The 56,252-nt window shown below is 36.0% G+C and carries 50 protein-coding genes, 1 other RNA gene, 1 riboswitch and 1 other annotated feature; of the genes, 4 read left to right on the forward strand and 47 right to left on the reverse strand.

Features of this window, described 5'->3' with window-relative positions; translation table 11 throughout:
• Positions 1–87 precede the first annotated feature (87 nt).
• Positions 88–252, reverse strand: coding sequence for a hypothetical protein (locus BLT22_RS12370; RefSeq protein WP_176935438.1), 165 nt, complete (start codon positions 250–252; stop codon positions 88–90).
• 420 nt (positions 253–672) lie between these two features.
• On the opposite strand from BLT22_RS12370, the gene BLT22_RS09370 reads away from it, so the two are divergent.
• Positions 673–1,950 carry a BaiN/RdsA family NAD(P)/FAD-dependent oxidoreductase gene (locus tag BLT22_RS09370; RefSeq protein ID WP_091762773.1) on the forward strand — a complete coding sequence of 426 codons (1,278 nt, stop codon included), beginning with the start codon at positions 673–675 and terminating at the stop codon, positions 1,948–1,950.
• 59 nt (positions 1,951–2,009) lie between these two features.
• Here BLT22_RS09370 and recQ read toward each other — a convergent pair whose 3' ends face one another.
• The 34 genes from recQ to BLT22_RS09540 form a co-directional block, all read right to left on the reverse strand.
• Positions 2,010–4,184 (reverse strand): DNA helicase RecQ, encoded by a 2,175-nt coding sequence (recQ, locus tag BLT22_RS09375; RefSeq protein WP_091762775.1) that lies wholly within the window; start codon positions 4,182–4,184, stop codon positions 2,010–2,012.
• Between the two features lie 143 nt (positions 4,185–4,327).
• Positions 4,328–5,959, reverse strand: coding sequence for a ribosomal protection-like ABC-F family protein (gene abc-f, locus BLT22_RS09380; protein ID WP_176935440.1), 1,632 nt, complete (start codon positions 5,957–5,959; stop codon positions 4,328–4,330).
• A 419-nt stretch (positions 5,960–6,378) separates the two neighbouring features.
• Positions 6,379–8,184 carry an oligoendopeptidase F gene (gene pepF, locus BLT22_RS09385; protein ID WP_091762778.1) on the reverse strand — a complete coding sequence of 602 codons (1,806 nt, stop codon included), beginning with the start codon at positions 8,182–8,184 and terminating at the stop codon, positions 6,379–6,381.
• 369 nt (positions 8,185–8,553) lie between these two features.
• Positions 8,554–9,960, reverse strand: a complete 1,407-nt coding sequence (argH, locus tag BLT22_RS09390; protein WP_091762780.1) for an argininosuccinate lyase — start codon at positions 9,958–9,960, stop codon at positions 8,554–8,556.
• The gene (argF, locus tag BLT22_RS09395; RefSeq protein WP_091762782.1) at positions 9,941–10,873 is read right to left on the reverse strand and encodes an ornithine carbamoyltransferase; all 933 of its coding nucleotides are present in this window, start codon (positions 10,871–10,873) and stop codon (positions 9,941–9,943) included. The genes argH and argF overlap by 20 nt, the downstream gene beginning before the upstream one ends.
• Positions 10,870–12,051 (reverse strand): aspartate aminotransferase family protein, encoded by a 1,182-nt coding sequence (locus tag BLT22_RS09400; RefSeq protein ID WP_091762784.1) that lies wholly within the window; start codon positions 12,049–12,051, stop codon positions 10,870–10,872. The genes argF and BLT22_RS09400 overlap by 4 nt, the downstream gene beginning before the upstream one ends.
• Before the next feature lie 17 nt (positions 12,052–12,068).
• Entirely contained in the window at positions 12,069–12,926 is an 858-nt protein-coding gene (argB, locus tag BLT22_RS09405) for an acetylglutamate kinase (protein WP_087057230.1), read from the reverse strand.
• A gap of 27 nt (positions 12,927–12,953) precedes the next feature.
• A complete protein-coding gene (argJ, locus tag BLT22_RS09410) occupies positions 12,954–14,204 on the reverse strand; it encodes a bifunctional glutamate N-acetyltransferase/amino-acid acetyltransferase ArgJ (RefSeq protein ID WP_091762786.1) in 1,251 nt (416 codons plus the stop codon).
• Between the two features lie 9 nt (positions 14,205–14,213).
• Entirely contained in the window at positions 14,214–15,254 is a 1,041-nt protein-coding gene (argC, locus tag BLT22_RS09415) for an N-acetyl-gamma-glutamyl-phosphate reductase (RefSeq protein ID WP_091762788.1), read from the reverse strand.
• Positions 15,251–16,522, reverse strand: coding sequence for an argininosuccinate synthase (locus tag BLT22_RS09420; RefSeq protein ID WP_091762790.1), 1,272 nt, complete (start codon positions 16,520–16,522; stop codon positions 15,251–15,253). Before BLT22_RS09420 ends, argC begins: the two co-directional genes overlap by 4 nt.
• A gap of 65 nt (positions 16,523–16,587) precedes the next feature.
• Positions 16,588–16,859, reverse strand: a binding site (T-box leader).
• A 217-nt stretch (positions 16,860–17,076) separates the two neighbouring features.
• Positions 17,077–18,024 carry a phosphoglycerate dehydrogenase gene (locus BLT22_RS09425; protein ID WP_087057234.1) on the reverse strand — a complete coding sequence of 316 codons (948 nt, stop codon included), beginning with the start codon at positions 18,022–18,024 and terminating at the stop codon, positions 17,077–17,079.
• 123 nt (positions 18,025–18,147) lie between these two features.
• Entirely contained in the window at positions 18,148–18,936 is a 789-nt protein-coding gene (locus BLT22_RS09430) for a hypothetical protein (RefSeq protein WP_091762792.1), read from the reverse strand.
• 63 nt (positions 18,937–18,999) lie between these two features.
• Positions 19,000–19,875, reverse strand: a complete 876-nt coding sequence (gene rsmI / locus BLT22_RS09435) for a 16S rRNA (cytidine(1402)-2'-O)-methyltransferase (RefSeq protein ID WP_091762794.1) — start codon at positions 19,873–19,875, stop codon at positions 19,000–19,002.
• Positions 19,853–20,206: a GIY-YIG nuclease family protein gene (locus BLT22_RS09440; protein WP_087057237.1), complete on the reverse strand. Its 354-nt coding sequence runs from the start codon at positions 20,204–20,206 to the stop codon at positions 19,853–19,855. Before BLT22_RS09440 ends, rsmI begins: the two co-directional genes overlap by 23 nt.
• Entirely contained in the window at positions 20,181–20,903 is a 723-nt protein-coding gene (locus BLT22_RS09445; RefSeq protein ID WP_087057240.1) for a tRNA1(Val) (adenine(37)-N6)-methyltransferase, read from the reverse strand. The genes BLT22_RS09440 and BLT22_RS09445 overlap by 26 nt, the downstream gene beginning before the upstream one ends.
• Positions 20,904–21,108: 205 nt before the next feature.
• Positions 21,109–21,867, reverse strand: a complete 759-nt coding sequence (locus tag BLT22_RS09450) for a 3-oxoacyl-ACP reductase (RefSeq protein WP_091762796.1) — start codon at positions 21,865–21,867, stop codon at positions 21,109–21,111.
• Positions 21,868–22,003: 136 nt separating this feature from the next.
• Positions 22,004–22,117, reverse strand: a riboswitch (TPP riboswitch).
• Positions 22,118–22,601: 484 nt separating this feature from the next.
• Positions 22,602–23,492: a YtnP family quorum-quenching lactonase gene (locus BLT22_RS09455; RefSeq protein ID WP_218127267.1), complete on the reverse strand. Its 891-nt coding sequence runs from the start codon at positions 23,490–23,492 to the stop codon at positions 22,602–22,604.
• A 144-nt stretch (positions 23,493–23,636) separates the two neighbouring features.
• Positions 23,637–24,992 carry an APC family permease gene (locus BLT22_RS09460; protein WP_091762798.1) on the reverse strand — a complete coding sequence of 452 codons (1,356 nt, stop codon included), beginning with the start codon at positions 24,990–24,992 and terminating at the stop codon, positions 23,637–23,639.
• Positions 24,993–25,233: 241 nt separating this feature from the next.
• Positions 25,234–25,794, reverse strand: a complete 561-nt coding sequence (gene nrdG / locus BLT22_RS09465; protein ID WP_087060298.1) for an anaerobic ribonucleoside-triphosphate reductase activating protein — start codon at positions 25,792–25,794, stop codon at positions 25,234–25,236.
• Positions 25,784–27,988, reverse strand: a complete 2,205-nt coding sequence (nrdD, locus tag BLT22_RS09470) for an anaerobic ribonucleoside-triphosphate reductase (RefSeq protein WP_091762800.1) — start codon at positions 27,986–27,988, stop codon at positions 25,784–25,786. Before nrdD ends, nrdG begins: the two co-directional genes overlap by 11 nt.
• 114 nt (positions 27,989–28,102) lie before the next feature.
• A complete protein-coding gene (gene nrdF / locus BLT22_RS09475) occupies positions 28,103–29,062 on the reverse strand; it encodes a class 1b ribonucleoside-diphosphate reductase subunit beta (protein WP_087060303.1) in 960 nt (319 codons plus the stop codon).
• 108 nt (positions 29,063–29,170) lie between these two features.
• Positions 29,171–31,357 (reverse strand): class 1b ribonucleoside-diphosphate reductase subunit alpha, encoded by a 2,187-nt coding sequence (gene nrdE / locus BLT22_RS09480; protein ID WP_236048908.1) that lies wholly within the window; start codon positions 31,355–31,357, stop codon positions 29,171–29,173.
• A complete protein-coding gene (gene nrdI, locus BLT22_RS09485; RefSeq protein ID WP_091762804.1) occupies positions 31,344–31,715 on the reverse strand; it encodes a class Ib ribonucleoside-diphosphate reductase assembly flavoprotein NrdI in 372 nt (123 codons plus the stop codon). The genes nrdE and nrdI overlap by 14 nt, the downstream gene beginning before the upstream one ends.
• 4 nt (positions 31,716–31,719) lie before the next feature.
• Positions 31,720–31,953, reverse strand: a complete 234-nt coding sequence (nrdH, locus tag BLT22_RS09490; RefSeq protein WP_091762806.1) for a glutaredoxin-like protein NrdH — start codon at positions 31,951–31,953, stop codon at positions 31,720–31,722.
• Positions 31,954–32,350: 397 nt separating this feature from the next.
• Complete coding sequence (locus BLT22_RS09495; RefSeq protein ID WP_087060312.1) at positions 32,351–32,695, reverse strand: initiation-control protein YabA; 345 nt, start codon at positions 32,693–32,695, stop codon at positions 32,351–32,353.
• Positions 32,696–32,908: 213 nt separating this feature from the next.
• A complete protein-coding gene (holB, locus tag BLT22_RS09500; protein WP_091762808.1) occupies positions 32,909–33,892 on the reverse strand; it encodes a DNA polymerase III subunit delta' in 984 nt (327 codons plus the stop codon).
• A gap of 18 nt (positions 33,893–33,910) precedes the next feature.
• Positions 33,911–34,240: a cyclic di-AMP receptor DarA gene (gene darA / locus BLT22_RS09505; protein ID WP_087060316.1), complete on the reverse strand. Its 330-nt coding sequence runs from the start codon at positions 34,238–34,240 to the stop codon at positions 33,911–33,913.
• Between the two features lie 15 nt (positions 34,241–34,255).
• Positions 34,256–34,912, reverse strand: coding sequence for a dTMP kinase (gene tmk, locus BLT22_RS09510; protein WP_087060318.1), 657 nt, complete (start codon positions 34,910–34,912; stop codon positions 34,256–34,258).
• A 169-nt stretch (positions 34,913–35,081) separates the two neighbouring features.
• Positions 35,082–35,300, reverse strand: coding sequence for a YaaL family protein (locus tag BLT22_RS09515; RefSeq protein ID WP_236048909.1), 219 nt, complete (start codon positions 35,298–35,300; stop codon positions 35,082–35,084).
• Positions 35,301–35,311: 11 nt separating this feature from the next.
• A complete protein-coding gene (gene recR / locus BLT22_RS09520; protein WP_072693166.1) occupies positions 35,312–35,908 on the reverse strand; it encodes a recombination mediator RecR in 597 nt (198 codons plus the stop codon).
• Positions 35,909–35,979: 71 nt separating this feature from the next.
• Entirely contained in the window at positions 35,980–36,294 is a 315-nt protein-coding gene (locus BLT22_RS09525; RefSeq protein ID WP_087060322.1) for a YbaB/EbfC family nucleoid-associated protein, read from the reverse strand.
• A gap of 32 nt (positions 36,295–36,326) precedes the next feature.
• Positions 36,327–38,060: a DNA polymerase III subunit gamma/tau gene (gene dnaX / locus BLT22_RS09530; protein ID WP_091762810.1), complete on the reverse strand. Its 1,734-nt coding sequence runs from the start codon at positions 38,058–38,060 to the stop codon at positions 36,327–36,329.
• A 238-nt stretch (positions 38,061–38,298) separates the two neighbouring features.
• An RNA gene (gene ffs, locus BLT22_RS09535) (signal recognition particle sRNA small type) lies at positions 38,299–38,385 on the reverse strand.
• 62 nt (positions 38,386–38,447) lie between these two features.
• Complete coding sequence (locus BLT22_RS09540; protein WP_091762812.1) at positions 38,448–39,722, reverse strand: cytochrome P450; 1,275 nt, start codon at positions 39,720–39,722, stop codon at positions 38,448–38,450.
• A gap of 493 nt (positions 39,723–40,215) precedes the next feature.
• Between BLT22_RS09540 and BLT22_RS09545 the strand changes: the two genes are divergently transcribed.
• Positions 40,216–42,009 (forward strand): S9 family peptidase, encoded by a 1,794-nt coding sequence (locus BLT22_RS09545; protein WP_091762814.1) that lies wholly within the window; start codon positions 40,216–40,218, stop codon positions 42,007–42,009.
• Between the two features lie 162 nt (positions 42,010–42,171).
• Here BLT22_RS09545 and uxuA read toward each other — a convergent pair whose 3' ends face one another.
• From uxuA to BLT22_RS09590, 9 genes are all read right to left on the reverse strand, one after another.
• The gene (uxuA, locus tag BLT22_RS09550) at positions 42,172–43,206 is read right to left on the reverse strand and encodes a mannonate dehydratase (protein WP_091762816.1); all 1,035 of its coding nucleotides are present in this window, start codon (positions 43,204–43,206) and stop codon (positions 42,172–42,174) included.
• A gap of 123 nt (positions 43,207–43,329) precedes the next feature.
• Entirely contained in the window at positions 43,330–44,637 is a 1,308-nt protein-coding gene (locus BLT22_RS09555) for a PTS sugar transporter subunit IIC (protein WP_091762819.1), read from the reverse strand.
• 10 nt (positions 44,638–44,647) lie between these two features.
• Positions 44,648–46,033, reverse strand: coding sequence for a glycoside hydrolase family 1 protein (locus BLT22_RS09560; protein WP_091762821.1), 1,386 nt, complete (start codon positions 46,031–46,033; stop codon positions 44,648–44,650).
• Positions 46,034–46,179: 146 nt separating this feature from the next.
• Positions 46,180–46,869 (reverse strand): FadR/GntR family transcriptional regulator, encoded by a 690-nt coding sequence (locus BLT22_RS09565; RefSeq protein ID WP_091762823.1) that lies wholly within the window; start codon positions 46,867–46,869, stop codon positions 46,180–46,182.
• Between the two features lie 264 nt (positions 46,870–47,133).
• Complete coding sequence (locus BLT22_RS09570; RefSeq protein ID WP_091762825.1) at positions 47,134–48,417, reverse strand: ABC transporter permease; 1,284 nt, start codon at positions 48,415–48,417, stop codon at positions 47,134–47,136.
• Complete coding sequence (locus BLT22_RS09575; RefSeq protein ID WP_087060335.1) at positions 48,410–49,309, reverse strand: ABC transporter ATP-binding protein; 900 nt, start codon at positions 49,307–49,309, stop codon at positions 48,410–48,412. Before BLT22_RS09575 ends, BLT22_RS09570 begins: the two co-directional genes overlap by 8 nt.
• A gap of 180 nt (positions 49,310–49,489) precedes the next feature.
• Positions 49,490–49,894, reverse strand: a complete 405-nt coding sequence (locus tag BLT22_RS09580) for a secondary thiamine-phosphate synthase enzyme YjbQ (RefSeq protein WP_091762827.1) — start codon at positions 49,892–49,894, stop codon at positions 49,490–49,492.
• A 76-nt stretch (positions 49,895–49,970) separates the two neighbouring features.
• Positions 49,971–51,002: a branched-chain amino acid aminotransferase gene (locus BLT22_RS09585; RefSeq protein ID WP_091762829.1), complete on the reverse strand. Its 1,032-nt coding sequence runs from the start codon at positions 51,000–51,002 to the stop codon at positions 49,971–49,973.
• A 58-nt stretch (positions 51,003–51,060) separates the two neighbouring features.
• A complete protein-coding gene (locus tag BLT22_RS09590; RefSeq protein WP_091762831.1) occupies positions 51,061–52,074 on the reverse strand; it encodes a PTS sugar transporter subunit IIC in 1,014 nt (337 codons plus the stop codon).
• Positions 52,075–52,500: 426 nt separating this feature from the next.
• Between BLT22_RS09590 and proC the strand changes: the two genes are divergently transcribed.
• Positions 52,501–53,292 carry a pyrroline-5-carboxylate reductase gene (gene proC / locus BLT22_RS09595; protein ID WP_087060343.1) on the forward strand — a complete coding sequence of 264 codons (792 nt, stop codon included), beginning with the start codon at positions 52,501–52,503 and terminating at the stop codon, positions 53,290–53,292.
• Positions 53,293–53,306: 14 nt separating this feature from the next.
• Here proC and tadA read toward each other — a convergent pair whose 3' ends face one another.
• Entirely contained in the window at positions 53,307–53,807 is a 501-nt protein-coding gene (gene tadA / locus BLT22_RS09600) for a tRNA adenosine(34) deaminase TadA (protein ID WP_087060345.1), read from the reverse strand.
• Positions 53,808–53,907: 100 nt separating this feature from the next.
• Between tadA and BLT22_RS09605 the strand changes: the two genes are divergently transcribed.
• Positions 53,908–54,771 carry a helix-turn-helix domain-containing protein gene (locus BLT22_RS09605; RefSeq protein WP_176935442.1) on the forward strand — a complete coding sequence of 288 codons (864 nt, stop codon included), beginning with the start codon at positions 53,908–53,910 and terminating at the stop codon, positions 54,769–54,771.
• A 56-nt stretch (positions 54,772–54,827) separates the two neighbouring features.
• Here BLT22_RS09605 and BLT22_RS09610 read toward each other — a convergent pair whose 3' ends face one another.
• Positions 54,828–55,166: a hypothetical protein gene (locus BLT22_RS09610; protein WP_087060350.1), complete on the reverse strand. Its 339-nt coding sequence runs from the start codon at positions 55,164–55,166 to the stop codon at positions 54,828–54,830.
• A gap of 87 nt (positions 55,167–55,253) precedes the next feature.
• Positions 55,254–56,063 (reverse strand): manganese catalase, encoded by an 810-nt coding sequence (locus BLT22_RS09615; protein WP_091762835.1) that lies wholly within the window; start codon positions 56,061–56,063, stop codon positions 55,254–55,256.
• Positions 56,064–56,252 lie beyond the last annotated feature (189 nt).

A 56,252-nucleotide genomic window follows, 5' to 3' on the forward strand; every position in this document is an offset into this window, starting at 1 on the left:
AACTTTGTCTTTAATGTAACGGATTTCTTTACCAGTAAAGGTTTTACGTCTGGCACCACAGTTGCTTTTATTCTTTTTATAGCGTGCCTAGTAATCTTGAATCGTATATCCTTGTTTAAGATAATTGACTACATTACAGACAGGTTGTTTTGATCGTTCAAGTTTATTTGCAATTTTTGAAGCAGATAGTCCAATCGTGTGATAAGTTTCTATCCATCCAAGGTCTTCCATGGTAAGATGGGTGTAGGCCATTTGTGGTCACTCTCCTAATTTTCGTGGTTGTAAATCTGGAATGAGTGTACCACATATGGTCTTTTTAATCGTCTAGCTTAATTTTACAATTCAAGATTGTTAAAACGATCCAGACAGCTAGTTGCTTTATTGACATTTATTATTTCCTTATACACTTTACTCACACAATCTTTCGGTTTACTGTATATAGTTTTTACAGGACTTGGTATTACGTCATTATTAATTGCTACCGAGGAGTTTGTGGAAAATCATAAAAATACGAGTGTGGCGTTTGTTGGTGCTTCTGTATTTGTATTATACGTCGCTCTAATAACAATCTAAATACGTTACAATTTATCGACTCTTTTGAAACGATATAGATTACTGTCTTCATGTATGGTACAGTTACGGGTAGTTCAAATGTAAGTAGGAGGAAACAACATGACCCACTACGATGTTCTTGTCGTTGGAGGTGGAACGAGCGGCATGATGGCCGCGATCTCTGCCGCAGAATCCGGCGCAAAAGTTGCTGTCGTTGAAAAGAATAAAATGCTTGGAAGAAAACTCCTTGTAACGGGTAATGGTCGCTGTAATGTAACCAACAACCGTGATAAAGAAGAAATTATTACCCACATTCCTGGTAATGGGCGCTTTTTATATAGTGCATTCTACCAATATGACAATTATGATATTATGAAGTTTTTCCGTTCAAACGGAATTGCTTTAAAAGAAGAAGATCATGGAAGAATGTTTCCAACGACTGATAAATCCAGAACAATCGTCGAAGCTTTGAAGAGAATCATGGAAGAAAACAAAATTGAACTCTTCCTCAATGCTCCTGTAGATACGGTTTTATATGGGGAAGGAAAAAGTAAAGGTGTCCTCTTAAAAGATGGTCGAACTCTACTGGCTAAAAGTATCATTCTCTCAACCGGCGGACGCGCAATGCCCAAGACCGGATCGACTGGCGATGGGTACCAATGGGCTAAAAAAGCTGGTCACACCTTAAAACCACTTTATCCTACTGAAGTTCCAATTACTTCTGATGAAACTTTTATTGAAGAGAGAGTATTACAAGGTTTAGCTTTAAGAGATGCTAACTTGAGTGTGCTGAATAAAAAAGGGAAAGCAGCCATTTCTCACCGTATGGATATGATCTTTACTCATTTTGGTATTTCGGGTCCTGCTGTTCTTCGTTGTTCGATGTTTGTCCATCAAGTTATGAAACGAGACAAGACAGATCGAGTTACAATGATGATCGATGCTTTGCCGGATAAGACCATCAATGAACTAAGACAGGAAATTGCTCAGTTGGCTAAAGAAACTGGGGAAAAAAGTGTGAAAAATTCCCTTAAAGGAATGGTTCCTGAACGTTATTTATTGTTTGGACTTGAAAGATTAAACATCGAAGATGGCCTACCTTTAAAACAATTGACTCCTATACAAATTGATTCAATTATCGAATTCTTTAAAGACTTCCGTTTTACAGTTAATGGTTCGCTTCCGATCGAAAAAGCTTTCGTTACTGGTGGCGGGGTCAACACAAAAGAAGTCAATCCTAAGACACTAGAAAGTAAAAAGATGCAGCATCTTTACTTTACTGGAGAAATTCTAGACTATAACGGGTATACGGGTGGATACAACATTACAGGTGCTTTTATTACAGGGCGCGTTGCCGGTATGCACGCTGCTCAATCTGCCTTAGGTATTGCACAATAACTATTTAAACAAAAGACAGCTATGCCTTACAAAAAACCGTAAGAGCATAACTGCCTTTTTTATTTAAGTGACTTACTTTCTTCGCTTTTCATTCTTGCCAACACAAACTTGATAACCTCATATGAAATCGACTCGTCTACAGCTTCTTTTATCGGTTTTAAGAATTCATCACCAACCATCTCCACTGCTTTTCTAATTTCTGTTTCATTTTCAGCAGAGACTAGTTGATCGTACCCAATTTCTTTATTTTGCTCAATTCCTTTACAGATATGGTTAATAATCGTATTTGTGGTATATCCTCTTAATTCAGCTATTTCTTCGATAGATTGTCCCTCTTTTAAAAGATCGATCGTTTCTTCCATTGAGTTTTTTCCGTTACTTTTTGAAGAACTGACTGGTTTAGTCATTTCTTTTTCTGTTATATTCTGTTTTCTCAATGCTTCAATCTGCAAGTTTTGTTCTACTACGTATTTTTTAATAATCGGCAGAAACTTTTCTCCATACTCAGCTAGTTTAGTCTCTCCTACACCGTTGATAGAAAGGAATTCTTCTTCAGTATGAGGAAACTTAGCAGCCATATCAATCAAACTTCTATCTGTAAATACAACAAACGGCGGTTTCCCAATTTCTTGAGCAATTGTTGTACGCATATTTCTTAACTGTTCAAATAAGCCTTCGTCATAATTCTCGATATTTTCGATTACTTTCTTTTTATGGACAGGTTCTTGTTTTAATTGTTTACGGATAGCTAGCTTTGTTTTTCCTTTTAATAACTCCGGTGTTTTCTGTGTAAATTGGAGAACAGGGTACTGTTCTCCGCCTAGTTGTAAATAGTCTTCACTAACCATAATCGAGATCATATCTTTAATATCTCCATCTGTATAATCTGACATAATTCCATACGTACTTAATGCATCGAAATTTACTTGTTGGATTCTACTTGTCTTTTTGCCACGAAGAACATCTGTAACAAGTCCTGTTCCGTACATTTGCTTCATTCGATAGATACAGGATAGGATCTTCTGACATTCAACGGTGATGTCCGTTGTAATTGTTTCTTCATCACAATTCGAACAATACTCGCAGTCCTGCCATTCGACTTCTTGATTGAAATATTTTAAGATGCTTTTTCGAAGACAGTTTCCTGTTTTACAATACGTAATCATAGAGTTCAAGTTTTTCTTAGCATGGGGGGAATTGCCTTGCTCAATGAGCATTGTATTCGTAATAATATCTTGAGCTGAATAAAAAAGAACAGCTTCTGCAGGTGCTCCATCTCTGCCGGCACGTCCTGCTTCCTGGTAATAACTTTCCATATCAAGCGGCATATTGTAATGAATAACTTTTCGTACATTAGATTTATCAATGCCCATTCCAAAAGCATTTGTTGCTATCATGATTGGTTTTTCATCATATAGAAATTTATCTTGATTTGCCATACGTTCTTCCGGTTCAATTCCTGCATGATACCGCGTTACTGGAAAGCCTTTCTTGTTAAGTGACTTATAGACTGTATCTACATTTTTACGGGTATTACAATAAATGATACTAGATTCTTTTTTATCTAAAATCCGATTTAATTCATTAATCTTTTTATCCGGTTTAACTACAGAAAAATACAGATTTGGTCTATCAAAACTCGCAATATGCTGATAAGGATGGTTTAAACGTAATTGATTAATCATATCCTGTTGAACAATCGTTGTGGCAGTCGCTGTGAATGCGGCAAAAGGCGGTCTGGAAGGTAAAGCATCCATAATTTGTGGAATAGCTTGATAACTAGGTCTGAAATCGTGACCCCACTGCGAAACACAGTGTGCTTCATCAACTGCGACTAAGGAAATGTTCATCTGACGAACAGAGTTCAAAAACTGTTCGTTTCCCAAACGTTCTGGAGATATATATAATAAATCCAGTTCACTCCTGATTGCTTCATCAATAATCATTTGTTGTTCATAGTAAGATAATTGACTATTGATATATGCTGCTTTAACGCCCATCGTTTGCAGTGCATCTACTTGATCTTTCATTAAAGAAATTAGTGGCGAGATAACCAACGTTACCCCATCTAGTATGATAGCCGGGATTTGGTAACAGAGTGACTTTCCGCCACCAGTGGGCATCACGCCTAAAACGTCTCTCCCATTCAAAATAGCATCAATCAATGCTTCTTGTCCGGGACGAAACGTATCATATCCATAGTAGTGTTTCAACGTTTTATCTATTGTATCCATATTGCCTCCAACATTCTCACTTCATTTTTCTATTTTGCAAACTATTCGTATTTGTCTCTTTGCGCCTTATAATTGTAACACAGCGATCAGGTTATTTTTCTACGCTATTTTATTTATAGAGAAGGTATTACTATTTATACTGTCTAATTATTTAGTTCCTCTTTTTTTCTTTTTGCCCATGAATAGCTTCCGGGGAAAAACTCTACTTTTTGTTCATCTATCCAGTACACTTTATTAAATGTTTTATCTAAAAAATAACGGTCATGAGAAACTGCCAGAATGGTCCCTTGAAAATTTTCTAATGTTTCTTCTACTAATTCTCTAGATTCAATGTCTAAATGGTTCGTAGGTTCATCTAATACTAAAAAATTAATATCTTCTTCCATAAGTTGTGCTAACCTCAATCGCATCCGCTCTCCGCCACTTAGTCCTGAAATTTGGTTAAAAACATCTTTTCCATAAAACAAAAATCGAGCTAATTTCGTCCTTGCCTCCTGTTCGGTCATCTGAAAGTTCTCTTTAAAAACATCCATCACCCTCTCCCTTTTTTCATTAGTGAATAAGTGTTGTGAAAGGTAGCCGACTTTTATATTACTTCCTCTATCTATTTGACCAGAATCTGCTTTTTCTTCTCCTAAAATCATTTTCAACAAAGTCGATTTTCCAGTACCATTCTCCCCTACTAAAGCCACTTTTTCTCCGAAACGAATATGAATATTCACATCTTCTAATAGTACTCTTTCGTCAAAAGACTTGGTTACTCCTTCAGTAACGATAACATCTTTCCCGCTTCGATCTGATGCTTTTATATCTAATTTCATTTGTTTACTGATATGTGGTTTTTTAACTTTCTCCATTCTTTCGATCATTCTTTCCATATGCCGAGCTTTTTTATGCAATCCAGGATTAGGTGGGACTGCTCGATTAGCCCATTCTCTCAGTGTTTTTGCTCTTTCTTTCATCTTCTTTATTTTACGTTGTTGTTCTTCATAAGCTTGAAATTCTCTTAAAACTTTTTCTTCTTTCTCTTTCAAATACCCAGTAAAATTAGAATGGTAAATGGTACATTCACCATCTTCTAGATCAATTATTTTGCTTACGCCTTCATCCAGAAAGTATCTATCGTGGGAAATAATGACTACTGCTCCATTATAATTTCTAACAAACTGTTCCAGCCATTCTGTAGCTAAAAAATCTAAATGATTCGTTGGTTCATCTAATAACAACAAGTCTGGATTTCTAAGAAGGTTCATTGCTAAACCAATTTTAGTTTGTTCTCCTCCACTTAGTATCTCGAACTTCTTATCCAATAGCCGATTTATATTTAGTCCTTGAGTGATCTGCTGGATTTTAGCATCCATCTCATATCCTCCTTCTTGAAGATAGGTTTCTTGGATGTATCCATATTTTTCCACTAGCTGCTCCAGACGATCGGCATTTTTTTCGTTGCTCATTTCCATCTCTAGACTTTGCATTTGCTTTTCTTTTTCTAATAGATCGTAAAATACGGAACGTAAAATATCTTTCACAATGATTCCTCTAGAATAATGAGGTATTTGTTCTAAATATCCAATTGAGCATCCCTTTTTCCAATGAATCATTCCGCTACTTGGTTGTTCCGCTTGTGCCAGCAATTTCATCAGTGTGGTTTTACCACTTCCATTTCTTCCGACTAATCCTATTTTTTCTCCTTCTTTTATTTCTAATTGTATATTTTCAAAAATTTGAGTTCCTCCATATGCTTGAGAAACATCGTTCATTGTACAAATCATCATCATTTTCTCCTTTTGTCATTCACGCCCGAACCTTTATTAGACAAAAGCTGATCTATACAAATAGCCATAGAAAAGAGTCCTCTCCTATGGCTACCTGCAACAAAAAAGAGAGCATGAGTCTGCTCTCCCATTTTGTATATTAATGGTGGGGGTGAGATACTTCCGCTGCGATTCTACTATTAAATTGCTAAAATTGGACAGACTGGTCCCTTTAGGCAATAATAATAGAAAATTCTGCACGGCAGATATACAAATATAGTTCTTCTTTTCCGTGCTTCTTCGCAGTTAGAAACATCTAACCTCCACCTCCGTTCAAATAAGTTAGTCTCATTTTATCTAAATAGAGTCGCTTTTACAATAGTTATATTAAAAAACCTTTACAGAATTTATCTGTAAAGGTTTTTGTTTTAATAGATGATCTAATTATTTAGTTCTCCTGTTAATTCAATGATACGATCAACAGATTGGTCTAAATATTTGATTGTATCTGAAAGGGGACGATCTGTTGTAATGTCAACTCCAGCTACTAACGTTGCTTCAGATGGTACCTTTTGTCCACCTAATGCTAGAAATTCTAACCAGCCATCGACTTTTTCTTCTCCACTTTTAATTTTAAGGAATGCTTGAGTGGCAATAGTCAAGCCAGCAGAGTAGGTGTATGGATAGAGTCCCATGTAGTAATGAATTTGACGCATCCAGGTTAATTCTGCACCTGGTTCTAACTCTACTGCATCACCCCAGAACTGCTCCAGTATGCTGCGTTTAATTTCACTAAGTTTCTTAGCGTCAAAGCTTTTACCTGCATCAATTAATTTATACACTTCTCTTTGATAGGCAGCTTCAAGTAAATGCGTTACAAAATTATGGAAGTAGGTCTTAGAAATCATTTTAGATAAAACTGACCGTTCCATACGAGGATCTTCAGATTTATTTTGTAAATAATCTGTTAGTAATAATTCATTGAAGGTTGAAGGGCCTTCAATCAGATAAAGTGATGGTTCTGCACTAGTTAGTGGATTATTTTCATTTGACAATACACCTTGACCGGCATGCCCTAATTCATGGAATAGCGTATATGCATCTGTTAATTCCCCAGTCCACGTAATCATTACATAAGGGTGTTTGCCATAAGTTGTCGAACAGAATGCTCCTGAACGCTTCCCAATATTTTGTGCAAAGTCTGTCCAACGTTCCGGATAAGAACGTAAAATCATATTAACGTACTTTTCTCCAAGGGGTGCCATAGCATTTTTTACAAGATCTTTAGATTCTTCTATCGTTATTGGCGTAGTATAATCAGGATCCAAATCTACTTTTAAATCAGCATAGGTCATTTTATCTAATCCGTGAACTTCTTTTAAATGGGTAACAAATTTGCGCATTACCGGTGCAAAGTCATTCATGATCATATCGATTTGACGATGGTATAAATCCTGACTCACTTCCTGACTTTCAAGTAAGTAATCAAAAATCGAATCATATCCACGCATTGTAGCTAATGTTTTTTCACTTTGCAAGTGTGTATAATATGCAGTCGCTACTACGTTTTGATATTGACCTAACACCTTATTAAACTGATCATAAGCAGCTCGGCGAATTTTCGGATTTTTATGGTACATATAAACTTCTTCATACAAAACAAAGCTTAACTCATATTCTTTTCCATCTACCTCAAAAGTACCATAGTCTGCATCAGCGGACCGTGCTTGTTCAAATAGTTCAGAAGGTGCTTCAAACGTTGGACTAAGTTGTGCTAAAGCTTTTTCTACATTTGGATCTAGTTTAGCTTTTTTAGCAGCTTTAATTTTTCGAACAAACGGTATATATTTCGGTTCTTTTTCTATCAACTGGTTCAATGTAGTTTTATCTATTTCTTGGATTTGAGAATTAAAGAAACTTAAATCAGCGCTCACATTTGCTAAAACATTTGAGACGTGGCGAGCTTGCTGCTGTGCTTCACTATCTAAAATATCGACTGATACTGGTAATATTCCATATTGTTCTAAATGAGAAGCTTTAGCCATTAATGCTTCATAGGCTTGGATCGCTTCAATTAATAATTCAACATTATCCAATTTACCAGAATATTTATCTGCAAATATTTTCACATCTTTTGGAAGTTGTTCAGCTACTTTTTCAAATTCTTCTTGTGTTTCAAAAATTGCTGTTAAATCCCATTTCAACTCTTCTGGAATATCTATACGTGGTTTTAATTTTTCAGCCAATTTATTCTCCCCTTAATTCATAATATGTAGTGAACTGCAGTCAGTTATATAATTATAACTCAGTTGATATATTGCCCTAATAATTTTTCAATATTCAAACACCAAGTTATTCTTCAACTAGTAAGTTACTCTCTCTTTTAGAGGTAGTTCTCCTTTACACATTCACTATTTCAAATAATTATACCATTTATTCTAACATTTGTGTGAGAAAATTTTGCATTTTCAAATTAAATACTAAGACTTAAATGAGCCTCTTACAACTCTGAGAACAATATTACTACTAGTTATAATAAATGATTTATATTATATCGTTCTGACTGCATCTTATTCCTTGATATCATTTGTTCTTGTAAAAAAAAAAAAATTGATTTATAATAAAGATTTTGTTTCAGTATTTAATTGTCTTTTCAACTGTTTCATTTGTTGTATAACCGCTTTCGGTGAGGGGCCACCTTCAATATCTCGTTTAATTACACAGTTATCTAAATTGATGGCTTCATAGATATCTTCTTCGAACAGGGAGTGTAGTGACTGATAGGTTTCCAGTGGGACTTCTTCTAACGTTATGGCTTTTTTTATACAGGTTTGAACTAATGATCCAATTACTCCATACGCTTCTCGAAATGGGACACCTTTTTTAGTTAAATAATCCGCGCAATCTGTCGCATTGATAAATCCTTTTGAAGCTGCTTCTCGCATGCGATCAGCTTTCACTTCCATAGTGTCAATCATTGGGATCATAGCAGATAAAGCAATTTTCACTGTCTGAATACTATCAAATAATGCTTCCTTGTCTTCCTGCATGTCTTTGTTGTAGGCAAGCGGAAGACCTTTCATCATAGTCAGCAGTGTCTGTAGGTTTCCGTAAGCTCGACCTGCTTTTCCTCGTACCAGTTCTGCTACATCCGGATTTTTCTTTTGCGGCATGATGGAAGATCCCGTTGCAAAAGCATCATCTAGCTCAATAAAACAGAACTCCTGAGAACTCCATACAATTATTTCTTCAGATAAACGAGATAAATGCATCATGATCATGCTTAAGGCATATACAGTATCCATCACAAAATCACGATCGGAAACGCCATCTAAACTGTTGGCCGTCACTTTCTCAAACCCTAGTTGATCTGCTACAAACTGACGATCGAATGGATAGGTTGTTCCAGCCAGTGCTCCATTTCCCAGGGGCATCACATCTGTATGTTCTGCTGCTTCATCTAGTCGGTTGATATCTCTTGAAATCATTTGTCCATACGCTAAAATATGGTGGGCAAACGTAACCGGTTGGGCAATTTGTAAATGAGTATAGCCGGGCATGATTGTATGGATATGATCCTGCGCTTTATCAAGAATAACTTTTTCAAACTGCAGCAATTGTGTTTTGGTTTCAGCAATTTGCTTTTTTGTGTACATCCTTAAATCCAGCGCAACTTGATCATTGCGGCTTCTACCTGTATGCAGCTTTTTACCTGCATTTCCAATCCGATCGGTCAGCTCAGCTTCAATAAACATATGAATATCTTCAGCAGTCGGATCGAACATCAAGTCATTATTTTTTATATCCATCAGAATCCCTTGGAGACCTTCAACAATACTGTGCTCATCCTCTTTAGAGATAATCTGCTGTTTCCCCAGCATTCTAGCATGCGCAATGCTGCCTGTAATATCTTCCTCATAGAGTACATAGTCAAAGCTGATTGAAGAATTAAATACATCGACTTCCTCTGCGCTGCTCCCGCCTAATCTACCTTGCCATATCTTATTTGAATTCGCTGGCATACATTGGAACCCCCATTAAATGAACCAGAACGGCTTTTTGAACATGAAGACGATTTTCAGCTTCTTCAAAAATATAATCCGCGTGTTGTTCAAATACTTCCGTTGTGATCTCTTCTTCTTTATGAGCCGGCAGACAATGTTGAACCATCACCTCTGGCTGGGCAACCGATAAGAGTTCTGTATTTACCTGATACAGATCCTGAAAAATCAATTTTCTTTTTTCTGCTTCGGACTCATCTCCCATACTAGCCCAGACATCGGTAAAGACGACATCTGCATCTTTCACAGCTTCATATGGGTTTTCCGTTAAAATAAATTTAGGATTTTTACCGTACGTTTCAAGGATCAATTCATCTGGCTGATATCCTTTAGGTGAGGCCACCGAAATTGATGCTCCGGCCAACAAGGATCCAACGATCAAGGAGTTAGCCATATTGTTTCCATCCCCTACGAAGGCAAACTTCAAGTTTTCAAGCGATCCTTTGACTTCTTGAATCGTCATCAGATCGGCTAAAATCTGACAGGGATGATACAAGTCAGTCAGTCCATTGATGATCGGAATAGAACCATACTCCGCAAGGCTCTCTACCTCTTCTTGCTTGAATGTACGGATCATGATTGCATCCAAATAACGAGATAAGACTCGAGCTGTATCTTCAATCGGCTCACCACGCCCCATCTGCAAATCACTGGCACTTAAATATAACGGCTTTCCACCTAATTGACTCATCCCTACTTCAAATGATACTCGGGTACGAGTAGAAGCTTTCTGGAAAATCATACCCAACGTTTTTCCTTTTAAATAAGGCGTTTCAATTCCATCTTTCAGCTTCTTCTTCAAGTCATGTCCAGTCTCTAAAATAGACAGCAATTCTTCTTTGGTCAAATCAGAAAGTTTTAGTAAGTGGTTCATTTCAAGACCTCCGCTTCTTCCTTTTTCAAGACTTTGTCTAAACAGTTGACTGCTTCATCAATGGCAGCTTTATCTATAATAAGAGGCGGCAGCAGTCGCAGCTTGTCTTTGGCAGTTAAAAACAATACCCCTTCCTCTTTTGCTTTGGATAACACTTCTTTTGCGGTTGTATGCTTAAAGGTTATTCCAATCATCAATCCTAATCCAGTTACTTCTTCTACCTCATCTAGCGCTTCTAGTTTCTCTATCAAGTAGAGACTGTTTTCATGGACTTTTTCTAAAAATGCGGGTGTCAAGGTTTCAAGTACGACATTTGCCCCCGCTGTTACAACAGGATTCCCGCCGAAAGTAGAACCGTGGTCACCTGCTTCTAACACATCTTTGACTTTTTCTCCTAAAATAGCTGCACCAATGGGCAGACCGTTTCCGAGTCCTTTGGCACTCGTAACAATATCTGGTTGAAGTCCATAATGTTCGTAGGCAAACAGTTTTCCTGTACGACCAATTCCTGTTTGAACTTCATCTATAATAAGAAGAATATTTTTTTGATTACAGATATCTGCTATTGCTTGGATGAAATCTGACTCTAGCGGAACAACGCCCCCTTCTCCCTGTACGATTTCGATCATAATGGCACAGACGTCTTGATCTACTTTATGATGTAAGTCCGTTATACTATTCGTTTCGATAAAATCGAATCCTTCCGTAAAAGGATCAAAAAATTTATGAAACGTATCCTGTCCTGTTGCAGATAAAGTCGTTACCGTACGGCCATGGAAAGAATTGCTTAGAGTAAGAATTTTATGTTTATCCGGGCTTTGTTCATGTCCGTACTTTCTTGCGACTTTAATCGCAATTTCGTTTGACTCTGCTCCAGAGTTCACGAATAGTACATGCTGCATTCCCGTATGGAGACAAAGTTTTTCTGCAACTTGTGCGCTCGGTTCTGTGTAGTACAAGTTTGAAATATGCTGTAGTTGACTTAACTGTTTCTGTGTAGCTTCTACCCAATCTGGATGATGATAGCCTAGTGAGTTCACTCCAATTCCTGCTGTAAAATCCAGATATTTTTTTCCATCCTGATCATAAATATAATAGCCCTCTGCTTTTTCAAATACTACTGGTATACGGTTATAGGTTGGGGTTACATAAGTATTAGTCAGTTCAATACTATTCATCATTTACTCCTTTCTGTTCAGTCCTTTTTATAAAATAATGTACCAATTCCTTTATCTGTCAAAAATTCAACGATTAATGAATGAGGCATTCTACCGTCTAAAATCACTGCTTGTCTTACTGAATGTTTGATTGCATCTGTGCAGCACTGGACTTTTGGAATCATCCCGCCACTGATAATATTCTTTTCGTACAAACTATTTACTTCTTTTAATTCAATCTGTTTGATCAATGTAGTGGAATCAGCTGCGTCTTCCAGTACACCAGGTATATCAGACATCAGAACCAGATTGTCAGCTCCTAAAGCTTTAGCGATTCCACTGGCCATTTCGTCTCCATTGATATTGCAGATTTCACCATTTTCATCTGTACCGATACAAGCGATGACTGGGATATATCCATTCCCCACTAAATCTTTAATGACTTGCGTATTCACTTTAGTTACTTCTCCTACAGCACCTAGGTTTTCAGGATCTTTGAGTTTGGCTGTTACCAACCCGCCATCTACACCACTAATTCCCATAGCTTTTCCACCAAGAGAATGGATCATACGTGTCAGATCTTTGTTGATTTTCCCAGCAAGTACCATCTGAGCGATTTCCATCGTGTCAGAATCTGTTTTTCTGAGTCCGTTCACAAATGAACTTTCTACATTTGCTTTATTGAGCCAGTGGTTGATATGCGGACCGCCGCCATGCACGATAACGACATTAATTCCGACTTTTGCCAGCAGCATAGCATCCGATAAAACAGCCTTTTTCAGTGATTCATTTTGCATTGCTGAACCACCATATTTAATGACCACCATTTTCTGATCGTATTGCTGAATATAAGGCAGTGCATTGATTAAAATTTCTGCTACTTCAAATGAATCCATCTTGGCTCCTTCTTTTACCTAAATACCTTATGTTCTATAGGCACTATTAATTTTTATATAGTCATATGTGAGATCACATCCCCAGGCAGTTGCTTGACTTTTACCTTCATATAAATAAATATCAATACTCAGTCTATCTGTTCCTAGAATCTCAATAGCTTTCGCTTCGTCAAATGACACGGTCGAACCTTCTTCGCATACACAGATGCTCTGGTAATTTTCTGATCTCAAATAAATATCTAGATTGTGATAGTTAAAATCCGCATCGCTATATCCGATAGCGCATAACAAACGACCCACATTGGCATCTCGCCCGTATACTGCTGTCTTAACTAAACTACTGCTGATCACCTGTTTCGCTACTGCTTTTGCCTGCAGTTCATCTGCGGCTTCTAGTACATTACAGGTAATGAGCGTACTCGCGCCTTCTCCGTCTTCTGCAATTGCGATGGCCAGTTCTTTACATACTAGATATAAGGCTTCTTTAAACACCTGCAGATCAGGTTCTGCTTCTGATTGAATCTGCTGATTCCCAGCTTCACCGTTTGCTAATATCGTAACCATATCATTTGTTGAAGTATCTCCATCCACACTGATCATATTAAAGGTATCCTTTACGACTTCTTTTAAAGTGAGCTGAAGTAGCTCTGGTTCAATAGCTAAATCTGTCGTAATAAATCCAAGCATTGTAGCCATATTCGGATGAATCATGCCACTTCCTTTTGAAATCCCGCCGATTCTTACAGTTGCATTTTCAAGTTCAAATTCTACTGCATACTCTTTTATATCGGTGTCTGTTGTCAATATAGCTTTAGCTGCTTCACTTCCGTCTTCTTCATCAAGCTGTTCTACTAAATCAGACATACCGTTTTTGAATGGTTCGATACTCAGTGGCTGACCGATCACACCAGTAGAGGCAACTAGAACATCCTCTTTTTTAATTTTCAGTGCATCCCCAACTAATACACAGACTTCATTTGCGATTTCTTCTCCATTGGCATTACATGTATTGGCATTGCCACTATTACAGATAATAGCTTGAGCTCTGCCGTTTATACTGTGTGCTTTGGTAACCAGTATCGGAGCCCCTTTTACTTTATTCTGTGTATAAACACTAGCCGTGCTGCTTAATTTTTTACTATAGATCAATGCAAGGTCTTTTCTTTTCTTTTTGAATCCCGCATGCATTCCTGATGCCATAAAGCCTGCAGGTGCACAGACATTTCCTTGAATTTCCTTAATTTGATTTTCTTTTTTGTGTTTAATTAGGGTTTCCATTTTTCCACCTCAAAACGATGGGGCTACCATCGAAAGTCCTTTAATTTCGTCAATTCCCAGCATTAGATTGAAATTCTGCACCGCTTGACCTGCAGCACCTTTTTGCATATTGTCAATGACACTGACTATAATCAATCGATTGGTTCTTTTGTCAATTGTTAATCCTATCTGACATTGATTTGAATGTTGTACATGACTGATATCCGGTAATTTACCTGCCTTTAATACCGTTACAAACGGTTCATCCTCGTACCAGTTTTCATATATGTTCTGAATACTTTTTGCATCGATTCCATCTAAGATATCCACATACATTGTGGATAAGATTCCCCTGTTGGCTGGTAGCAAATGCGGAACGAAGGATACCTTGGTTTCTCCAGCTCCCATAAGTTTCAATTTTTCTTCGATTTCTGGTGTGTGTCGATGAGTCGCCACCTTGTAAGCATTAAACCCTTCATTCTTCATTGCATAATTTGTACCTTCTGAGAGAGCTTTACCCGCTCCTGTCACACCTGACTTTGCGTCAATAATCAGACTGCCTGGGGCAACCAGTTTATTTGAGATTGCTGGATACAGTCCCAACAAGATACTTGTTGGATAACATCCTGGATTAGCCACTAACTTTGTCCTCTTAATTTCTTCACGATTCATTTCTGAAAGCCCATAGACTGCCTGCTCATGTAGTGCTGGAAATTCAACGTCCACTCCATACCATTCTTTATACACATCAAAGTCTTTCAGACGAAAATCCGCGCCGACGTCAATGACTTTTTTGTTCTGATCCATACACTGTTTGACTAAATTTTCGCTTTCTCCATGCGGTAAACAGAGAAACAAAACATCTGCTTGTGCAATCACTGTTGCATTGTTGTTAAAATTCAAATCATACTGACCTGTAAATGCAGGATATACATCTGAAAGGGGCTTGCCCACATGATTCATTGAAGACAATCCTGTTATTTCTACATCCGGATGGTTTAGCAAGATTTTTGTCAGCTCAGCTCCTACAAATCCACTTGCTCCGATTACACCAACTTTGATTTTGCTCATGCTTTGATTCCTTCCTCTTTCAGGATGAAGGTGCTGTTTACTTGCTTTGCAAGCTGTGTTTTCTTTTTCATTTCTGCATGAATGACACTTGATAATCCATATAAATTAATAAATCCAGCAGCATCCCCTTGATTGTAGACATCATCGTCATCAAATGTTGCGAAAGCTTCTGAATACAAGCTGTAAGGAGAGTCGACACTTGAGACAATCATATTTCCTTTATATAATTTCAGTTTCACAGTCCCGGTAACGGTCTGTTGTGTTTCATCAATAAAGGCATCTAGTGCTTGTTTTAATGGTGTAAAATACTGACCATTGTATATGATGTTGGCATACTTGTGAGCCAGGTCTTGTTTATATTGAAGCGTCTCTTTATCCAATGTAATCATTTCTAGTTGCTCATGTGCAAAATAAAGTAACGTTCCACCTGGCGTTTCATATACACCACGGCTTTTCATACCGACTAGACGATTTTCTATCATATCCAGAATTCCTATAGCATTTTCTCCACCAATTTTGTTCAACGATTTGATTAATTCAACGCCGCCCAGTTCTTTTCCATCAATCGCTACTGGAACACCTTGTTCAAAGTCAATGTTGACATAGGTCGGTTTATCCGGGGCTTGTTCCGGCGTAACACTCATTTCCAGAATCGAATGATATTTCGGTTCATTCAACGGATCTTCTAAATCTAACCCCTCATGAGACAAGTGCCACAGATTCTTGTCTTTAGAATAATTCGTTTCCCGAGAAATCTTCAATGGAATTTCATGTTTTTCTGCGTAATCAATCGCTTCTTCACGAGAGGTGATTTCCCACGTTCTCCATGGGGCAATAATATCTAGTTCAGGCGCTAGAGCTTTAATGCCCATCTCAAACCGAACTTGATCATTTCCTTTTCCGGTACAACCATGACAAATGGCATCAGCACCTTCCTGTTTTGCAATGTCTACCAAAGCTTTGGCAATGACTGGACGAGCTGTTGCTGTGCCTAACAGATACTTATTCTCATAAATCGCTCCTGCTTTTAAGGTTGGAAAAATGGAATCATAAACAAATTCTTCTTCCACTTCAGCTAGATAAAATTTTGAAGCACCTGTCTTCAAAGCTTTTTCTTCTAGTCCTTCTAGTTCGTCTTCTTGTCCAACGTTTGCTGTAACTGCAATAATTTCACAGTTATAGTGTGCTTTTAACCAGTGTATGATAACGGAAGTATCTAATCCTCCTGAATATGCCAATACGATTTTGTTATATTGTTTGTCAGTCATGATGCATGCTCCTTTTTTTGTTTTATTTTTAAAAATGTGTATAAAAAAAACGCCTACTGTTTTTACACAGAGACGATTTAAATCGCGGTACCACTCTACTTGCAGACAAATATTTATTAACGGGTGTCTGCCACCTCAGTACATTAACGCTGCATGACGGCTGTTTCTCATTATCCTGCCAAAAATACTAATTTTCAAGCAGAATATCCAAAACAGCATCTTCCAAGTGCGGTTCAATGAGCTTTCCATGCCGATCTTCCACTCTGTATCGGCTCGCTGATTGCCATAAGCATTTTTATGAAAGCATCTCATCTACTCTCTTGTTCATTGATGTTATGAAGTAGTCTACATCAGCCAAATTTCTATGTCAACTGTTTTATTAATTTTTTTGAATATTTTCCGCTATTTAATAAATTAAACTCCCTTTTTAAGTATATTTATACATTATTTCATTTATAAAATTCAATGTAAAAAAACGATAGTAAGATTACTATAGAAACAGTAATCTTACTATCGTTTAACTTTTAATAAAATAGATTATGCTTTAGTAGTCATTAATAACCGCGAGTATAATCTACTAAATTAATAGGTAATGCTTCTCCATTCATATAAGCTTTTAAATTCTTTTCAAATATTGGAAAGAGGCTTTTGCTATAATCCTCTAATCTACCAGCAATATGGGGTGTGATCAATACATCCTCACGATTCCAAAGTGGATGATCGCTTGGTAATGGTTCTTCATGAAATACATCAAGACCAGCGTATGCAATATTAGAATCTAGTGCTTCTAGTAAAGCATCGGTATCTACTGTTCCACCACGACCGACATTGATAAATATACTTTGCTCTTTCATCGCTTTAAATAAATCTTTATTAAACATTTCATCTGTTTCTTCTGTCAGTGGAAGAATATTTACAACAATATCTGCTTGACCAATGACTTTTTTCAAATCATCTTGAGTATGCTGTTCATTCATATAGTCTATATTTCCACCGCTACGATTGATACCTATTGTCTTCATATCAAAAGCCTGTGCCACTTTACCGGTTTGTTTTCCAATCTCACCAGTACCCACGATCATCATTGTTTTACCCTTTAGTTCTAGTAAAGTATCAACAGATATCCATTCATTTTTCATTTGTGCTTTCAAAGAAATATCCATGCCTCTAGTGTAATGAAGTAACATACCGAAGACAGACTCAGCTATACCATTCGAGTGGATTCCGCTTGAATTCGTTAGCAAGATAGCTTGTTTCTCCAATTTCTCCAGATCTAAATAATCTACTCCAGCAGAAGCCACCTGTATCCATTTGACCTGATTTGTTGAATCATCGATCAGTTTATTACCCTCTTCACTATTCCAACCATATACTACTTCTATATCTTCTAGATTATCCGCTTCTTCCAGAGAAGAAATCAGTTTATAATCTGGTGCTAATGCTTTTATTTTTTCTTCTTGCTGTGCTGTAAATTTTCGCCATGATAGAATTGTATTTGTCATTTCTTCCACCTCTTTTTAATATTATGACATAGCTTCTACAAAATTTCTATGATGTTGTATTTTCAAATCAAAAACGGATATACCCATTTTGGGTATATCCGTTTCAACCAAATTCATTACAAGTTATTCAACTGTTTGATATTCTCCAGTTACTGAATCCATTTTTTCGATAGAATCCGTTTGTAAATCATACCTGTAAAGTCCAATCAAGTTAGACCATTCTACTCCATCTTGTTTTACGGTTTCTCTTACTTCAATTGATACCCATTGATCATCTGTCCTATCCACAAAAATTGAATAATTTTCGTTATTTAGTTTTAGACGATCTACTGACTGATTAAAGGCATAGTCTTCTGCTTCTTTATCCGAAGCGAACGTTTTCTGTTCTTTTGTTTCAGTTTTTTCTGTGGTCGTTTCTTCAGAATTCGTTTCTGTTTCAGCTTTTTTTTCTTTTTCAGCAAGCCAATTTCCTAGCTCTTCATCCGTTGCATCTTCTATAGATTTGCCTGTAGCTGCTAAATATTCTTCTCCTAGAACACTAGATTGGCGCTCTGTTTGATATTCTATTTTGTCTGAAGATGTGCCTGCTACTTTCTTTGCTTGTTCAGCTTGAGTAAGGTTCACTTCTTCTAACAATGTTTCAGCTTCTGATTGAATATCTGGATAATCTGTCAAGTCTTCTTTAAGTAAAAGAGATAACGTTCCAGCTGCTTCATCCAGTTTGCTAGCGTCATATTGTGCTTTTGCTTGATCTAAACTTGTTTGATAGTCATTATTTACAGTTGCTTCAGTTTCAGTAGTTTTAGCTTGTTCAGTTTCTGGCTCTACCTCTGGCTCTTGAGCGTTATCGCTGCACGCAGCTAACGTAGCTCCAATAGTTAAAAATGTCACTAATCTAGTCCATTTTTTCATTGAATTAGCCTCCTTCATTTGTTTATATTATACTGTATCTTTTTAAAGAATACTATCTCGTATTTATAATTCATGATAAGCTGAATAGACTTCTCTTTTTTGAATATTTCTAAGTTGTGCCACTTCTTTAATCGCTTGTTTACTCGTTCCACCTTGCATGTTTAGTACTTTTTCAACATGTTCTTTTAACGTCCACTTCTTCCATTCTGCCTCTTGCTCGTTCAACTCAGGATTTTGATTGCCTTCTACAATCACACAGAATTCTCCTCTAATCTGTTCGTTCTGTGCCCATTTTGAAACATCGTAAATTGAGCCGCGAATAAATTCTTCATAGCGTTTAGTCAATTCTCTTGCTAAAACAATTTTTCGTTCAGATCCAAATACAGTTTCCATTTGTTCCAGCATTTCTTTTAATCGATGAGGTGATTCATAAAAAATCATCGTCTCTTGTCGATTCTTTAAAAGGTCTAATTCTGACTGTAGTGTCTTTTTCTTTCTTGATAAAAATCCATAAAAATAGAAAGGTTGAGGTGCTAGTCCTGAAGCAATCAATGCCGTCAAGGCTGCGTTTGCACCTGGCAAAGGAACAACGGCTATGCCTGCATCCACAGCTGCTTTTACTAGATCGACTCCTGGATCGCTGATCGAAGGCATCCCAGCATCACTAACTTGTGCCACGGTTTCCCCTGCCAACATTCTTTCCACTAATTGTTTTGTTCTCTCTTTAGAATTATGTTCATGAAAACTAATCTGACTCGTTTCTATTTCAAAATGATTTAATATTTTCTGCGTATTTCTAGTATCTTCAGCAGCAATGAGATCAGCCTCTTTTAATAAACGAACCGCTCTAAATGTCATATCTTCCAGATTTCCAATCGGAGTAGGAATCAAATAAAGCATTCCTGTTTCACTTACTTCAAAACTTTTCTGCGTCTGCATAAGTAGACTCCTCTCTATTAATAGTAATTCGTTTTAATTGGTCCTTAAGCGGGATTGTTACGCCATTCTTTTTTAAATAGTTTTCTTTATTTTTACGTGTCAATTTCTTGAATGCTGCTTCAGCTTTTGTTGCTGCGCTTCTAGAAGCATACTTTTCTGCGTAAATCATGCGCACAGGTCTTCTATAGATTGGACGTGTATACTTTGCTCCTGTGCCCGTATTATGCTCTTTCAACCTTCGGTCCAGATCCGTTGTGTATCCACCATACAGCGTCCCATCTTTGCAGCTTAGTACATAGAAATAACTAGCCTTCTTCTCTCTCTTTTCCATATATCATCCTTCTAACTTCTGGTAAATATTCATCTTTCTGATCAAATACAAATAATGGAGGAAGTACTGTAAATCCTGTTTCTTTTCCATTTTTAATGCCTTCGATCAGAATCATATTTGCTTCTTTATGCTCTTTAGGATAGACAAACCTGACTCGTTTAGGAATTAAGTTAACTGCGCGCATGGTATCTAGAATTTCAAGAAATCGCTCTGGTCTATGCACGAAATAGGCTTTTCCTTTTGTCTTTAATAAAAAAGAAGTAGCTTTCATCATTTCTTGCAGGTTCAAATAGATTTCATGTCTAGCAATCGCTAAATGTTCATTCGGATTTTTGACACTTTCTCCGGTTACTTTAAAATATGGCGGATTACATGTCACTACATCAACCGAATCATGTTTAATTCTGCTTTTGATCTCCTTAACATCTATATGCAGCATATTGACTTTATCTTTTAACTCATTCATCAGTATACTTCTGTTGGCCATATCGACAAGACGTTCCTGAATCTCTACGCCGGTTACTAAACTATTCGTTTTCTGACTAAGCATTAAAGCAATCGCTCCATTACCTGAACAAAGATCTACAATTTTTGCATGATCATGTTTAGGTACTTGAGCGAAATCACCTAGTAATACGGCATCCAAAGAAAACGAAAAAACGGTTGGACTTTGAATTATCTTCAGATCATATTGCATCAATTGGTCGATGCGTTCATCATTTTTAAGTAAATCTTTCACTTTTCCGCTTCCTTATCAATTTATTTCTTCTAGTATACCAAAGATTCTGCCTAAACATTACCCTAGAAATGAGAAAAGCCGCTCCAGCTTAAGAGTGGCTTTAAATCATAGATCACTAACTTTAATTGTCCATTCATTCTACATAGGATATACCATACCCTTTTTAGTTCATTGTTAATCCACTGTCGACAACTATATTTTGTCCTGTTACTCCTCTAGAAGATTCTGAACCTAAGAATACGACAACTTCTGCCAAATCAGCTGGTTCTGTTACTCTATTAAGGGCTGAACTCGCTGCAATCATTTCAAATACCTCTGGTGTGGTTACGGCACTTGCATCAGTTTTTTCCAGCAATCCACCCGATACCATATTGACTGTAATATTGTATGCACCCAACTCTTTGGCCATATTTCTAGTAAATCCGATTAAAGCAGCTTTTGCTGTTGTATATTGATGATAAGGTACGACAGGGTTTTGAAATAGGTTTGTTCCAATATTAATGACTCTGCCATACTGATTCTTTTTCATCTCCGGCAGTACTGCTTGAATCGTATTCAATGATGATTGAATTGTCCCCTCTAGCTGCTCATTATAGTTTTCCCAGGTCAGATCTTCTACTTTCCCCTGCGTTAACGGATTAAATTCAAAATTAATCAAAGCATTATTGACAATTATATCTATAGGGCCAAATTGTTCTACAGCTTTTTCCACCATCATTTCTACTTGTTGCTTATCTCTAACATCTGCTTTAATGGCAACAGCATGATCCTTCCCTATCCCTTCTACAACTTGGGAGGCTTTTTGTTCACTTTTAAAGTAGTTCACTATAACTTGATATCCTTTTTCACCAAATTGTTTTGCAATTACTGCCCCTAAGCCACGACTTCCTCCTGTTACTAAAACTGTTCCTTGTTTTTTCATTGTTTTACTCCTTTTCAAATTCTTAAATTTCAAATACGTAAAAACACCATTTATCTATCCAGATGCGAACAGAAAAATGGTGTCTATTTATCTATAACTTCAATACAGCCCTCTTAAAAATAGAAGGTCTGCTAATAAAGATTAAGATCCACTTTTCCTCCGCTGGTTTTATCCAGATCAGGTCCAAAGGGTCAGGTTTCTACCTATCTCAGCCTTAGATATTTCTCAACAAGCTCCCCTAGTGGTCTTTCTATGTATTCAATTTAATTAAATCATATCATACACATAGTTTTTAGTATACTTATTATTTTTTACATCTATCTGTTTTCTACAATTTTCTATAAAATTGACAAAAGCCCCTCCAATTAAGGAGCGGCTCTCTAATTAAAAATAAATGACTTATACAGTGATTTTCGTGCTAAAATACTATTCAAATTATATTACTGAGTTTCTCATTTAAACAACACAGTCCCTACCTCTACTGTATCCTTACAACTCTATAGTTGCGCCAGATCGATTAAACTTCGTTAAAACGATTTTATATAATGTTTCATATTTATTCCTAATGTAGTTCTATTATACCATGTTCTATCAATAAATCAAATTTCAAGGTTTTTATCACTGTATCTATAAGCACTTCAGCCATCCTCTATATTCTTGCATCCATAATTCTTATAATAATTTTAAATAGTTTAAGCTGTCTAATCATCACTCTACTCTGTAATGCAAATTCATTACTTATTCTCATTATTCCAATTAATATAAGGACGTTTTGCTCTTTTTAAAGAGTCTATTATATTTTTTCCAGAACTATCCCATTGAATCATTCTATAAAAAGCATCATGATAGAATATGAATTTTGCATCTGTTTCCATCGCTTCTTTGATCCAATACTGTTTTGCTGCAATAGAATCCATTGGATAGTCATCAAAACCAAGGACCCACAAAGGATTTTGATGGGCATGAGTTGGCATGATGTCGGCCATGTGAAGTAAAGTTTCCTCATTTTGAGTTAGTTTAACAATTGAGTGTCCCTTGCTATGACCTCCAGTATGGAATAATTCAATTCCCGGAATAACTGTAATGTAATTTTCAAATGTTCTAACTTGTGATTGAATAGCTTCCCAGTTTTCTTTCCAGTATGTGCTTTTAGAGCGAATATTTGGATGCCGGATTTCATCCCACTCAACACTATTTACATATATGCTTGCATTAGGGAAAGTAGAGATATATTTCCCTTGCTTCAACTGAGTAAGTCCGCCAGCATGATCAAAGTGCATATGGGTCATCAGTACCACATCGATATCGTCAGTTGTCAGTCCTACTTGTTCTAAACTCTCTTCTACCTGCGTTTCTTCCCGTACCCCATAATTTCGGATTTGTTTCTCAGATAATTTTCCTATGCCTACTCCTGCATCAATCAAATAGTTTTTCCTTTGATACTGAATTAGAATAGCATCTGTCGGCAGCTCTATCTGGTTTTTCTCATTTACTGGGTATTTTCTTGACCAAAGTGGTTTGGGTACAGGTCCAAACATGGCTCCACCGTCCATTGAAGTAATCCCACCGTTTATCCATGTCAATCTCATATCATGAAAATCCATTGCATCTAATTCCAACGCCATATAATACTCCCCTTTTTCAAACTAGCCATTCTTTTTTTACAACTACAGGAGCTACTGGCTTAATTATACTAAAAATAAATATCCCTATGCAAAAAACGCTCAAAAAGAATTTATCTTCTGAGCGTTTTAACTGATTGTCTTATTTTATATATCTATAACTTTTTTCTGGTAATAGAAATATCCCGCAATACAAACTAATAAAGAAAAAATCAAGAAGAATGGTACGAATGTTGGGTTTGAGAAAATTCCGCCAATCAAAATCACTAATGATCCCATTGTTCCAAATACTGGAGCGATATACCCTAAGAATACACTTTTTACAATACCTTCTCTTTTCAATTGAATGACTTTCATATAAAGAACAGCATAAGCAAGATAACTGAATACAATTGCAATCTCACTGACATCCCCTCCTGACAACATTCCTGTCTTTTGAGTAATGTAGTGCAATACCATCCACACAAGACTGATAACGTAAGCTGCCATTGCAGAAGCGGGGGAAAGTTCACTTGTCGGATCAATCTCTGCTATCTTATGGCTCATAGGCACCATATTCTTCATGGCTAAAGCTTGTGGCAGTCGAATAAAGCCTAATGTCAATCCGTTTACAACACCTAATACAGCAATCAATACGAATGTCAACATGATCGTTTCTCCATTGGCTCCTAAGATAGCTGTACCGATTTGATTAATTGCAGCGTCTCCTGTAGAAAGAATATACTCCTCTCCCACAATTGCTACAGTCCCTAAGTAGTAGGCTAAATAGACTGCTAAAACAATCAACGGTCCAATGGTTAACGCAATGGGCATATTCCGTTTAGCATTCTTCACTTCTGGGGTAATTGTTGTTGAGATAACCCAGCCTTCAAAAGAAAAAGCCATAGGTGCTAGTGCTGCTAGCCATCCCAGCCCCACTGAACTGGTTCCAATCGAGGCTATTCCACTTGGTATTTCTGGTGTTGGCGAACTCCAGAATAACCCAGCCACTCCAATTCCAATTAGCGGAATCATTTTAATAAAGGTCGTCAAATTCTGGAATCTTCCCCCTAATTTAAGCGAAAAGTAATTTAGCGAAAATAAAAATGTTAAATAAATTAATCCAATACCTATTTGCATCTCCAGAGTTGTTGACAGTCCAAATAACATCGTTGTATAAATTCCTGCCACCCAAGCGACCACGACTGTTATTGTAGGAAAATAAATCCATAACTGAAACCATCCAAATGCACTTGCAGCTGATGAAGAGACAAACTCTTCAAAATATCCTACAATTCCGCCAGTTTTCAGAGTCCTGCTTGCTAGTTCCGTTAAAGTAATACTTCCAAATATCACACAGAAAGCCCCGATTAAAAATACAATAATTCCTAAAAAAACATCTCCACCGGTATATGTTAAAATATCATCCGCTTTAAAAAAGATACCAGAACCAACACATATTCCAACAATCATAGATAAAGCTGTTAATAATCCATAATGCTGTTTTACACTTTTATCTTCCACTATTCGTCTCCTTAAAATCTCAATATTTAATCTATACTTTTCACTTGTAAAATTGGTCTTTCCAAATAAAGTATACAACAAAATATACCAGAAAACTGGGTTTATGAAAAGTGAATTTTCATCTTTATTTCATTAAATTCTAAACAAAATCTCTTTATTTTCTCTTTTATGTACAAAAGCATTAAGAGCAGCATGAGACTTTCGACAAATACTTCCAGTCTGCTCTTAACGCTTTAGTTTGTCACTTATAATCTCCATTATGCCATAGTTTCACTGTATTCGTTTTTAAAGATTGCTGTACATCAATAATTTTCTGATTTGAACTTCCCCTAAAGGCTAAGCTTAGATCTTTTTTGTCAAGTTCAAAACGTCCATCTACTATAACATCTAGATAAGTGAGCAATTCTTGTTTGTCTTCTGTTCCACGCATTAATTCATCCCAGGTATAACCCGTCCATGACCAAATATCCTTTGCGAACCCAAATTCTTGTCGAATTCGTCTACATAATTGTATCGTCACCCCGGTATTTAAAAATGGTTCCCCGCCAAGTAGAGTCAGTCCCTGACAATACTCAGCTTTTAAATCTTCCACAATTCGATCCTCTAATTCCTTAGAGTAGGGTTTACCATAAGTGAAGTTTTGAGCGGCCTTGTTATAACAACCTTTACAAGCAAAAGGGCATCCACTGACATAAATGCTACACCTTACGCCTTCTCCATCCACAAAATTATACGGCTTATAATCTGCTATATAATGCTTACTGAACTGATCTGAGGTCCAGGCTACTGGATCAATTGCCATTCAGATCAGATCCTTTCATATGCTTCAATCTTGAAGAAATTTCTTTATGTCGTCCGTCTACCATTGGTCGTTTTTGAGGATTTCCAAGGTAACCACAAGTTCTTTTTACGACATCACACGTTTCTGGATCCGTATTTCCACACTCAGGGCATTTAAAGCCATGCTCTGTTGGTTTGAAATCTCCTTCAAATCCACATTTATAGCAATGATCAATCGGCGTATTTGTTCCTAAATACCCAACTTTATCGTAAGCAAAATCCCATACAGCTTCTAAAGCTTTTAAATTGGTTTGTAATTTCGGATATTCACAGTAATGGATGAATCCTCCACTGGTATAGGGAGCATAGGCTTTCTCAAATTCAATCTTTTCAAAAGGTGTTGGATTTTTTCTGACATCATAGTGAAAACTGTTCGTGTAATACCCTTTATCTGTGATATCTTTTATTGAACCAAACTTCTCTTTGTCTAACTTACAAAAGCGGTCTGTCAGACTTTCACTAGGTGTTGAATATACACTGACATGCAAATTAGTCTCTGCGCTCCAACTATCTGCAGTTTTTTTAAGTTTCCGTATAATATCTAATGTAAGAGTCTTCGCTTCTTTATTCTCTTCCCAATTGCCGCCATAAAATACAGTAGCTACTTCATATAATCCAATATATCCTAAAGAAGCTGTTGCTCTTCTATCTAGAAATAATTCGCTAACTTTTTGTTCTTTTGTTAATCGTTTACCAAATGCACCATGCATATATAAAATAGGGGCATTCTCTGGAGTAGCATCCATCACGCGTTCAGCTTTAAAAATCAATGCATCATGCAGCGTGTCCAGTCTTTCTTCTAATAATTCCCATAATTTTTCCTGATTTCCATCTGCTTCTAATGCTATTCTGGGTAAATTCAGTGTAACAACGCCCAAATTCATTCTCCCTGAATTAATCTCTTGGCCTTGTTCATCTTTCCATCCTTGTAAAAACGAACGGCAGCCCATTGGAGCTTTAAAACTCCCAGTTAATTCAACGATTTTATCGTATGATAATATATCCGGATACATTCTTTTTGCTGAACAGGCTAAGGCCAGCTCTTTAATTTCATAATTAGGATCTTCTGGATTTAAGTTAATCCCTCGTTTTAAAGTAAAAATTAGCTTAGGAAAGATCGCTGTCCGTTTCTCTTTTCCCAGACCTTTCAATCGAACTTCTAAGATAGATTTTTGAATTTCTTTTTCTAACCAGTTCGTTCCTAATCCAAACCCTACACTCGTAAATGGTGTTTGTCCTTGAGAAGTATACAGTGTATTGATTTCATACTCTAAACTTTGCATGGCATCATATATATCTTTTTTTGTCTTCTCTATTGCATACTCTTGCCTTTTCACTTTATCTTCTATCCATTTTCCAGCTGTTTCCTGATGTTTCTTGTAGTTCAATTTTGCATAAGGAGCCAATACTTCATCAATCCGATCAAAACTGCATCCTCCATATTGACTGGAGGCTACGTTAGCAATGATTTGGGCCGTTTGTGCAGCGGCTGTCTGAATAGACTGTGGAGATTCAACCTCTGCATTACCAATTTGGAATCCTTTTTCAAACATCTCTTTAAAATCAATTAAACAGCAATTACTCATAGGAGAATAAGGAGTATAATCCAAATCATGGTAGTGAATATCTCCTTTTTCGTGTGCGTTTGCCACATGTTCAGGTAACAATTTTAACCCAACTGCTTTCCCTACAATTCCTGCTGTTAAATCGCGCTGTGTATTGAAGACGTTACTGTCTTTGTTTGCATTCTCGTTAACAATACTTTTATCCTTTGTCAGCAAACTTTGAATCATTTTATTTACATCTCTACGGTTTTTTCTTTCGTTTAATTTATTATTTTTTTCTTCCTCATAAGTGCTAACTAATTCAGGATTTCCTGACTCATTCATCACCTTTTTTAAAATGTGTTCAATTTCACATGTTTCAATGCAAGGAGATGCTTTTGTTATGATGTGTTCTTCTATTTTGTTTCTAATTTTTCTTAATTCATCTTCAGTCAGTTGTATATTATTCAGTCTTGCTGATTCTACATAAATCTTCAATATCTTATTCAAATTAAAAGCTTGTGTCCGACCATCTTGTTTCAATACTTTTAGTGTATTTTCTGATTTCTCTTCTAATAGAGTCACCTGATTTACTTTGTATGTAGTTTGCATTGTTACTTCTCCTCTCAATCATTTCGTTTCTTTGGTTGTTTTTTCACAAGATGCGTCGAAAGTATTTCCTGCTTAAATTAAAAGCAGGAGCTACTTTCAGTTAACACAATCTACTTAATACCATTTAACGTAGTCTTCATCTTCCATAGTCTCGACCATCCCCAATAGATAACCATTCCCTACTTGAGAGAAGAAATCATGATTGCTGGTCCCTGTAGAAATTCCATTCATAATAATTGGATCAACATCTTCTGATGTATCAGGAAAAAGAGGGTCAAATCCTAAATTCTGCAAGGCTTTATTGGCATTGTAACGCAAGAACACGCCCACTCGATCTGTCCAACCAATTGCCCCATATAGATATTCTGTGTATTCCATTTCGTTCTCATATAGTTTAAATAATAGATCATATGTCCAATTTTTCAGCTCTTCTTGTTCTGCTTCAGATAATTGATTGTATCCAATCTGAAATTTGTATCCAATGTAAGTCCCATGTACGGACTCATCTCTTAAAATCAATTTAATGATTTCTGCTACATTTGTCATTTTACTGTTTCCTAGATAGTGAAGCGGCGCAAAAAATCCAGAATAGAATAAGAATGACTCCAAAAATACACTAGCTACTTTCTTTTGTAAATCTGATCCTTCTTGGTAAATCGCATTGATGATCTGGGCTTTTTTTTGAAGCATCTCATTTGAATGGGTCCATTCAAAAATTTGATCGATCTCAGATTTAGTATTCAATGTACTAAAAATTGCGCTGTAACTTTTTGCATGCATAGATTCCATAAATTCAATATTATTGTATACCGCTTCTTCATGTTGCGTACGAATACTTTTCTTCAATGCTTCAATCCCGTCTTGAGATTGGAGTGTGTCTAGTAAAGTTAATCCGCCAAATACTTTGGCAATCATATCTTTTTCTTCAAAAGATAACTTTTGCCAGTCACTCAAATCATTGGACAACGGGATACGAGTATCAGTCCAGAACTGTTCTACCAGTTTTTCCCATGTCAATTTATCGACCATATCTTCTATCTGATTCCAGTTAATGGCTTTATATGTCTCGGTCATTCGTTATTCTCCTTGTCCTTTGCTCTCTGAGTCATTTCATACAAGGCAATTCCCTCTTCATAAAGCACATAAAGTTATTACAGGAATTTGCCTTCTATACTACCTGACTTATATCGTACAGCTCTCACATGCATTTGAACCAATTTCTTCTGCATCATCCGTAAATGTACGCACATAGTAGATAGATTTGATTCCTTTTTTATGGGCATAGTGCCTTAGAATATTCAGATCGCGCGTAGTTTGCTTCGTTGTTTTTTCTTCTTTCCATTCATAAATACCGGCTGGAATTTCTGAACGCATGAATAAGGTCAAGCTCATTCCCTGGTCCACATGTTTTTGAGCGGCAGCATAGATATCAATGACTTTACGCATATCCATATCATAAGCACTCTTATAATACGGCATTGTTTCATTCGATAAATATGGTGCTGGATAGTATGTTTTCCCTGTTAGTTTTTCTTGTCTTTCTTCTACTAAACGCGTAATAGGATGAATACTAGCAGATGTTTCATTTACGTAACTAATTGAGCCTGTTGGCGCAACCGCCATACGATACTGATGGTATAATCCATGTTCTTGTACAGATTTCTTCAGCATTTCCCAATCAGAGACTGTTGGAATCTGAATACCACGCTCTGCAAAAATTCCTGCTACTTTTTCTGAATCAAAGTTAAAATCCTTATTTGTATATTTATCGAAATAGGTTCCATTTGCATAATCCGATTTTTCAAAATCATAGAATATTTGGTTGCGCTCTTTGGCAATCTCATTGCTGGCTTTTAATGTATAGTAATTGAGCAACAAGAAGTAAGCATCTGTAAACTCTATGGATTCGGGAGACCCATAATGCATTTGGTTCAATGCAAAAAATGTATGCAATCCCATTGCGCCTAAACCAATTGTATGATATCTATCATTCCCATTTTTGACAGAAGGAACAGCTTCAATATTTGAACCGTCTGTAACATACGTTAATGCACGAACCATTGTGTCCACTGAGCTCTCAAAATCTGGTGTGGTCATTAAGTTGACTACATTTGTTGAGCCTAAATTACAACTAATGTCTGTTCCAAGAGACTCATACTCTTGATTATCTTTGATTACAGAGGGTTCTTGTATTTGCAGCACTTCACTACACAAGTTACTCATAGTAATTGTACCGTATACTGGATTTGCTCTGTTTGCTGTATCAATGTTAATTACATATGGATAACCGGATTCTTGCTGCAATTTTGAAATTTCATTTTCAAGTTCACGAGCTTTGATTTTAGTTTTCTTGATCTCAGGATTTGCAACCATATTGTCATACTCTTTAGTAATGTCGATATAAGCAAAAGGTTCTCCGTAAATTCTTTCTACATCATATGGGCTAAACAGATACATATCTTCATTACGAGCTGCTAAATCATAGAACTTATCTGGCACTACAACGCCTAGAGAAAGTGTTTTGACCCGGACCTTTTCATCTGCATTTTCTTTTTTAGTTGATAGAAAACTCAAAATGTCTGGATGAAACAGGTTCAGATACACTGCTCCGGCACCATTTCTTTGTCCTAACTGATTGGAATAGCTAAAACTATCTTCTAATAACTTCATAACCGGTAGAACACCACTAGAAGCATTTTCAATTTTTTTAATAGGATCGCCAGCCGCTCTAAGGTTTGTCAGGTTCACTCCGACTCCTCCACCGATACGGGACAATTGAAGTGCTGAGTTAATGGCACGACCTATACTATTCATATCATCTGTCGCTTGAATCAAGAAACAAGAGACAAGTTCCCCACGACGTTTTCTTCCAGCATTCAAGAAAGTTGGTGTGGCTGGCTGATACCGCTGATGGATAATTTCATCAGCTATTTTTCTTGCAAGTTCTTCATTACCGTTCGCCAAGTATAAAGCGTTAAAGCCTATGCGATCTTCGAATCTTTCTAAAAATCGATTACCGTCATTTGTTTTAAGTGCGTATTGAGTATAGAACTTATACGCAGACATGAATGAACGAAAACGGAATTTCTGATTATATAATTCTTCAAACAATTCAGTGATAAATGATCTTGAATATTGAGATAAGAACGGTTCTTCAATAAAATCATGTTCAATCAGGTAATCAATTTTTTCATTAACACTGTCGAAATGGACAGTATTAGGATTAACGTGTTCGATAAAGTAAGCTCTGACCGCTTCTTGATCTTTATGAAGCGGAATTTGGTTATTTACTGGTCGATTGATTTCATTATTTAATTGAAAATAAGTTATTTCTTTAGGTGTTTCTTTTACTGAACTAGTTGAAGCCAAGATCATCCACCGCTTTCTTTAATTTTTTCACATCTACTTCGCTTCCTTGAAATTCAAAGCTATGAAGCAGAGGTACATTGTAATCTCTTGCTAGATCTTTTGCCGTAAAAACAAATAGCTGACCAAAATTAATGTTTCCTCCGCCAGCTACTCCTTTTAGAAAAGATTGATTGTTTTCCGTTTCAATAAAGTCATTTAGAATTTCCGTCACTTCCTTCTCATAAGTAGGAGTAATGACGATGTAGGGTTCATCAACCGCAATGAAAGGATCTGTCGGGGTTATTTCCAACAAATCCATTCCAAGTTTGTTCACAAATTTCCTTGTCTGACCTGTCAATGAAAGATAAACTACTTTCATAGTGTTACGCTAACTGATTCAGCATATCCGGACGGAATCCGTTAAATGCTTCTAGTCCTTCAGCAATAACAACTGGAAGAGAGCTAAACCCTAAACTTTTCACTTCTTCGATTGCTGCTTCGTTTTCAACGATATCTTTAACTTCATAAGAGATTCCTTTATCTTCTAAATACTTTTTCGTAAAATTACATTGCATACAGTTCGGTTTTGAATAAACGACGACTGATTTTTTTGACATATTGATTTCCTCCTAAAAAAATGAAAATTACTGCACCGATTTTTTTCGATATCTCCGTGAATTTTTCTGTGAATTAGTTTAATTCAATCCAATGAGCTCTTTCTATATATAGTGATATATGCTTACCGTCTACTTTCCTCTTTCACTACTAAGCTCTCTTGGTATCGTATCTATTATTTTACATGACTTTTAAATTTTTTCAAGCATAAAACACTGTATGTAGAAATTTATTTTTCCATAAACACAACATGTTGTGTCAAGGTACAAAAAGACACTCTCGTCTTTTTCGCTCAATTTAATAAGCAAAACGAGAGTGTACAAGGAATTGCACTAATAATATACTTTTTTGTTTTTTTATATACACACTATATATAGTGTGTAAAAATATTTAATCACTTTATTTTCGCTCACCATAAATAACTTCCAAACAAAATGCGCAAGGTTCATCTCCGTCTCTTCTAGAACCATAAAAAAGATTGCATACATGAAATCCATCTTCATATATTTTTTCTAAATTCATCCGAGATTTAGTCATTCCAGTATCACTGATTTGTTTTTCAATGGATTGCTGTTTGATGACTTCAGCTAATCTGTCTCGTAAATGCTGGTTCTCCATACTTAAAGCATGATTCTCTTCAGTTAACTGAGACAGCTCTTGTTTAACTTGTTTGAGTGTCTTCAGAGTAGCTTCTGCTTGAGATTCCAACTGGGAAAATGTGTCATGTAATTCCTTTTTATTCATTCTACACCACTTTTTCATTTCTACAGATTTCTTCACGTTTGATTTCGATTTGGATATTTTTAACGGTAGAGCAGATAGTAGACTTGTTTACACTGTTGTATCTTGTAATAGCATAACACGATTAGAATTGAATTGGCAAACACTGAATAAAGAAAAAATAAAATATCAGTCATTATTTGTACGCACATGCGTCTTATTTTCAATAATTTAAATTTACCTAAAGGCTATCTGCAAGGCAATATCCTCAAAAACGCCTTGTGCCGCCACGTTACTGTTTAATTTTTTTTTCGCTTCCAGTAATTGTTCTAAAATATTAATCAATTTTCTACTAGACAACTGATCTGCAAATTGTTTCATGCTTGATTCATGATTTAGGAAAGCTAATGTCACTGAATCTGAATATTTCAAGTTTAAAAGATCTCGATATACAATAATGAGCAGGTCAATAACAAACTGATAAGCTTCTCGGTCATTAACTGTCCCCATCAGATCTGTCTGCACGAACACAAATGCTTGTTCATCCTGCTTTGCTAAAAGTTTAAACCAATTCCAGACAGCTTTAACTGTATCCTGAAACGTTTCATCATTTGCTAAGCTGACAGCTTTATCAGCGTCATGAGTAATTCTAGACGTTAAAGACGCTTGCGATAAAGTCAACCCGCGTTCTTCTAATTCATTTATTCTTTTTTCAAGGGGCTGGACTGGAAAATGAATGACTTGACATCTAGATAAAATCGTCGGTAAAAGTCGCTGCTTTGCTGTTGTTATAAGCAATGCTGTCGTGTCACCTTCAGGTTCTTCTAAAAATTTCAGCAAACTGTTAGCAGCATTTTGAGTCATCTTTTCGATATCTTCGATAATAAATAGTTTCCGTTTGCTTTCTACTCCACTTTTAGAGAATTCTTCTTTCAATTCTCTTACTTGGGCTACTTTGATTGATAAGCCATCAGGTTTGATTTCAATAATATCTGGATGCTGGTGCGTATCTATTCGTTGGCACTGGTGACAGTTACCACATGGCCTATTCTGTTCAAAATAATGAGGACAGAAACGTGCTTTTGCTATCCATAGTGCCATTTCTTTTTTCCCAGTACCCGCAACCCCTTCAAATAAATAAGCATGCTGTAAAGTCTGGTTCTGAATTAATTTAGAAAATAATTCATAAATATCTGTTTGTTTTTTTACGATGGTCGACATTAGACGTCTCCCTTAGCTTTAAAATTGTCGAAACTGCTCTATTGGAAGGACAAACAATGTTGCTCCTCCGACTTCTATATCTACTGGATAAGTTAAATCAGATTCTAAGGTGAAATCATATGAAGGCGGGCTCATCATCGTTTGACTCCTGGTTGAACAATTCTCTTTGATGAGAGCTAGTACGCTTTCTACTCTACGATCTTCCACTCCAACTAAAAAAGTTGTATTTCCAGCTCGTAAAAAACCTCCTGTAGAAGACAACTTTGTTGCACGAAAGCCTTTCTCTACAAATTCATCGGCAAGTCTTTTACTATCTTGATTTTGAACAATTGCTACCACCAATTTCATGTTTGTCATCCTTTCTTAATTGCTATTGTGAGAATCATATTCTTCTATTACGGTTATAAGTGCATCAAGCGCGTTCTGGAACACACTATCCTGATCCAAGCTTGCATCAATAATACGGAATCGACTTGGGTCTTTTTCAATCAACAAATGATAGGCCTTACTGACTTCTTCATGAAATGTTACAGCTTCTAATTCTAGTCTATCTTGAGTTCTTTTAGATTTTTTATCCTTGATTCTCTTTAGTCCGACTTCTACATCTACATCTAAATAAAGGGTAATATCCGGCTTCAATCCTTCTATCGCAAACTCATTTATAGCCATCACTTTCTCCATACCGATCCCTCTGGCTTGTCCTTGATAAGCTATTGAGCTATCAACAAAACGATCACATAAAACAACCTCTCCTCTTGATAAAGCGGGTAGTATCTTCTCTACTACATGTTGTCTACGGCTGGCTGCATAAAGTAATGCCTCTGTTCTAGCATCCATTGTTAAGTGTTTTGGGTCTAAAATCAGTTTCCGAATTTCTTCGGCAATTACACTTCCTCCGGGTTCACGAGTTACAACAAGCGGATGATTGATCATAGATTGGATCGCCGGAACCAAACGTTTTATTAAACCAGATTTCCCTGCTCCATCTGGTCCTTCTATTGTAATAAACAGACCTGTCACATTTATTTCCTCAATTCTAAAATAATTATCTTATTTAGTTTATTATACGTGAGATTCATCCCTATTGTCTATGGATTTTATAAAACGTTTTTCCATAGAAATTTCTAAAAAAAGCAAACGTTCATTGTTTTTCCAATGACGTTTGCTTTTTTGCTGCATTCTAGTTCAATTAACTTCCTTTTATTTGTCTTACTTTTGCTTCTTTAAATAAATAAAAGTATTTTGCTTGAGCTAATTTACGTTCTGCTTTAAGTTTTGGATGTTCTTCAACAATAATTTCTTCCATTACTTTAGAATTTTCCCATAAAGCTTTTTGATTTTTTATTAAATCAAAAAGTTTTTCATCATATTCATTTCTTAGTTTTGATTTCTTTCTAAACATTCCCATTATAAATTCTCCTACATATCTCTACGGCCTTCAACTGCTTTAAGCAGTGTGACTTCATCCGCATATTCTATATCGCTTCCTACTGATAGACCATGTGCCAGACGCGTAACTTTAATCCCAGAGGGCTTAATCAAGCGCGACAAGTACATCGCAGTAGCTTCACCTTCAGCTGTAGCATTGGTTGCGATAATAACTTCTTTTACTTCTTCATTTTGGAGTCGTTTAATCAAATCTGGTATATTGATATCTTCCGGTCCTGTTCCCTCAATAGGAGACAAGACTCCATGAAGAACATGATATAACCCTTTAAATTCTTGCATTTTTTCCATTGAGATAACATCTTTGGGATGTTCCACTACTAAGATCAGTGATTGATCTCTACTTTTATCTTGACAGATTTCACAAGGATCTTGTTCTGTCATATTTCCGCATATTGAACAGTAATGCAAATCTCGTTTGACACTAATCAGAGATCTGGCAAAACCGGTTACATCGTCTTCGTTCATATTGACTGTATAAAAAGCCAGGCGGGCAGCTGTTTTCTCCCCAATTCCTGGCAATTTCATATAACTTTCCATTAATTTCGAGATCGGTTCTGGATAATGCATGACCGTCTCCTTTCTAAAAAGATACTCTTAATCGAAGATTATACTAATCTTTTTCTGCTTGAATAACATCTCTACATTCCAGGCATACCTTTAGTATATTTCCCCATTACCCGCTCTGTTTCTACATCTACTTTTTCAAGCGCATCATTTACTGCAAGCAGGACAAGGTCTTCAATAATTTCTACATCTTCAGGATCGACAATTTCTTCTTTAATTGAAACATTTTTCAACTTCTTATCACCTGTAAAAGTTACAGTTACCAGATCATCATTAGCGGAGCCTGTGAATTCTGTCTGATTCAAAGTTTCTTGAGCTACACCCATTTCTTTTTGCATTTTTTGCATCTTTTTCATCATGCCTTGCATATTTCCCATTCCACCGCGCATTGTTCATTCTCCTTTATTAGTTATTATAAATTTTAATCTTCGACTTTAACGATTTGCTCTCCAAAAATTTTAAATGCTTCAGAAACAATCGGTTCGGTTTCTTCTTTTTCTTCTTGTGGAGAGGTGTTCTCTGAGTGAACATCACTAGGATCACCTGGTTCTTCTTTCATCCGTTTAATAAATTCCTGACGGATAACTGGCCATTGTTCAGCTGGGACACTAATCAACTCTGCCCTATGTCCTATCACTTTTTCCAGATATTCACCTATAGTATTCAATAAGAGAGTATCGTTGGTTGCCCTCTCACATAGAATATCATAATCAAAGGTCACAACCAACCCTTGAGGACTCGCTGCTACAGGTGTAGAAGTATTCATAATGGCTTTTTGACTAGCTTCCAGCACATTCATCAAATCTGGCCAAACGTCTTTTAATTGAGCTAAATCATTTTTTGTTGCTTTTTCAAGCACTTTATATACTGACGGACGGTTGACTTTAAAAACTAGACTGCTTTTACTTCGTTTTGGTTTAGATGGAGCCGCTTTTACAGATTCTTCGCTACCGCTTATATTTTGTATAAGTCTCTGCATGTCTGCTAACTGTTTTTTTAAGTCTGAAAGCTCAGCAGATGAGACTTCTTCTACTTCGGGCTGTTTCTTAATTTCTTCTTTTTTTAAATAAGGATTCGTTGGTTGAGTCAGTCTTACCGTTGCTACTTCAAGATAAACTTCAGCATGATTAGATAATCTCATTTCTTGTTGTGTCTGGTTAAATATTTTTATGACTTCGTAAAGAAGTATTGAGTCTACTTCTGTTGAGAGTTGTATAAATTTGTCATCTGCTTTTCCCATTTTTAATAATATATCAGATTGTGCTGTCTGGTAGAGCAAAACATCTCTGCTGAATAAAATTATATCTTCTACAAAACGACTAGGATCTTTCCCTTCCGCGATCAATTCGTGGAGAATGTTCAAACCTTTTTCAGTTTCCCGGGTATATACTGCTCGGATATATTCACTCAGAAGTTCTTGAGTAATACTACCGGTTATCCTCATTGCATCCTCAGTTTTCAATTTTCCTTCAGAGAAAGATAAGGCTTGATCTAGTATACTTAAGGCATCACGCATTCCGCCCTCTGCAGCTTTTGAGATAGTGGTCAGTGCATCTTCTTCAAACTCTACTGATTTTTGGGTTAAAATATATTTCATCCGACTAACAATATCTTGAGGTGATATTCTTCTAAAATCAAATCTCTGAGTCCTAGAAATAATTGTTAAAGGAATCTTATGCGGTTCTGTGGTTGCTAAGATAAATATAACGTTAGCAGGAGGTTCTTCAAGTGTTTTCAACAGGGCATTAAAGGCACCCATCGACAACATATGGACCTCATCAATAATATAAACTTTATACTCAGCTTGTGTAGGGGCATAATTAGCTTTATCACGTATATCACGAATCTCTTCGACTCCATTATTACTCGCTGCATCGATTTCAATTACATCTCCAAGTTTTCCCTGGCTAATCGACTGGCAAATCTCACAATCATTACAAGGCTCTCCCTCTTTAACATGGGGGCAATTGATTGCTTTTGCAAAAATTTTAGCTGCACTGGTTTTACCTGTACCACGAGGTCCCGTAAATAAGTATGCATGACTCGTTTTATCTTGTACAATTGCATTCCTAAGAGTCTTTGTTATTGCCTGTTGTCCAGCAATATCTTCAAACTTTTGTGGACGCCAGACACGGTACAATGCTTGATAGCTCATAATTCCCCTCTTCTCTACTATACTTTCATTACATTAGATAATCCTTTATAAAATTTATACTTAAGTTATTTGATTTCTCTACTCTTCATTATAAGTGAAATCAGAGTGAATGAGAAATAGATTTTGTATATTTTCATTTAGCATTTTATAAGAACTGAGCATAAAAAGAAAAAAGATGTCCTAATGATTAGGAACATCTTTTTTCTTATATGCACAACTATCAATTGTTCATAACTATGTATGCACATAACACATGGAGGACTGTACTTAGTGCTGCTTCCTTCCGGACCTGACACGGTTCATACACCCGCCATTGTCATGCAGCCTCTCGGCACTTTTAATTATACTATAGATAGAACATTATTTCTAGTCATTTTTCAAATTATCTTAACCTTTGTATTGAATATTTTCAAAAATCATTCCGCTTTTAGGGGTTGTAGGCATATTGACTAAACTAAATCCGATATCTTGTTCGGGAAGTGTATAGTCTATTTTATTAACTAGGAAATCCGTAACAATCTCCATTGCTCTTACAGTATTCCACTCACCCGGACATCGATGCCCGGCAGAGTAACTCCCTCCACCTTGTGCTAATAATTTAAATTGAATCTGTTCAGTAGGACTCTGATGCCAGTCACTGAATCGTTCAGGTCTGAAATCCTCAGGATCTTCCCATACTCTTGGGTCATGATTCGTACCATAAAAGTCAAATATTGCTAGCGTATCTTTTTCAAACTGGTAGCCATTCCATATGAAGTCTTTTCGGGTAATGGCCCCATTAAACGGGAAGAACGGATAATATCGTCTGATTTCTTGAATAAACATATGCAGGTAGTAAGGATTTTCTCCATTCAATTTATCTTGTTCTTCCGGGAACTGCTGTAAGGTTAGTGCCGTAAACGCAAAATATAATGCAATCGCAACAGAAGGGCGGATAACGTTCAATAATTCTACCGCTGCTGTTTTCAAATCCATTAGCTCTCCGTCTAGCTCTTTATGCCAGGCTACTTGGTATAAGGCGGTATCTTCGTCTGGTTGAAGTGTTCCTTCTCTTACCTGTTCAATTAATCCAGAAACCCATTTTTCTCCTTTGATCCTACCGATTCGTCCTTCTATATGCCGCTTACTAACTGCTACGGGGGATTCTATCATGCTAATCAGTTGTTCAGTCCGTTTATCGATTTCTTTATCTTTTAATGGGACACCACACCACTCACAGGCAGCTTGAGTCAGCACTTTCTGACTTTCTTTATAAAAGTTGATCGAATCTTTTCTGATCCATTCTTTTGTAGCGATGTATAGATACTTTTCAACTAATTTTGCCCAAATTTCAATACGTTCTTTAGACATTAAATCCAAAAACATTTTTTTGCGATGGCGATGCGCTTCATCATCTAGCTGCTGAACGCCACCTTGACCTAGTAAAGTAGACACCGCAGGTTCTGGAGCAGCGCCTTCACGTTTAAATTTATCTTCATCATAAAATAATTCTGCAGCTTCTTCTCCTCCTAACAATATTGCCTCTTGCCCGAGCACTCTAGTTTTAACTGCATCTGACTGATACGCTTTTCGACGGTTAGGTATATAAAGATAGCCTTCTCTTAATATACTTAGCCCATTTTCAAGACCTTCTTCTCTAGGAAATGGTTTAGTCTTTTGCATAATCGTCTCCTCCTTAAAAAAATAGTTGCTTCAACTATAAATAATCCTATATCTATCTACTTATTCAGTATATTCTTAAAAGACCGATAGTTTCAAACATTTCTCCTCGAAAGAAATCCACTTATTTCCAGATATATTTTTTTCGTTGAGGTCAAATCAGCAAGAAAATTCATAATTCAAAACTATCTTAATTTATCTCTACTAATAGCAATATTCTAACTGTACTTTCAATACGTTCCAGTAAGCATCATTTAAACTAAATAGATATACACATTATCTCGGTGCTTCTATTGTACGATATTTTACATAAATTATTCTTTATTACGACGTTACATGCTCTTTTCATATATATATTAAGCAATTTGTTATAATTTTGTTGTTCGTTTTTAAATAAATTTAGTACATTCTTAGTTTTTATTCTCTCTTTGGGATAAATTATGGTAAGCTAGTATCAACAGAAATAATACACATAGTTTCTCAAGGAGGAAAGTACATGAATTTTGAAAAAGCACATTTCGAACAATTCTTCCACACAAATCGTATTGGTAGTTTTGCTGTTGCAAAAGATGAATCGAAATTGGTTTATGTATCTGATGTAACAGGAGAACCGAATCTATGGGCAATTGATCTAAAAGAAAGTACAACACCATACTTATTCTCCAAATATGATGAATCTGTCTCTTTTGTAGAGATTAGTCCTAATCTGGACTATATTTTAGCAGGATTGGATAAAGACGGAAATGAAAATACTCAGATCTATGCTCTTCCAATATATGGTGGGTATCCAATGCCACTGATTACAGGTGATGCTTCAGAGAAATTTTATTTTGCCGACCTCTCAGAAGATGGAACTCGTTTATATTACACAACTTCACTAGCTAATCCTAACTTCTTGAACACACATGTCAGAGATTTGGAGACAGGCAAAGATATATTGCTGGAAGAAGGCAAGGAAGCTCCGACTTATTTAACAGCTATTTCTAAAAATGAAGACCTCTTCATATACACAAAAGTGTATTCTAATACTTATCAAAAAGCTTTTTTAAAGGTTGAAGATGAATTCATTCCCTTATTACCTGAAGATGCTAAACCACCTTATACAATTAGTGGAACGACCATCACGAATAGTAATATGATTTACTTTGTTACAGACTATCAAAGTGAACAAGCTTATCTGGTTCGTTATGATCTAGCCTCTCGTCAAAGTGAAACTGTCCTGTCCTTCATAGATGAAAGTATTACCGAAGTTTCTTGGCATGAAGAGTCCGAGACTTTCATTCTGGCCACAACTGCTGGAGTTACAGACAATTTGTATCGCTTTAATCCCGAAACTCGTGAAGTCGAAGAATTGGTCTCACCTGTACATGTATTGCAAGAGATAAAAATTGCTAAAAATGGAACAATCTATTTATCAGGATCCAGTTCAGTAATGCCTGTGAATATATTCCGTTCAGTTGACGGGGTTCATTGGGAATCGCTGACAGAAAATCGCGTCCTCGGCATTGACTCAACTGAAATGGTCGCACCCGAAACCATTACCTTCAATTCTTTTGACGAATTAGAAATCGAAGCATTATTATTTAGAGCAACTGAAAATAATGCGAATGGATATACCATTTTTTGGCCACATGGCGGTCCCCAAGCAGCCGAAAGACAAAATTTCCGTGCTCTATTTCAGGCGCTCTTATATAAGGGGTATAACATTTTCGCACCTAATTTTAGAGGAAGTACAGGATATGGAAAAACTTTTACTACTCTGGTAGAAAAAGACTGGGGTAATGCGCCAAGGCTAGATAATATTGAAAGTATTAAATGGTTATTCAAACAAGGTATCGCTTCAAAAGATTCTTTATTCCTAGTAGGCGGCAGTTATGGTGGATATATGAGTCTACTGCTTCACGGCCGTCATCCAGAATATTTCCGTGCTGTTGTGGATTTATTTGGCCCTTCCGATTTATTTTCTTTTTATGAATCTGTTCCACCTCATTGGAAGCCAATTATGAAGTTGTGGCTAGGTGACCCAAATGAAGACAAAGAAAAATTCACTGAAGATTCTCCTGTTACGTACTTGGATCAAATGACTAAACCGATGTTAGTTGTGCAAGGGGCACAAGATCCACGAGTCGTAAAAAAAGAATCCGATCAAATCGTTGAAAAGTTAAAAGAAAAGCAGCGTGATATAACTTACCTCGTCTTAGAAAATGAAGGTCATGGATTTGCAAAAAAAGAAAATGAAATTACTGTGTATAAAAAAGTGATGAACTTCTTAGAAAAACATCAAAATTAAACACAAAATCACCCTACATGAAATATAGAAGTAGGGTGATTTTATATTTTCATCAAAAAATCGACTTATACAGCAGTCTTCATTTACACATAGAATAACCTGGGAACTTACATATAGGAATGGAATGCTAGTATAAACTTATAGCCGTACTATCTTATTTCTTTAACTTAGTGCCTCCCATATTCCATTCAAATAACTTGCTCCTAACGCGCGATCATATAATCCATACCCGGGTCTACCAGCTTCTTTAAAAATCATCCGCCCATGATCCGGCCTCAAGTACCCTGTATATTGATGCTTTTTCAGTAGCGAAAGGATTCTAACCATATCAATTGATCCATAATTTGAAGCATGAGCAGTTTCTTCAAAGCTTTTATCTTGATGAAGTAAAATGTTTCGAACATGCATAAAATGAACTCTTCCTAAAGCAAGATATTCGTCAAGCATTTCATAAAGATTATTCTCCTGACTTGCCCCTAGTGATCCAGTACAAAAGGTAATACCATTTGCCGGACTGTTCGATATTTGGAATAATCTTTCGTAAGATTCCTTATTTTTAATAATTCTAGGTAATCCAAAGATTGCATAAGGGGGATCATCTGGATGGATCGCCATTTTTACTCTTGCTTGTTCGGCCACAGGTATAACTGCTTCAAGAAAATAAGTCAAATTTTCCCACAGCCTTTCCTCACTCACTGAATCATATTTATTTAAGATGTCTTTCAACTCATCTTTATTATAAGACTCATCCCACCCGGGTAATGTAAGGGATTCATCTAAAGGATCTAATTTTTTCAGTTCTTCTGTACTCAATGCTAAAGATGTTGAACCATCCTTATTATTGTAGTGAAGGGTGGTTCTAGTCCAGTCAAAAACAGGCATAAAATTATAACAAATTGTTTGTACCCCACATTCAGACAAATTCAATATTGTCTGCTTATACTTTCCAATCCAGTGATCCCTATTAGAGTTGCCTAGTTTGATGTCTTCATGTACAGGTACACTTTCAATCACACCCAGATTCAACTCGTTGCTCTCAATTTTCATTTTCATTTCTCTAATTTGTTCCACAGACCATACTTCTCCCACTGGTGTGGAGTATATGGCACTGACTATTCCACTCATATTGGGAATTTGTCTGATCTTTTCAAGCGTAACTAGATCATCGTCCCCAAACCATCTAAAACTCAACTTCATTTTATCCTCCTGAATTGTTAAATAACTTATTATTTTATGAACGTAATCAGCTACCACGCCTATAATTTGATGGCTAAAATTTAGATTTTATTTAACTTCTATACTTTTACTTTACAAATCAATTTAAACTTCTTCAGCCTCTGCTTGTGCTTTCGATACTCGTTCACTAACTTTAATAAATGGAAGGTACAAGAAGACACCAAACACTATAATAAGTAATTGAACAATTACCGCACGCCAGTCTCCTGCAGTAGTAAGATAGGCATTCATCAATGGTGGTGTAGTCCAAGGAACCATAATAACCGATCGATTAATAAATCCTAACGCTGTACAGAAATAAGCGAATACAATTCCTATTGCAGGTAACAAAACAAAAGGAATCATCATCGGTAAGTTAAAAACGATTGGATATCCGAATATAATGGGCTCATTAATATTAAACACTCCTGGCGCAAAAGAAATACTTGCTACATCTTTTGAAGATTTTAACTTAGCAAACAGCAAGATTGCAAGCAGTAAGGCGATTGTTGAGCCAGTTCCACCAATCATTCCAAATGATGAGAGAAATGAGTTTGTGATGATATTAGGAGCTTCTTCTCCTCCATTAAATGCAAGCATATTTTCATTCATATTTTGCAGGGTCAATGGATCTAATATTGCTCCATTTACTACGGTTTGATGGATCCCGATTGTAAATAGAAAATTTGAAAAGCTGTAGATAATTACTGTTCCAATCAAGCTTGTATTAATAGCTCTCAAAGGTTCCTGAATAAGCGTCGTAATCAAATCTATAAGGTTAGTATCAAATATAGTAAGTAATATAGCTGATATGATTCCAAATAAGCTTAATGTAATCATTGTAGGCAGCATAACTGTAAAAGATTTACTAACTGCAGGTGGAACCCCTTCTCCAAGATTGATTTGTAATCTTTTCACTCCTGAGATTTTTACGAATATCTCTGTTGCCAACAACCCAATAATAATCCCAGAAAACATTCCACTTGTACCAAGGTTTCCATAAGTCAGTCCTCCTGATACGAGCATAGCTTCGCCACTGTCGATTCCTGTCATAGAGATTGAAATCGGCATCATAATGATCAGTGATCCTATAGAGATAGCTGCAGCGGCCAGCGGATTTTTGAATCCTTTATTTTTAGACAAGCTGTACCCAATCATAGGGGCAACGAGCAAACTGGCTATATTTAATGTTCCGTTTGTAATCACGTTCCCCCAAATTTTCAATTTTTCTAACGTCTCTCCAGTAAAGAACCAGGGAAATACTACATTATTAATGAGTACCGCTAATCCTGCTAAGATAAAAAACGGAATAATAACGGCAAAAGCATCACGCAATGAGCGTAAATGTACTTGATTACCTAATTTCACAGCAAACATGGTAAAACGATCAGCAAATGAATTCTTATTTCCCATTATAATTCTCCTATTCTATGTCTTCGCCATTTGATTCAATTACCCTTTTTAGCCACCAATAGCTTCTTTTAGGTATTCGCTTCATGTCCTTCAAGTCATGATTGTCACGATTCACATAAACGACACCATATCTTTTTCTCATGTCACCTTGTGAACTTAAAATATCAATCAATCCCCAACCGAGATAACCAATGACTTCTACCCCATCTTCAAACATAGCATCTTTCATAGCCTGCAAGTGTGCTCGGTGATAATCGATACGGTACTGGTCATTAATCTCATTTTTACCATCCCATTCTTCCTTTACTCCAATTCCGTTTTCTATCGGAAATACTGGCAATTGGTATCGCTGATATAATTTGTTGAAAACATCTCTAAATCCTAGAGGATCTATCTGCCAACCCCATTCTGTACTTTCTAGATAAGGGTTTTTCTGTTTTCCTTCTTTCATTATATAATTGATAGGTGTGTCCGTACTGACTAAGTTAGAATTGATCGTAGAACTAGCATAATAACTGAAAGAAAGAAAATCGCTTTTCAAATTTGACAACTCTTTTAATTCTTCTTCAGTAGCTTTCATATCGATTTGATGATTCTTTACGTAAGTGAGCACTTCATTACTGTAGCGACCATGTACAAAGGCATCCAGTAAGTTATAATTAATGAATTCATCCCATTTACGAGCTAATAAAATATCTCTAGGGGCACATGTGGCAGGATAACTCTCCGAATAGGCTAGCATTCCACCAATCTTGCACTCTGTATTCTCATGAATATAATTCGCTATTTTCACATGCCCCATCATGACGTTATGACTAATCTGGTAGAGTTCATCAAGTGTTTGTTCGCCCTCTAAGTATCCACTGATTCTGAAAGCTTCAGGTACATGAAATAAGTTCTGTTCATTAAAAGTAATCCAGTACTTCACTCTATCACCAAACCGCTTGACCATTTCAACACCGAAACCAACAAACGCTTTCATTACATGTTTACTTAAAAAACCGTTATATTTTCTGGCAAGATTTAATGGCATGTCAAAGTGATACAGACAAATCATTGGCTCAATCCCTCTGTTAATCAGCGCATCAATCAGTTTACTGTAATACTCAATACCTTCTTCATTGAATGCCCCATCACCATCAGGATTAACACGACTCCATGATATTTGAAAACGGTAACAATTCATCCCAAGATTTTTCAGATGATCAAAGTCTATATCATAATTATTATAGTTATCATTAGCAACTTTCCAATCAGACGAAAATTCAGTGGCCTCTCTTATATCATAGACCGACATTCCTTTCCCGCCTTCATTCCATCCACCTTCAGTTTGCATGCTTGATACTGAATTTCCCCATAAGAAATCTTCTGGTAATTCTTTTGATACTTTATCCAACGATTACTCCTCCTACATTTTTTTGAGAATCATAAAAAAAACTACGTATTTTACTGATCCACCTCTGAATCATAAAATACGTAGGATGATTTGTCAAATTAAATGCGATTTATTGGTTAAAAAGATGAAAAACTGGATTATTCATCCTACCTATCAGAGGTTTTATCCTTCTCAAGCGAAACGCGATTATTACTCATATGGATCAACATAGCTTGTTGAGCACCCAAACTATCTCTGTTTTTGATAAACTTTACGATTTCTTTGTGTGATTCTATTGTTTCAAATTTCTTCTTTTCACTAGTAAAATTATCATTATATAGATGAATAGATTCATTAATAATTGGAAGTAAATGATATAACGCAGTGTTGCCAGATGCCTTTGCAATTTGAGTATGCAGCTGCTGATCCAGCTTTAAATGTCCGGTTCCTTCATTTAGTATCTCTTCTTCTATTTGGACTCTTAATTGGTCTATGGATTCGATTTCTTCTTCCGTAGCATTTTGAGCTGCTAGGGATGCTATATATGGCTCTAAAATAAAGCGGATATCAAATAAGTCTTTAGTCATTTTGATTTTGTTTTCTAATAAAGAAAAACCAAAGGGATCATCCACTAGTCCTTTTTTTGCACTAATGAAGGTTCCTGATCCTTGTTTGACTTCAAGAATATTCCTTGACTTCAACATTTTCGTGGCTTCTCGAATAGTATTTCTACTCACTTTTAATTGTTCGGCTAATGTAAACTCGTTAGGAAGCCTATCTCCTATTTGAAGTTTATGCTCTTGAATATAGCTAAGGATTTTTTGGGTAGTAATTTCTACTAATGTTTTATTTTCCATTTTCTATACCCCTACTCTAATTATTCGATCTCTTTATTATACTCGATAGTTTTAATATTTACAGGATACTTCCAATTTACTAGAACTATTTGAAATTCAAGAAAATTTGATTAGTGACAGAGTCAATTCAAAAAACACAATCACTTTAATATCTTATGAACTAGATATTAGTAGTGATTGTGCTTTCCTGCTTATGATTTACTCTATAGAGTTCGAAGATATTCTCAATTTATTTATCTTGGTTCCTATTAAATAGTTAATTCATCATTCATTAACATTCATTTTTTTAGCGTTTCGATTACTTTTCAGAACGCCCCAGGAACGTTTCATTGATTTAATGATGCCACCATCTGAGTAAATCAGTACGTTTGCACGATAGAAAATCAGCGACAAGTATGTTAATAGGGCCGTAAATGCAATAGTACCAAATATAGAAAGCCAGATCCCTAAAGTATCAACGGTTTCAGATGCAATTCTGAATGGCATTACAAAGGGAGTAAATATAGGGATATAGGAGAAAATAACAGGAACAATATTTTCAGGTGCTGCAAAAGCAAACATCCCTACATAGAATCCAATTAATGCCAAAAACACAATGGGAGTAACAGCTTTATTTACATCTTCCATTTTTGAAGCTAATGACCCTAAGAAAGCTGCGAGGATAATATACATCAATACTCCAGTAATAAAGAATACTATTGTATAACCCATTAACCCCTGAATAACACTCCATATATCAATGCCAGCAGTTAATTCTTGTAAAAATGACATATCTTTTGCAATAAAATAAGCAGCTCCACCTATTATAAGATAGAAAGTAATTTGTGTCATCAGTACCAGCATAACCCCTGCTAGTTTTCCGAAAAAGTGATTCGTTGCAGTTGCACTAGATAAAATAATTTCCATAATACGCGTTCCTTTTTCGCTCGCTACTTCTTCAGCAATAATAGAAGCATAGGACATAATAAATCCAAAAATAGCTATACTTACAAAATAAGCCCCAAATTCTTGAACAAAAGTATCTGTATTTTCTTCTTCATTAAGGTTGCCATCTTCAATATTCACGATTGATTCTTCAATCATTACTGGTTCTGATAAAGACATAACTTGTTCTTGAGATAAGTTTAATTCTCCAGCACGTAACAAAGTCTGATAATTAGACAATTGTTCATTTAAAACAGGTAAAACATTTGTTAAAGAGTCTGTATGCACTGCTTCTGCTTTAATTACTCCAGCGTTTTCACTGATAATCAAATATCCATCAATACTTTCATCGAGTAAAGCTTCTTCTGCAGCATTTTCTGTTACTATATCATCTTGGACATCGTACATTTCATTCTCTTGTGATAACATTTCCTGAATAGTAGAACTCTCAGAGATAACAGCAATAGGGGCCGGTTCAGCATTTTTCTGGTCTTCACTTATAAAATACCCAACTGCTATACCTACTACAGCAACTAGCACAGGTGCAAGAACCATAATTAGAAACCCAATCGATTTTACATTTTTTTTATAAACTTCTTTCGTAATGACCCAAAACTTATCCATTCTTCTCACCTACCATCCGTTTGAATATTTCTTCTAAAGTTGGTGGTTGTTGACTAAAAGTCGGAATATAACCTTCTGCTGTTGCTGCATCGAATATAGCTTTTCCATTTTCTGCATTGCTTAACTGAAGAACAGAAATACCCTCTCTATTAACCACAGCTGATTGTACACCCGGGAATTGTTTTAATTCATCCAGAGACAATGGTGATTCTAAAAATAATTTAGTACGACCAAATTTTTCTCTAATTTCTTTCACTGTTCCATTTAATATCTGATTTCCATCTCGGAGCATAATCAGACTATCACAGAGTTCTTCCACATTATTCATGTTATGACTTGAGAAAATAATACTAGCACCATTAGCTTGTGCTTCTTTGATTCCTGATTCCAGAAGTTCAGCATTTACTGGATCTAATCCGCTAAAAGGCTCGTCTAAAATAATTAATTCTGGTTGGTGGATCAAAGTCGTAATCAATTGAACTTTCTGCTGATTTCCTTTTGAAAGAGTTTTGACTTTGTCTCCTTTTTTTCCTTTTACATCAAATTTTTCTAGCCAATCATCAATTAATGGTTTGATTTCCTTTTTTGACTTTCCTCTTAACTGGGCAAAGTACAAAATCTGATCTTCAATAGAGACTTTTGGATAAAGGCCTCTTTCTTCTGGCAGATACCCAACTTGGTTAAACACCTTGTTGGTTAGTCTTTTGCCTTTCCAGAGAACTTCTCCCTGATCAGGTGTGAGTAAATCTAATATCATACGGAATGTTGTTGTTTTACCAGCACCATTTTGACCAATTAAACCCATGATTTCGCCTTTATCGATCTTGAAACTGATTCCATCTACAGCCGTAACATCTCCAAAATTCTTTCGGAGATTGTTTGCTTCAAGCATTATTTTCTTCCTCTCCTTTTTATTCTATGTAGCTAAGAGACTACTTTACTAAACCAGTCTCAAGTCTTATTGTACTATTGTTTCCAACAATTTGCATCATTCTTTGGTATTAAATTTCACTTTTCGTTCGTATTCAGTCTTTTGATCGTTATATATTTACTAATATATTATAAGTATCCATTATCCTTCGATCATTTTAATGTATATCGTTCGATTTCTTGGACCATCAAACTCACAGAAATAAGCGCTTTGCCAGGTACCAAATATTATTTCGCCATTAGTGATGATCATTGTCTCACTTGCGCCAAAAACAGAAGATTTCATATGTCCATCAGAATTGCCTTCCATATGAACGAAATATTCATGATTAGGAAATGTATCATTCAATGATGCCGATAAATCTTTTTTTACATCTGGATCCGCATTTTCATTAATAGTAATACCTGCCGTTGTGTGGGGACAGTACACAATCATTAGGCCCTCCTTGATTTCACTTTCCTCTAATGCTTTATACAGATATTGATCTATATTGATTAGCTCTTGTTTTTGGTTTGTCTTAATTTCATACTTAAATAGATTTGACATATACTTATCTCCTTTCTACAATTTTTAACTTACCCTAAAAAAGACTTGATTCAAATGAATCAAGTCTTTTTTGTTCTTAAACTTTCACGATCCATCCTTCAGGTGCTTCAACATCTCCTGTCTGGATTCCAACTAATTCATTATACAAACGTTTTGTTACAGGTCCTACTTCGGTTTCAGAATAAAACACATGAAACGCATCTTTAATTTGTAGCCCTCCAATCGGAGCTATTACTGCTGCTGTTCCACAAGCTCCCGCTTCTTTAAACTGATCGATTTGATCAATATAGACATCTCCCTCAGAGACTTTAAGGTTCAAGCGATTTTCAGCTAACCAAAGTAATGAGTATTTCGTGATACTTGGCAAAATAGAAGAAGATTTAGGTGTGATAAACAAATCGTCTTTGGTGATTCCAAAAAAATTGGCTGCGCCGACTTCTTCTATTTTTGTATGTGTTTCTGGATCAAGGTAAACTGCATCACTAAAACTGCGTTCTTTAGCCTCTTTTCCGGGAAGTAAACTGCCTGCATAGTTACCTCCTACTTTAGCAGCCCCTGTTCCTTTAGGCGCAGCACGATCATAGTCGGTTATTAGGAAATTTGATGGTTTCAATCCCCCTTTAAAATATGGTCCAACAGGCATTACAAATGCTGAAAAAATATATTCATCAGCTGGTTTCACTCCAATATTATCTCCCACACCAATAATGAAAGGACGAATGTACAAGGTACTTCCCGTTCCATATGGTGGTACCCATTCTTCATTTGCTTTAACGACTTTTTTAATAGCTTCCACAAATTTTTCTTCAGGAAATACCGGCATTAGAAGTCTTTCACAACTTAATTTCATTCTTTTAGCATTCTCATATGGACGGAATAACTGAATCGAACCATCCGCTGTACGATAAGCTTTCATTCCTTCAAAACATTGTTGCCCATAATGTAATGCAGTTGATCCTTCTGAAATATGCAGCTGGTTATCTTTTGTTAATGTTCCTTCATCCCATGATCCATCTTTGTAGTGGGAAACAAAGCGATAATCCGTTTTAATATATGAAAATCCTAAATCTTTCCAGTCAATGTTTTCCGGTCTTAAATCAGTTGTCATAAAAATATAATCCCCTATTCTATAAAATCTTATCACTATTTAAGTATTGAATACTTACTTAGCTTATTTTTAGAGCCATATCCCCAGCCTTTATCGCTTTTGACGTATAAAGCAACTTATTTATCCCCAATGTTATCAAGATAGGAAAAATAGCTCCACACAATAAGTATACACCAAAACTTTGCAGACCTGAATTATTGATTACCCAAAGTGGTGCTACACCAGCCGCAAAACCGACTCCACCCATTTCAGGTATTGTTTGAAATCCAAGAAGTACAGTAGCAATTGGCCCACAAATAGCTGAAGCTATGGTAGGACCAATCAGAATTTTTGGATTTTTTATGATGTTCGGTAACTGGACTTTCGGCGTACAAAGTCCCTGAGCAATATATCCACCTAAGTTATTTTCTTTTACTGATACGATGGAAAATACAAAGTATTGAGCTGTTGTCCCAATCAGCATAGCACCACTTGCCATTGGACTCAATGCCAATGCAATGGACAACGCTGCAGAAGACAACGGAGACATTAAAATTAAGCCAAATAGTACAGCCATCACAGAAGATCCTATCACTGGACTGCCTGCTACACCATTGGAGATAAACTCACTGACTGACAGTAATATCGGTGTAATAACTTGAGATAATCCAATTCCTGCTAGACCACCTCCTAATAGTGACAATGTTGGAATGGACATCATATCCAGTGGTGAAGTTCCAGTCAGCTTTTTACCGATCCACGTTGCAATAACCCCAGCAATTAGTGCGCCAATTGGATCTCCTCCAACGATCATAAATCCAGCCTCAGTTACTTTTATAGCTCCACCTCCAATTGTAGAGGACGCCATAGCGGCAAAGAGTGTCAGCGTATTAGCTTGCATATTGTAGGCAATACCAGCTCCTAAGGCCGGGGCTAGTAAAACGCGAGTTATACTTCCTATTGTAACTAATATGGGTAAACTGAACATATCTCCTAATGTTCCAAACAAAAAACCAATACCAATTGTTACAAAAATTGCATTCGCTACTCCTGATGATACTTTCAACACATTGCGTTTAACATATTCTCTCATCTTACTATCCCCTCTTTCTAATGATGTTCAAAATATTAATATAAAAAAACAGCCTCTTTTATGAGAGGCTGGTGAATTATGTAACGTATCCCGAGCCCCTTTTAAAATGCTAAAATAGGACTCTATCTTTTAAGAAGAATAGAATCCTGGCTACGGAATAACTAATAATAAGTTTTTAGATGAACCATACAAATTCTTTTTTGCTTTCAAGATCGTCGTCTGTACCTGATGTGTAAAATTCATGTGTATTCATCTCCTTATCTTCTTTTATATTATGATGATAATCATATACGCTTATATCAGATAAGTCAACTGTTTTTATTAAAAAAAATTCATTTAAAAACTAGTTACTATTCAATACTCATTCGAGCTCGATGTTCTCATATGATATACTTTAATCAATATTAAAGAAAGAAGGTAAATCTATTGAAAATAGGATTCATCGGATTCGGAAATATGGCACAAGCTATTGCGACCGGATTAATCGAAAGTCAACTAACTGATCCAGCAGATTTAATATTTTCTAATCGTACAGAATCTAAAAGAACCGTGTTAGAAACTCAATTCAATATTAAAGGTACTCTACACAATCAAGAAGTATGGGACCAATCTGATCTGATTATTTTGGGAGTCAAGCCTCATCAAGTTGAAGAAGTTCTCACAAAAATAGATAAAACCCATTGTCCATATGTTATCTCTGTAGCTGCTGGCGTGACGAATAAACAGCTAACAGCCTATTTACCTGAATCAAATTTTATTCGGACTATGCCGAACTTGAATGCCCAAGTAGGAGAAGGCATTACAGCAATTATTGAAAACCTATCTGTTAAAAAGGAATTATTAGAACAAGCTAAAAAAATATTTGAATCTGTTGGTAAAGTAGTGGAATTGCCCGAATCACAAATGGGCCCATTCATAGCTATTGCTGGGAGTTCCCCTGCACTAGTATTTATGTTTATCGATACATTAGCTCGCGCAGCTGTAAAATATGGAATTTCCAAAGATAAAGCTACCGAAATAGCAGCGCAAGCTGTTTTGGGAAGTGCAAAGACCGTTATAGATTCTAGCCAGTCTCCATGGAACTTAATTGATCAAGTATCTTCTCCAGGAGGTATCACAGTAGATGGCATACTATCATTACTGCAAAATGATTTTTCTATGTCAATTATACAATCTGTAGATGCTATGGTAGAAAAAAATAATCAACTTTCTGAATAGACAAAAGGACTCTCCTAATCAAGAGAGTCCTTTATTCTATATTTTTCTTCTTTTTTCTTTCGACGTAACTCTTTGAAAAACGTTGTCAGCAAATCTCTACATTCCTCTTCTAAGATGCCTCGCTCTACGAATGCTTGATGATTCATTCGCTGATCAGCTAAAAGATTCATTAAAGTACCCGCAGTCCCACCTTTTATGTCAGAAGGGCCATAATATACTTCTTCAATTCGTGATAACAAAATCGCACCACTGCACATAGCGCAAGGTTCTAACGTTACAAACAATTGACACTTTTCCAGTCTCCAATTGCCTAGAGAGCGATTAGCCATTTGAATTGCAATCATTTCTGCATGTGTAGTAGCATTTTGAGAAGTTTCTCTTACATTATGTCCTCTGCCGATAATTTCGCCTTTATGAACTACAACTGCTCCTATCGGCACTTCTCCTTTCCTTTCAGCTGCTTTAGCCTCTTTAATAGCTTCTTTCATCCATTTTTCTTTTTCTTTTAGATCCATAGCATAACTCCCATACCTTTTCTTTATTATACCTTAGTTTATTATTCTCTAAAACAGTGTTAAAATAACTTTAATCATGAATAGATATGGAGGATTAAAATTGGAATTTACAGATTTAAAAAGTGTCTACCCTAATTCTTATTTGTCAGATAGCCCAATATTTGAAGATAACTTATTATCCTTACCTTATAAAAATAAATGGATTCATTTACCTACTTCTTCTTTAACTGAAAATGAGATCAATCTACTAATGATGCTATATCATAAAAAGAACTCCCATATTAATCAATCTTATTCTTCAGAATGGCACGATTATCTACTCGGCAAGCAAAGTACTATTCCTAAAACTTCTGAATCCATCAGAATGATTCAATTAAAACTAAATAATATAGACAGACACTTTGATACTGAACTATGGTCTGAATCTGCTAAAACATTATTTGAGCCTATGATTGATAGTTTTTTTTTATCAGATGACTTATATATTATTATACAACCTCAGGGTAAAATTTCTTTGGATAAAAGTGAGTTCCAAGGAATTCTTCAGACATTAGAACTTGATTTTTCTTTAAAATCATTCTGTTACATTGGGCAATATTGGGATTCATCTAAAGATTTGCGGACACTGCTTCAAGAAGAAATTGAATTATTTTCGCAAGAACTTCCTTATTTGAAAGGTAGAGTAGGATCTTTAACAGATGTTTCTTTACATTTTTTCACCAAAGATGCACTAATGGATAGTACAGTAGTACAAGAATTAAGGTCTAAATTTGATACATTAGAAAATTGGAGAGAATTAATTCGAGCCTTATGGGACAACCAGGGAAATGTTAGTATAGCTGCTAAATCTTTATTCATTCATAGAAATACGCTTCAATATAGAATCGAACGTTTTTACGAAGCTACAGGATTGTCATTGAAACAAATTGATGACTTGACTCTTTGCTTACTACTAACGTTATAATTTCAAATAAAAGACCCCCTAAAATCAATTTTATCTGATTTCAGGGGGTCTTGTAATTATTTAATGGCTTTTTTTGCATCTTTAATTTTATCACTGAAAAAACTTTTAAAGTCAGCTGATACATCTGATAAACTACTTTCAATTTCTTTAAATTTGTCAACCGTTCCAAGCAGACTATTTACTTCGTCATCTGATAATTTATCTACAACTTTTGAAGTTTTTTTACTACCGTGCATCTTATTTTTGAAAAGATGTTTTGCTTTCTGACGGTTAACAGCTGTTTTAGCTTTTTCTTTAGTATCACCTGTAGAAAAAATAACTGTCAATACCCCTACAGCTACAGCAAGTCCAACACCTAAAAGTATACCTTTGTTTTGATTGTCCATATTTTTCATAAATTGTCATCCTTTCTTAATCTATTAAGCTAAGGATAACAGAAAATTTTGTATTAAACTAAAGATATGCCCTATATCTGTTTAAATTTAATCCATTGCAGAAGTATTATAAACATCTTTTGTTACTGGTTTTAATACAGGTTTTTCTCCCATAACTTCAGGTTTAGCTTTATATATAAACTCTTTTCCGTCTTTAGCTGTCTTACCATCTACAACCTTTTTACTATGTTCGCCTTCAGAGAAATTGTACAATACATGAGATACGTCACTTACTTCATACTTTTCAGGTACTTGACCCGGTACTACAATCCCTTCTTTTTCTTCTAATTCTTTAATTGCTTCGATCCATTGAAGTTGATGCTGCGTATCACGTGCTAATAAGAAACCTAGCATATCTCTAATGCCCTTATCTTCAGTCATTTCATACAAACGGTCTACTTGAAGTCTCCCTTGCGATTCAGCAGTTACATTCATTCGCATGTCTGCAAGTATGTTTCCGCTTGATACAATATAGTTAGATGTCCATGGATTTCCATTAGAATCTCTTGGTGCTGCACCTAGTCCTGATACAATCGCGTGTTGAGGATTCATTCCGCCCATAACAGCAGCTAATGCCGGATCAGAGTCTACAGCTTTCTCCTGTGCTTCAAGAGGTGCACCCTCTAATAATTGTGAGATCATGGTCGCGATCATTTCTACATGTCCAATTTCTTCCGTTGCCGTATCTAATAGCAAGTCTTTATATTTTTCATTCCCACGAGCATTCCAGCCTTGAAATAAATACATATTCATAACAGACATTTCGCCCCATTGTCCCCCAAGAATTTCTTGTAATCTTCGAGCCATTATCGGATCTGGTTTTGCATGGTACTGTAATTCTTTACTATGCATAAACATATTGTCAACATCTCCTTTAATTTTTTTACTACAATTTGAACTTTAGCACGTTAATTATGTATACTCAAAACATAGGCCTCGTTATTAAAAAAAGAACGTACGCCTGTCAGCGTCCGTCCTTTTCTATAAAAATCTAATTTAATTTTTAACAGTTATTTCCTTTTCATTGTTAGATCTGTTTCTTACCTT

This window comes from Marinilactibacillus psychrotolerans (assembly GCF_900101525.1).
In the GTDB taxonomy this organism is placed as follows: Bacteria; Bacillota; Bacilli; order Lactobacillales; family Carnobacteriaceae_A; genus Marinilactibacillus; species Marinilactibacillus psychrotolerans.

Coding starts and splice junctions, on each gene's coding strand:
- BLT22_RS12370 (WP_176935438.1), bottom strand. CDS start 252: ATGGCCTACACCCATCTTACCATGGAAGACCTTGGATGGATAGAAACT.
- BLT22_RS09370 (WP_091762773.1), top strand. CDS start 673: ATGACCCACTACGATGTTCTTGTCGTTGGAGGTGGAACGAGCGGCATG.
- recQ (WP_091762775.1), bottom strand. CDS start 4,184: ATGGATACAATAGATAAAACGTTGAAACACTACTATGGATATGATACG.
- abc-f (WP_176935440.1), bottom strand. CDS start 5,959: ATGATGATTTGTACAATGAACGATGTTTCTCAAGCATATGGAGGAACT.
- argH (WP_091762780.1), bottom strand. CDS start 9,960: ATGCCAGCGAATTCAAATAAGATATGGCAAGGTAGATTAGGCGGGAGC.
- argF (WP_091762782.1), bottom strand. CDS start 10,873: ATGAACCACTTACTAAAACTTTCTGATTTGACCAAAGAAGAATTGCTG.
- BLT22_RS09400 (WP_091762784.1), bottom strand. CDS start 12,051: ATGAATAGTATTGAACTGACTAATACTTATGTAACCCCAACCTATAAC.
- argB (WP_087057230.1), bottom strand. CDS start 12,926: ATGGATTCATTTGAAGTAGCAGAAATTTTAATCAATGCACTGCCTTAT.
- argJ (WP_091762786.1), bottom strand. CDS start 14,204: ATGGAAACCCTAATTAAACACAAAAAAGAAAATCAAATTAAGGAAATT.
- argC (WP_091762788.1), bottom strand. CDS start 15,254: ATGAGCAAAATCAAAGTTGGTGTAATCGGAGCAAGTGGATTTGTAGGA.
- BLT22_RS09420 (WP_091762790.1), bottom strand. CDS start 16,522: ATGACTGACAAACAATATAACAAAATCGTATTGGCATATTCAGGAGGA.
- BLT22_RS09425 (WP_087057234.1), bottom strand. CDS start 18,024: ATGACAAATACAATTCTATCATGGCGAAAATTTACAGCACAGCAAGAA.
- BLT22_RS09430 (WP_091762792.1), bottom strand. CDS start 18,936: ATGAAAAAATGGACTAGATTAGTGACATTTTTAACTATTGGAGCTACG.
- rsmI (WP_091762794.1), bottom strand. CDS start 19,875: ATGCAGACGCAGAAAAGTTTTGAAGTAAGTGAAACAGGAATGCTTTAT.
- BLT22_RS09440 (WP_087057237.1), bottom strand. CDS start 20,206: ATGGAAAAGAGAGAGAAGAAGGCTAGTTATTTCTATGTACTAAGCTGC.
- BLT22_RS09445 (WP_087057240.1), bottom strand. CDS start 20,903: ATGCAATATGATCTGAAGATAATTCAAAGTCCAACCGTTTTTTCGTTT.
- BLT22_RS09450 (WP_091762796.1), bottom strand. CDS start 21,867: ATGAAAAAACAAGGAACAGTTTTAGTAACAGGAGGAAGTCGTGGCTTA.
- BLT22_RS09455 (WP_218127267.1), bottom strand. CDS start 23,492: ATGGCGTTGGAATTAGATGCAATGGATTTTCATGATATGAGATTGACA.
- nrdG (WP_087060298.1), bottom strand. CDS start 25,794: ATGGCAATTGATCCAGTAGCCTGGACCTCAGATCAGTTCAGTAAGCAT.
- nrdD (WP_091762800.1), bottom strand. CDS start 27,988: ATGCAAACTACATACAAAGTAAATCAGGTGACTCTATTAGAAGAGAAA.
- nrdF (WP_087060303.1), bottom strand. CDS start 29,062: ATGACCGAGACATATAAAGCCATTAACTGGAATCAGATAGAAGATATG.
- nrdI (WP_091762804.1), bottom strand. CDS start 31,715: ATGAAAGTAGTTTATCTTTCATTGACAGGTCAGACAAGGAAATTTGTG.
- nrdH (WP_091762806.1), bottom strand. CDS start 31,953: ATGTCAAAAAAATCAGTCGTCGTTTATTCAAAACCGAACTGTATGCAA.
- BLT22_RS09495 (WP_087060312.1), bottom strand. CDS start 32,695: ATGAATAAAAAGGAATTACATGACACATTTTCCCAGTTGGAATCTCAA.
- holB (WP_091762808.1), bottom strand. CDS start 33,892: ATGTCGACCATCGTAAAAAAACAAACAGATATTTATGAATTATTTTCT.
- darA (WP_087060316.1), bottom strand. CDS start 34,240: ATGAAATTGGTGGTAGCAATTGTTCAAAATCAAGATAGTAAAAGACTT.
- BLT22_RS09515 (WP_236048909.1), bottom strand. CDS start 35,300: ATGGGAATGTTTAGAAAGAAATCAAAACTAAGAAATGAATATGATGAA.
- recR (WP_072693166.1), bottom strand. CDS start 35,908: ATGCATTATCCAGAACCGATCTCGAAATTAATGGAAAGTTATATGAAA.
- BLT22_RS09525 (WP_087060322.1), bottom strand. CDS start 36,294: ATGCGCGGTGGAATGGGAAATATGCAAGGCATGATGAAAAAGATGCAA.
- dnaX (WP_091762810.1), bottom strand. CDS start 38,060: ATGAGCTATCAAGCATTGTACCGTGTCTGGCGTCCACAAAAGTTTGAA.
- BLT22_RS09540 (WP_091762812.1), bottom strand. CDS start 39,722: ATGCAAAAGACTAAACCATTTCCTAGAGAAGAAGGTCTTGAAAATGGG.
- BLT22_RS09545 (WP_091762814.1), top strand. CDS start 40,216: ATGAATTTTGAAAAAGCACATTTCGAACAATTCTTCCACACAAATCGT.
- uxuA (WP_091762816.1), bottom strand. CDS start 43,206: ATGAAGTTGAGTTTTAGATGGTTTGGGGACGATGATCTAGTTACGCTT.
- BLT22_RS09555 (WP_091762819.1), bottom strand. CDS start 44,637: ATGGGAAATAAGAATTCATTTGCTGATCGTTTTACCATGTTTGCTGTG.
- BLT22_RS09565 (WP_091762823.1), bottom strand. CDS start 46,869: ATGGAAAATAAAACATTAGTAGAAATTACTACCCAAAAAATCCTTAGC.
- BLT22_RS09570 (WP_091762825.1), bottom strand. CDS start 48,417: ATGGATAAGTTTTGGGTCATTACGAAAGAAGTTTATAAAAAAAATGTA.
- BLT22_RS09575 (WP_087060335.1), bottom strand. CDS start 49,309: ATGCTTGAAGCAAACAATCTCCGAAAGAATTTTGGAGATGTTACGGCT.
- BLT22_RS09580 (WP_091762827.1), bottom strand. CDS start 49,894: ATGTCAAATCTATTTAAGTATGAAATTAAGACAAACCAAAAACAAGAG.
- BLT22_RS09585 (WP_091762829.1), bottom strand. CDS start 51,002: ATGACAACTGATTTAAGACCGGAAAACATTGACTGGAAAGATTTAGGA.
- BLT22_RS09590 (WP_091762831.1), bottom strand. CDS start 52,074: ATGAGAGAATATGTTAAACGCAATGTGTTGAAAGTATCATCAGGAGTA.
- tadA (WP_087060345.1), bottom strand. CDS start 53,807: ATGGATCTAAAAGAAAAAGAAAAATGGATGAAAGAAGCTATTAAAGAG.
- BLT22_RS09610 (WP_087060350.1), bottom strand. CDS start 55,166: ATGAAAAATATGGACAATCAAAACAAAGGTATACTTTTAGGTGTTGGA.
- BLT22_RS09615 (WP_091762835.1), bottom strand. CDS start 56,063: ATGTTTATGCATAGTAAAGAATTACAGTACCATGCAAAACCAGATCCG.